The sequence below is a fragment of the Marinobacterium sp. xm-d-530 genome, from assembly GCF_013283365.1.
In the GTDB taxonomy this organism is placed as follows: Bacteria; Pseudomonadota; Gammaproteobacteria; order Pseudomonadales; family Balneatricaceae; genus Marinobacterium_E.
Genome location: NZ_WBYM01000005.1, coordinates 1 through 57,671 on the forward strand (window position 1 = coordinate 1; position 57,671 = coordinate 57,671).

Sequence of the window (57,671 nt, forward strand, 5' to 3'; positions counted from 1 at the left end):
GGCGAGATCATTACAATAAAGTAAGACCACATAGTGCACTTGGCTATGTGCCACCAGAGGAATTCGCTAAGCGTGCTGCTTAGCAAAATCTCATCGAAGAAGTGGTACTAACTAAGGGGAAAGGTCAGTGCCGTTAAGAGACAAAAAAGAGAGCCGTAGCTCTCTTTTTTAAAATCACAGCATTCTGCTATGCAAAGTGCAGTGATGTTTAGTTGCTCATTATGCTTTAGCAGACATGAACTTTTTTAGTTCTTCGAACATTGGAGCTGAAGCGTAATCTTCTACACTCTGTTCCATCAGTTCAGTCAATTCAGCTTTAGCGGCTGCAAGTGCTGCGATCTCTTTCTCAGCAACTTCAGTCATTTTAGCTTCAGCTTCTTTCAAGTATTTAACTTGAAGTTCTAGAGCTGCTTTTGGATCTTTAACTTCAGTTAGAGATTTCATCTGTGAAAGAGATGCGTTAACAACCTCTGTTACATAAGATGATTGAAGACCAATTAGGGCTTCAGCAGTCTTCTTGTTGATCTCAGCCATCGCCATCATTGGCTTCATGCTATCTTTTAGTTCGTTCATCATGAGTCATACTCCTAATTTAATTTATTGTGCACTGCACCATAGGGTCAATATATTGAGGTTTTTGCTAACTGTCAAACCTTTTTGTGCACCGCAACAAAAATATATTTAGAAACTCCCACTGTGGTTTTTTTCACGAATAGGTATCATGGCGGCAACACAAGGAAACCGACATGCAACTCTCTATACTCTTCGAAGATGACTATCTTATAGCAGTAGATAAACCCTCGGGTTTATTGGTTCATCCGAGTTGGATTACAAAGCCTGATGAACCCACCTTAATGGGCCTGCTGAAAGAGCACTTTAATGCTGAAAAGCTGCATACTATCCACCGACTTGATAGGGCAACGAGCGGCGTGATCCTGGTGGGTAAAGAGATTGAATCGTCAAAACGGATGCAAGAGCAGTTTCAGTCAAGAGGCGTTAAGAAAGAGTATGAGTGTTTGGTTAGAGGTTGGCTAAGCGAACAGCAGGGCAGTTTAGATTATCCGTTGGTGCCTAAATACGATAAGTTTGCCGACCCCTTGGCGAGGCAGGATAAAGAGGCCAAAGAGGCGGTGACCGATTTTAAAGTGATCGGGCAGACCGAGTTAGATATTCCTGTTGGACGTTATTCCACTTCACGCTACAGCCGCGTGGCCTGCTTTCCACATACCGGCCGTAAGCACCAAATACGTCGTCATATGAAGCACCTTCTTCATCCAATCATTGGTGACACCAAGTATGGTGAAGGGCGTCATAATAGAATGTTTCGTGAACATTTTGATCTGCATCGATTGGTGCTGTTGGCTAGAACCATTCATTTTAACCACCCAATAACGGGTGAAGCACTATCTATACACTCAAAACTACCTGCTGATATAGAACAACTTTACCGGCAATTAGGGCTGAATAAGTCTTAATAAATCGTGTTAGAATTCAATCAAATTTACTCCTACCTTAAAAGAGTTCCTGATGAGCCGTCCTGACGATATCAATGCCAAGATCCAAACTGACAATGCCACTTCATCCAGTTTAGAGAGCGCACTTAAAAATAGCCCCGTCATCGCACTGATTGGTGCCATGGATCAGGAGATTGAACGCCTAAAAAACAGTATTCAATCTTTACAAGTAAGTGAAATCGCAGGCTTTACTTTTTTTTCAGGGCAGATCGACGGTGTCGACGTGGTGCTGCTTAAATCGGGCATCGGTAAGGTCAATGCTGCAGTGGGTACCACCTTGCTGTTAGATCACTTTAAACCAAGCTGTGTGATTAACACAGGTTCTGCTGGTGGCTTTGATCCAACGTTGAAAGTAGGGGATGTGGTGATCTCTGATGAGGTTCGTCACCACGATGTTGACCTAACCGTATTTGGCTACGAGATCGGTCAAATGGCTAGAATGCCAGCCGCTTACTTAGCGGATGAACTGCTACTTAAGGTGGCTGAAGAGTCTATAGCTCAGTTTGAAAACACCGCATGTCAGCGTGGTTTAATCGCGACCGGTGATGCCTTTATGAGCGATCCAGAGCATGTTGAGAAGGTTAGAGCCAACTTTCCTACGATGAAAGCTGCAGAGATGGAAGCGGCTGCCATTGCACAGACCTGTTACCGCTTTGAGGTTCCGTTTCTAGTTATTCGGGCGTTGTCGGATATCGCAGGCCAAGAATCTAATGTCAGCTTTGATCAGTTCATCGAAACGGCATCAGAAAATTCGGCTCAGATGGTTTTAGCAATTGTTGCCAGACTTGCAAAACTAAGCTGATCCGAAGAGTCGCTGGTTGCTATTCAGCAGCCAGCTCTTTCAGATAGTTGACGACCGATTCACTGTCCCATTCGCGCTCACCGATCACCTTATCAATCACTTCGCCCTCTTTATCGAGCACCAATGTCATGGGTAATCCCTCAAGACGCAGAGTCATAAAGGCCGCTCCCGGCTCATCCAGCCAGATTTCGGGTTCTGCGCCATCAAAGTTCTCCAATACGAAGGCCTCCACCTGATCACTCATATCACCTACATTGATAGCTACCACTCGCGCGTGACCTTCAACAGCCTCCTCTAAACGCCCTAATGCAGGCATCTCACGAATGCAGGGCGGGCACCAGGTTGCCCAGAAGTTAATCAAGCGTACTTCACCTTGGTACGCATCAAGCGTGATAGGGTCACCCTCTAGGGTTTTGAAATCCAGCGGTGGAAGTTGCGCGGCCTGTGAAGTGACCGAACCAATCGATAAAAACAATCCTAGCGTATAGGACTTAATACTGTGTAAGCTCATAGTCATTATTACGAATCATATAGAGAATAAGGATCATATCATGGCAAACGTTGCTTTTATTGGCTTAGGTACAATGGGTTACCCAATGGCAGGGCATCTAACTAAGGCGGGACATGAAGTCACTGTCTACAACCGAACCTTTGCTAAAGCAGAAGCCTGGGTCAGTGAATACGCGGGTAAAGCAGCTAAAACCCCACAAGCAGCCGCTGTAGGCTGTGACATTGTATTTGTGTGTGTCGGTAATGATGATGACCTGTATCAGGTTACTACGGGCGAAGAGGGTGCGATTAAAGGCATGAAGCCTGGTGCAATACTCGTTGATCACACAACAGCATCTGCTGAAGCGGCGAGAACACTCAATGCGGTCTGTGGTGAACAGGGATTGGGATTCATTGATGCCCCTGTGTCTGGCGGACAGGCGGGCGCTGAAAATGGCCTTCTTAGTGTGATGTGTGGTGGTGATTCAGACGTCTACAAACAGGTTGAGCCTGTTATTGATGCTTATGCAAAATCACAAAGCTTGTTGGGTGATGCTGGAGCAGGGCAGCTGGCTAAGATGATGAACCAGATCTGTATTGCTGGTTTGGTGCAGGGGTTGGCTGAAGCGATCCACTTCGGCCAGAAGAGCGGGCTTGATGTTGCCGCCGTTATTGATGTTATACAGCACGGGGCAGCCGGTTCTTGGCAGATGGTTAATCGTCACCAAACAATGATCGACGAAAAGTATGACTACGGTTTCGCTGTAGATTGGATGCGCAAAGACTTAGGTATTGTCCTTAATGAAGCGCGCAGTAATGGCGCACGCCTTCCTGTGACAGCGATTGTGGACCAATTCTATTCGGAAGTTCAGGCGCTGGGAGGCAATCGCTGGGATACTAGCAGTCTGCTGAAGCGACTTCAGTCGATGGATAAATAGTTGTATATATCTTGCAGGAATTGATTTAGATCAATAAAATGGATCCTGTCTTAAACAAACAAATTAATGAGGTTTAGTCAGATGGGCTCAATCGATAAATACAACATGATTTCTCTAGCTCCAAGTCTAGTGATCATCGGTGCAATGCTTGTTATGACAGTAGTCGGCATTAAGCTTCTAAAGGGTGCAATTGCTAAAGATGCGGCGAAAGCTGGCGAATAAGCGACCTTGTTAAAAAAACCGCCTTCATTGGCGGTTTTTTTATGTCTGATTGTTCATCGATTCTGCTTTATCTACCCAGGCCTCTGGCACTATAAACAGCCTTTCCACTAACTGTCTTGAACGGCCTTCACCCAACAACACGAACAGTTGTTGTGGTCGGTCGATCACAGTCTCTGCTCTCTTTAACAGTTGGTTTTTACTCACTGCAATGTCATAAATGTGCGAAGGGGAGATTAACCACTCAGATCTCGAGGGTATTAAAAATCGAACGGTGTCTGGGTATTCATCTAAAAAGGCTACCAATTCGTTGACGCAAAGCCAGCGGCCACGAGGATGCTGCGGGTGAATGTTATCCGGTATCTTCGATTGGTTATCGCTGACATGGTAGAAAAGCCAGCCAAATATTTGTGCATAGCTCTTAACCGCAGAATCGACCCCTACCGATTGCAGAGTGCGTTTTGCTGGCTCAGACTCAAGAAGCTTTAACTGCTTGTTTTCTATATGTGTGATTTTTCTATCCAGGGAGTCCGTCAGACTAGGACCTAAATAGTCACTCATCTGACCGCTACTCCCAACACGAAGATAAAATTTTATGGCGACCTCTATATGCTGCCAATCGCCATCTTTGCAGACTAGAAAATCCGCTTCGCCTAAGGTTTTCTTATTATCAATTATTTGAATATGACTATTTAAATCAGTTATTTGAGGAAATGTTTTAAGATGAAGCTCGAATAGATCCTCAAAGTGAACACCCAACCTGTGATGATGTTTAAGCTTCGGAATCAAGGAAGGGTTAATAGCGAGAGAGTCACGTCTAAACTTGTTTTCACCCACCAGTGTTTGGGCTTGGCTTAACCAGGCAAGTTCACTCGCTATCTGCTCTGTTGTGTAGACGATCTTTTTCATAAATCACGCTGGCTGAATTTTAAATTCAAATTAACATTCTAGCGGCCAATACGGTACCCTATAGTCTCAATTTTAGTGAGCGAGTTAAGGAGCAGGGAATGGCTTTAATGACTAAACGTCAAGCTCAAGAGGCTGAAGCGGAAGCACGAATGGAGAAAACCAGTCGTAGTCCACGTCTCTCCCATACGGATATTAATTATATACTCATCAACGGTGCACAAATTGCATTGAGCAAAATGAAACGTGCCGATGCCTATGATGATCGTCTCTACTATCATGCGCAAATCAGCGCTTACCTTGAGGTGTCACTATCACGCGGCGCTGGGATCACAGATGACACACGTGATGATCTAAACAACCTCTATAAAGAGGCTACTTACATCTACATGGAATCTAAGCGACACAACACCAAGGATTAATTGATTGACGCCCTTTGATTCTAAAGCCTTCTTAGCAACACTCCCAAACAAACCTGGCTGTTATCAGATGTACGACTGTTCTGGTGAATTGTTGTATGTCGGTAAAGCAAAGAACTTAAAGAACCGGGTCTCAAGCTATTTCAGAGAGACCGGTCTTTCTATTAAGACTCAAGCATTAGTCAGCAAAATTCAATCCATTGAGATCACGTCAACGGGCTCTGAGACAGAAGCACTGCTGCTAGAGCAGAATTTAATTAAGCAGTATCGACCGCCTTACAACATATTGTTGCGTGATGATAAGTCTTACCCCTACATATTGATCACCGATAAAGACGAATTCCCAGCCGTTAGGTATCAACGCGGGAAACGTTCTCCCAACGGTTCACTATTTGGCCCTTTTCCTAGCGGCGGGGCGGTAAAAGAGAGTCTGAATCTTCTACAGAAACTGTTTAAAGTACGTCAGTGTGACGACAGTTTTTTCCGTAACCGTTCTAGACCCTGCCTGCAGTACCAAATAGAGCGCTGCAGCGCTCCCTGTGTGGGTTTGGTTGACGATGCGGATTACCAGCGTGACGTGCGTCATACCAAGCTTTTTTTACAGGGTAAAAACCCAAAAGTGATGAGTGAGCTCGCATCCGAAATGGAGGCTGCTTCTCGTCAATTAGAGTTCGAAAAAGCCGCTCAGCTTCGGGATCAATTGGCTCGCTTGCAGCATGTGCAAGAGCAACAGACCGTTATCGGCCAAAAAGGTGAGGCGGATGTCTTTGGCGTTGCCGTTCAACCGGGCGGCGTTTGTGTACACGCTCTGTTTGTCCGTCAGGGACGAGTTATCGGATCCAAAGTGTTTTATCCTAGAGTCGCTATCGAAGACAGTGCAGAGGATCTCTTAAGCGCTTTTATTGCTCAGTTTTACTTGGCCGGTGGTCGCGAAATACCAGAGTCCATTATTACGGCGGTTGAACTGCCTGAGTCTAATCTTCTCGGTAAAGCTCTTAGTCAAATGCGCGAACGTAAAGTCTCTATTAGCAGTAAAGTGCGTTCTGATCGCAACAGTTGGCTTAAGTTAGCTCAGCAAAATGCCGAACAGAATTTACAGTCACAGCTGGCCAATAAACAGAATATCTATAACCGGTTCCTAGATCTTCAGTCAGCGCTGGGCATGGAGGAGATCCCCTCAAGACTTGAGTGTTTCGACATCAGCCACTCCAGTGGAGAGGCTACTGTGGCCTCTTGTGTGGTTTTTGATCGCAATGGCCCGCTGAAACGTGACTATCGGAAATATAATATCGAAGGTATTACTGGGGGTGATGACTACGCCGCCATGAACCAAGCCTTGCACCGTCGTTTTGAAAAGGCGACCAGTGCGGATGCAATACTACCTGATATCTTGGTGATTGACGGGGGTAAAGGGCAGGTAGCCCAGGCTGTTGAGGTGCTTAATGAGCTCAATATTCAAGGGATCAAGGTAATTGGTATCGCGAAAGGCCCAACACGTAAAGCGGGCTTTGAAATTCTGATTGATGCTGAAACAGGCAACGAGAATATATTGCAGTCTGACTCTCTGGCGCTTCATCTATTGCAACACATCCGCGACGAATCCCACCGATTTGCCATCACGGGTCACCGTGCGCGTCGTGCTAAAGCGAGAAAGCAGTCACTACTCGAAGGCATTGAGGGCGTTGGCCCTAAACGTCGTAGAGAGCTACTGAAACATTTCGGAAGTGCGAAAGCAGTTGAGTCGGCAAGTGTTGAAGAAATCGCAAAAGTCTCTAGTATTAGTAATAGTCTTGCAGAGACGATCTATCTCGCTCTGCACCCCGATAGCTAAAGGTGCTTCTCTGCATGAATCTACCCAACGTATTAACTCTGTTACGTATTGTTTTAATTCCATTTTTCATCATTGCATACTACTGGCCGATACCTTTTGCAGGTTGGATATCAGCCGGAATCTTTGCCTTAGCGGCCGTTACAGATTGGTTGGATGGTTATCTCGCTCGTAAATGGCAACAAGAGAGCAGCTTTGGGGCATTCCTTGACCCTGTGGCCGATAAATTAATGGTCGCTGCGGCTTTGATTTTACTGGTCGATACCTATGGACGTCTCTTTTCTGATTGGCCTGCCATTCTCTCGATTCCAGCCATCATCATAGTCGGTCGTGAAATCGTGATCTCTGCGTTGCGTGAATGGATGGCTGAAATAGGGGAGCGCGCTCAAGTTGCCGTCTCTATGATTGGTAAAGCCAAAACTGCCCTTCAAATGCTAGCCATCTTTATCATGATTGGTGCAGCGCCTGGAACGACTCTGGCCTGGATCGGTGTCGGTATTCTGTATGCTGCAGCACTGCTGACGCTATGGTCTATGTTTGTCTACCTGCGTGCTGCTTGGCCACACCTTAAGCCTAATCAGTGATAGGCCTTAAAGTCGAGTAAGTGGTTATTTTTTAAGCAGATCTAATTTCAATCTAGCGATTGACAGGGTGGGTGAAGCGTCTATAATACGCGCCACTTGTTCAGCAAGTGCGGGAATAGCTCAGTTGGTAGAGCGCAACCTTGCCAAGGTTGAGGTCGCGAGTTCGAGCCTCGTTTCCCGCTCCAATATGGCGAGTTGGCAGAGCGGTGATGCAAATGATTGCAAATCATTACTAGGCCGGTTCGACTCCGGTGCTCGCCTCCATATTCTCTTCCTAAAGATCTCTCTTTAGGGATGTATCAAACGATACACATCATCAATGCCCTGGTGGTGGAATTGGTAGACACAGCAGACTTAAAATCTGCCGGCCGTTAGGCTGTACCGGTTCAAGTCCGGTCCGGGGCACCATTTTTATCTACTTTTTCTTGTCTACTTTCAACTTCTTGCTAAACTGAATTTACTTTTAACATTCTTATTAAGCAGTTGAGATATGTCCAAAAAAACCATCCTTTGCATTGACGATGACTCGTTTACCCTTGCTCAGATCCGTGATGCTTTGGAGTCTGATTATAAATTGGTCTGTGCAGTTGATCCTGAAGTGGGACTTTCGTTAGCGGTCAAACGCCAACCCGATCTGATTCTGCTTGATGTCAATATGCCGGGAATGAATGGATTAGAGTTGGCTGATCTGCTCGACAAAATCACTATGACCAGCAATATACCCGTGATTTTCCTGAGTGCATTTGCTAGCCCTGAGATACAGGAGCGTGCAGAGCAGTTAGATGCGAAGGCGTTTTTAACTAAGCCATGTAACGGTCGTTACATTAAAGAGATGGTCGCTAAGTTTTTAGAGACTGAGTAGACATCTTGTTAGATCGCACTCTCTAAGCTGAGTAGCGATCTAACATCTCCTGCGAGCTTAACGGTTTGCTGAAAAAGTAGCCTTGAATGTAATCGCAACCCAGCTCTTTGAGAGCAAGCAGTTGCTCCTCTTGTTCCACACCCTCAGCGATCACTTTGATACCCAATGATTTGGACATTTGAATAATGGCCTTACAGACGGAGAGGTTTCGTCTGTTTTCGGGTAGCCCGTCGATGAAAATTTTATCAATTTTCAGGTAATCAATTTTAAAGTCCAGAAGATATGATAACGCAGAGTAACCGGTACCGAAGTCATCCAACGCCAGCTCAATCTGATTTTGTGAACAGTACCCCATTAAATCATTGAGCTTTTCAGACGGAAGAAAGAGCGAGCCTTCCGTCAATTCAAGCCGTAACTTGAGTAGTTTTCCTTGGTTTAAGTTAGAGAGGAGATTGATGATATCTGAACTACTATCTTCACCTGTATTAAGGCTTCGTGCAGAGACGTTCACAGAGAAAACAGGCAAAGGGTCGATAACGGTTTGCCACTGCTGAGCGGCCTCAATCATCTTATGAAAAACTCGCTCATCCAACTGCGCAATAATACCTATCTCTTCTGCAATTTGAATAAACTCATCTGGTGAAATCTGGCCATAGTAGGGGTGATGCCACCGCGCTAAGGCTTCAACACTGTATAGCTGCTCTGTATCACAACTAATAATTGGCTGATACATCACCTCAATTTGTTCGTCTGCAACCGCCTGTTTTAGATCTGCGATCAGTGTTTGACGCCTAATCGAAGCGGTCGTCATTTCAGGTGAATAGAAAACAAATTGATTGTCTCCGAGCTGTTTTGCTCGATAGAGCGCCTGCTCAGTAAACTTCAGCAGGTCGGTTGTATCAAGCGCATCTGATGGAAATTCAGCCGCACCAATACAGCAGGAGATATCGTATTGCTGATTTTGATAGAAAAATGGTGCTTGAATGTTGGATCGAATTTTAATCGCTAAATCGACTATGTTGGTTTTATTCTTTTGATTATCGATGAGCAACAGGAACTCATCACTACCGACTCGCGCCACTATGTCATGGTCAGACACATTATTATGAATGCATTCAGCAACATGAATCAGTATCGCATCGCCGCAACCATGACCGTAACTGTCATTAAACGATTTAAACCGATCTATATCCAGTGCAAGTAGTGTGTAGCGGTGCCCAGTATTAGCCTCGTGAATAGATGAATTCAAACAACCCACAAAGTAATTACGATTAGGTAGTCCAGTCAGGGCATCATAGTTTGTGTGTTGCCAGATGAGCTTTTCACGACGCTTATCTTTGGTGATGTCTCGACCAAAACCAATCAACCCGACAATTTTTCCATCACTGTTCCTAAGGGGTAACTTTGAACAAAGATTAAATGTCTCACCGCCCTTAGGCCAGGTTTCAGTATAGAGTTTGGCAAGCAGTGGCTCACCAGTCTGCATAAGGTCCAACTCTTCCTGTCTCATCGCTTCTGCATGTTCAGCAGTGTAAAAGTCAAAATCACTCTTGCCCAGTATTTGGTCAACCTCTTTTAGCCCATAATGTAGGGCTAGGTTCCTATTTGCGTAAATCAAGGTTGACGAGAGATCTTTAATAAATACCTGATCGAAACAGTTTTCTAGTATCACGTTCAACAGTGGCTGATCCCTGAACCACTCAGTCGTTAGGGAATCCACAATTTGTGTTGTGTAGCGCGACATATAATCAGCCTTGATGGTTAACTACCTTAAGCATAGTCGATTATTAGAAAGTTGCTTACCTCTTTGCTAAGAGAAAGAGTATTGTCTATTCGCGCTGGTCACTAATGGCTGCGGTGGGAACTCATTTGGTAGTAGGGGTGCATCAAATAGATAACCTTGCCCCTCGTCACACCCCATATTTACGAGCATTCTGTACTGCTCTTTAGTCTCTATACCCTCAGCGACTACCACCAGATCAAAGGTATGCGCTAAAGCAATGATTGCTTGAACTAAGCGTCGCGATTTTTCAGAAAAAGTCATCTGATCGATAAAGCATCGATCAATTTTTAACGTATCCAAAGGTAAATTTTGAAGATAAGAGAGAGAAGAGAAACCTGTCCCAAAATCATCCATCGCAATGGATATGCCTAATTGACGAATCTCATTAAGAACTGAGATTGCATAGTCGAAATTAGAGATGAACATAGACTCTGTAATCTCAATTTGAATTTGAGAGGGTGAGACGCCATGTTTGACCAATGTTGATTGCACAAATGATATAAAGTTTGGGTTGAATAGCTGAATAGGCGATGCGTTTATCGCCAATGTAAAGTCCATGCCGACTCGTCCCGATTTAAGCCAGCTGTTAAGTTGTTTGACTGACTCATCAAACGCCCATTCACCAATTTCATTGATCATGCCAATTCGCTCCGCAATGGGAATGAACAGCTCTGGTGAAATTTTGCCAAGGTTGCTATTTTCCCATCTTAATAACGCCTCAGCGCCGATGACAGATCCTTTGCTGATCGAAACCTTAGGTTGGTAAGTTAGATAGAGCTCTTTATTGATGATGGCACGTCTCAATTCAGATTCAATCTTTGCTTCGTGATTGTTCGAGTCATCCATCTGTTGGTCGTAGGCATCATAATCTAGGCCGCTATTAAGACAGGGAACAGCCAGTACCGCTCTCCGGATTAATTCACCGGGTTGTTTAATCAGTCCTTTAGATACAGCGAATCCAATTCGGACAGAAAGTTTATAGTGCAGTGTGCCGATTTCATGAATACCGGTTAACAATCGATGCATGCGTCTTGCGAATTGCTCTTCGAAAGCAGGGTCAATTTCAGTCTCTTTAATCGCGATAAATTGATTGGCATTCCAAGCACCGATCATTGCGACCTGATTAGCAGCTGACTCCGATATAAGCTTGGCGAGCGTTTGCATGGCTCGATCGTATATCTCATAGCCGTACGTTTTTGCTAAAGCATCCGCTCCATCTATTTCAATAAAGTAGGCCGTTAAGTCCTTCTCTAGCGCAAACTCTTCAAAGATATGTTTCTGAATTGCTCTTCGGTTAGGCAATCCAGTGGTTTCATCGGTGTAACCCAGGGCTTTCAGAGAGGCAATATCATCATCCGCTATGTAAGCATTGATATAAGTTGAGTCAGAGGCTGTTCTAACCGAACCCAATGTCGTTTTTAGAATATTGCTGATGCGTTCAATAATCAGCTGATGATCAAAGGGTTTATTTAAAAACTCGACCGCCCCTAATGCCAGCGCTTTTGTGCGGGTCTCCATATCAGTTTGCGCGGTTAGCACTATGATGGGAGGCCGTTTGTTGGGCATTGCTTCGTCCAATTGTTGCATGACTTCAAAGCCATTCATGCCAGGCATTCGAATATCTAGAAGTATCAGGTCTGGCAGGCTCTGTTTTGTCTCTTGAAGAACCTGTAAGGGGTCTGTTAAAGACCTTAGGTGGGTAAAACCCTGATCCTCTAATAGATCTTCTAAAAGAAGTACGTTCGCTTCGTTGTCATCAACTATGAGGATATTGGCGTCAAGAATGTTTTCGCGGCTCATTTAATTTACCTCCTCAAAGTAGTCATCAATTAGGTCGTAAAATTTAGATATATCGATCGGCTTGGTTAGGTAGTGATCAAATCCCTCGTTTAACATCGTTTGGCATAGCATTGGCCGATAGCGCGATGCAGGGAGTGCCCTCCAAACTTGGCTCCTGTTTGAGGCGTTTTAATAACTGAAATCCATCCATTCCCGGCATATTGATATCAAGAATAATAAGATCAGGCCGATGGGTTTTAGCCATCTCTAAACCCAGGAAGGGCTCATGAGCAACGACAAGATTTATGCTTTCAAAATCTTCAAAAATATCCTGCATGAGTCGCTGATTGGCTGGATTATCTTCAACGTAAAGAACAACCTTTTCTGATTGGCTCGCTAGATCAGTATTGAGTTGATCATTTTGTACCTTGCCGGATGTGAATGAGTCACTCTTAACCTGGCAGTTAGCCAGTGGTAGCGTTACAGTGAAGGTACTTCCGGTGTGATCGCTTTTCACATCGATCGTACCATTCATATATTCGACAACCTTTCTTGTTAGCGCTAGCCCGACACCGGTTCCCTCTATGCCAGAGTTTTCTGCATTGCTTCGATTGAATGGCTCAAATATATGATCAATCTGATCATCGCTGATACCGATCCCGGTATCCTGAACATGCACGAGTACTGATTGGTCAACCACCTCCCAAGACAACTCAACTGAACCTTGTTGGCGGTTGTATTTAATGGCGTTGGAGAGCAGGTTGATCAGTACCTGTTTGAGTCTGGTGTAGTCTGCCATCGCCTCAATATGCTGTGCGTTAGCTTTAACCAGAATAGAGATACCACTCTTGTCCGCTAGTGGCTGCAGCACCTCTAGGGTTTCATTGGCAACGCTATCGACCAGCGTAGGTTCTAGTGAAATTGAGAGCTTACCCGCTTCAATTTTGGCAAGATCTAAAATGTCATTGATCAGTGTCAGAAGATGCTTACCACTCGAGTTGATTTGGTGCACCTGTTTTGACTGCTTCTCATTGAGAGGGGTCTTTCTATTAGCTTGGAGCAGTTCTGAGAAGCCAATGATTGAGTTCAGTGGTGTTCTTAACTCATGGCTCATAGAGCTTAAGAATTCACTCTTAGCACGGCTTGCATCTTCGATTAGATCCTTCGCTGCTTCAAGCTCCGCTGTGAAACGTTCCCGCTCATTCATCTGACGGTAGAGCTGAATCAGTAAAGAGCAGGTGGCAACAAAGGGTTCTAACCAATTGACCAGCTCATCATTCAGCTCTGATTCTGAGTTGGCAATGGCGATCATGCCTAGCGTTTTATCACCTTGTTTAATAGGCATTCCTAGCAAATTATGCAGAGGAGGGTGTCCATCAGGAAGACCGCGTCGACCCGGTGCTGTGGCGGGTGATTCTGTTAAGACCACCTCGCCTTGAGCAAACACACGACCTAACAGGGATTTCGTGTTGGTTACCCGACTCGAACCTGCCAAGAATTTTTGCATCAAACTTTTCGAATCTTTATCCCAAGAGAGATCAGTTAAAGAGTGAACGATCAGTTCAGGTTCTGACTTGCTTGGATCCACCTCACCAATCAGCGCATATTCGCTATTGGTTAACTCGCGTAATGACTCCTGCAGAAAAGACCATATAGAGTTGCCACTGATCAGCGCTTCATAATCAGTTAGACCTTTGTGAAGTTTATCCAGCAGCATACTTTGTCGCTCTAACTCACGCTCTTTGCGCTTGGTTTCACGAAGATCCGTCACTATCCCAATGAACTCATTTTGAGATTGGTCATCAATAACCACTTCACTGACGGCCAAATGTATGGGTATCAGCTCGCCACTTTTACTGATGGCTGATACTTCACGACCTTCACCGATCACCGAACTGTTGTGAGTGGCATTTTGGCGCTTATCACGGTCGTAATGTTTTAGGTATCCATCATGGTGTTTAGCAATATCCTTAGGCATCAACATTGATATGTTTTGACCTACAAGCTCGTCGATAGAGTAGCCAAATAGAGATTCAGCTTTTTTGTTAGCATCCTCGATAATGCCGCGGTGACTGATCCGAATAACGGCAGCGGCTGCATTCGATACAAGGCTTGATTGCCTAGCCAATTCACGGCGAAGAAGATCACGTGAACTAATAATCTCTCTGTTTTTCTCTTCGTTATCTTTTTGTCGCACATGTAAGGCGATGAGAGCCTCAGCCTGCAGGGCAAAAGAGTTTAGAAGCTCCTTCTGCTCCTCAGTAAACTGGCGTGGCTTTGTATCAATGACACAGAACGAACCTAGACAGAAACCATTAGTGTCGTGTATTGGGGTGCCGCAATAGAAGCGTATGTTTGGCGCTCCGATCACCAGTGGATTATCATGAAAGTCAGGATGTTCAAGGGCATTACGCACCTCGAGTAGTTTGTGATCGTGAACCACATGGGAACAAAAAGCTTCATCACGACCGGTTTCACAAACATCTAATCCGTAAATGGATTTAAACCACTGTCGCTTACTATCTATTATTGAGACAGCGCAGATAGGGGTGTTAAAAATATGGGCCGCCTGAGCTGTAAGCTGATCGAAATAGAGGTCACTGGGCGTATCGAGTAGACCAATGGATTTTAAGCTAGCAATGCGTTGAGTTTCATCTTCAGGGTGAGCGGCGATTCTCATAAAACACCTTTTATCAATCGGTTTAAAGTTCACCCAAACTGCATGTGTCATAAATTCACATATAAGGTGTTTATTAACAAATTAGTACAAAAATAAAAAAGTGCTAAAAAATTTTTGAGGTAATTATGTCTAAGATCTCTCTTCTTGGGGTTGGCCTAATGGGCTTGCCTATGGCAAGGCGCTTGTTGAGTGATGGTGTAGAGTTAACCGTCTGGAACAGAACGCAAGAGAAATGCTTGCCCTTAAAAGGGGATGGCGCCGCTGTTGCCGAAGACCTTAGCGAAGTCGCACAGAGCGATATCATTATTACCATGCTAGCGGATGGCCAGGTCGTCGAAGAGGTTATCTCTATGCTACTGCCTCAACTCACGAAACAGCATCTGGTGATCGATATGAGCTCAACATCGCAAAAAGAGGTCATCAGCATCGCTGAAAAAGTTGAATCAACCGGTGCACGTTTCATAGACGCACCTGTGTCAGGAGGAGTGAAAGGCGCCGAAGAGGGTACACTGGCCATTATGGCAGGAAGTCGTGATGAGCGAACATTCGAAGAGGCCAATGTCGTTTTTTCATCAATGGGGCGAGCCACAAGAGTAGGGGATGTAGGATCTGGTCAGCTATCTAAACTGGCCAATCAGGCTATAGTGGGCGGTACCATCGCTATTGTATCCGAGGCTGTATTGCTGCTGGAACGAGCAGGCGTTGATTCTGAAGCCTTTAGACGCGCACTGTCAGGCGGGTTTGCTGATAGCACCATCCTTCAGTTACACGGTAAGCGCATGAGCGAACGAACATTTGAACCGGGCGGCAAAGTCACAACTCAACTCAAAGATGAGAAAAATGTTCTCGAAGCTGCGCAATCATTGAACTTAGAGCTGCCTGTTACAAAAGCCATTTATGAGCGGTATCAAGATCTTTCTGAGAATATGGGTAAAGGTGACTTAGATCACTCTGCGCTTTTCCTACAGTTACTCAAAATTAATAATTTAGGCTAGAATGCAATAAAACACTCTAGGGGAAATAGCATGCAGGGCAGTAAAGTCGTAAGTAAAAGCGCTTTGAAAGTGTATGTCCGTATGCATGATGGGGCCCGTCTAGTCGGAGCATTCTATCTAGCCCCAGGGGAGCGACTTCAAGATATTATGAATGATGACCGCTCCTTCATCCCACTCTACCTAGACGACACCAAAGAGAACAACCCGGTTGTGATGATATCTAAACGTTATGTCTCTCAAGTTGAAGAGATAAAGGACAGTAGAGACAATTCATCAACAACCACGAACACCAATCGTCCGATGAACTTTACCCTAGCGGATGAGCAAAACTCGCCTGACTCATTAAAAAAATTAGAGCTCGAGTAGCGATTGACATAATTCCTGCTATGTTTTAACTAAAGTTATTAGTTAAAGCAGTGACCATTGAAGCAGAATCGATCAAACAATCATCAAATCGAGTCAGACACGCAATATACAAAGTTGTGTAAAGCCTTTGATTCACTAGATGAATCTCAATTTGATATTGTCATAGACTCTAGTACTGAGAAGGTTCATTTAGATGCCAGGGCTCAGCAGTTTTTTGTCTTATCAACACCTCTACCTCTGAATCAGTTCGACGCTTATTTCACCCCAGCTAATAAACTCATTGAAACGGCACCAATACGGTCTGGCACCAACTTTCGATACAGAGGAATTGATAAAGAGGTGCATCATCTGTCAGCCTATGAAACGAGAACAGAAACTGCGCCTCATTTAAAACATATTCGCTTTAAGCGTATCGATCTCTTTGATCCATCAAAACTGACCGAAATCGAAGAGAAATTGATCAATCAGAGACAATTGTTCGCCATCATCTCTCACGAGATGAGAACGCCTGTCGCTACCCTGCAAATGCTTATTGAAGATCTAGAGCAGGGTGCTCCTAGTCCAAAACATACAGAACAGATGAAAAATACCGTTGATCATCTGATGTCTGTACTGCAGGACATGACGCAAGCCGTTAATCCTGAAAGGGCGCTGCCAATAAGCAAGACAGCATTCCATCCTAATCAGCTATTAATCGATGCTCACTCACAGTTGACAAGGTTAGCTGAGCTCAACGGCATGGTTGTGAAATTAGAGCTCATAGATAACGAAAATATAAGGCTTGAGTCAGATAAACAACGCATAAAAATCATAGCGTTAAATCTGATAAAGAATGCAATACATCACTCTAAAGGCAGCACAATTAATGTGAAGGTTGAGTGGATACAAAGAGTAGATAAGGGTTACTTGGTGCTCACTGTATCTGACGATGGCCAAGGAATACCGAAAGAGGCAACCAATAAGATATTTGAGCCGTTTGAAAGGCTGGGCACAAAGGTTGATGGCAGTGGCCTTGGTTTGTTTATTGTAAGGCAATCACTCAACGAGCTGCATGGCGACGTTGATGTCGATCGAAATGAGCAGGGTGGCGCTCGTTTTGTTGTCAAGATACCTATGGTTGATCTTAATGCAAAGCAGTCTGAGCCAGTGTTTAGACAAGAATCTAAAGATACTGGAGATCTGCTTAAGCGCCTTAACCTACTGGTCGTTGAGGACGACCCCATCATAAGAATGGTCTCTAAAAACCTACTGGGTAAATTAGTAAACCAGGTGGATGTCGCGGAAAATGGCCATCTAGGATACGAAATGGCGACTCGCAAAGAGTATGACCTCATTCTAAGTGATTTCTTTATGCCGGTACTGGATGGCCGGCAAATGATCCAAAAGCTAAGAAAAGAGGGTGTGTCTGTACCCATAGTGGCAGTGACTGCCGCCGTCATGGGGCAGGAGTCTGAGGCACTACTCGATGCCGGTGCGAATAAAGTCATCGCAAAACCCATATCAATGAATACTTTTCTGGAAGTTGTTGAGCAGTGTGTTGCTAGATAACAGCTCGTCTTATCTATATAGTACGTATTTTAAATATGTATTATGTATCAAATGACCAGTATAAAACGCGAACAAGTCTACGAAATTGCCGACGAACTGCTAAGGCAGGGCATCAAACCCACCCAACAAAATGTCAGAGACAGACTCGGGTCTGGCTCATTAACCACAATTAACAAAGCACTCAATGAGTGGTGGAGCGGGTTAGGGCAGAGATTAGACGCGCAAGCCAGTGGCTACGATCTTCCAGAGCCTGTTATTAAGCTCGCCAGCAAGATCTGGACGGATGCGATTGCCTACGCAAACCGAGCCAGTGAAAGCAAGCACAAAGAGGCTGACGAAGAGCGCAAGAAACTCACAGAAGAGCTGTCAACAATTGACAGTAAATATACCCAACAAATAGTTGATTTAAATACTATTATTAGCGAAAGAAATAACGAGATCAGCAAGCTTAAAATGGAATTGAACCAGGCTGTAACCAATCTTGGTAATGAGCGAGATCAGTCATACAGGGCAGCCAAAGCCTTAATGGATGCTGAGACCAAGCTAAAGCAATCCGAAGCGGGCGTACACAACAATGAGGGCTTGCTTGAAGCACAAGTACGGTTGAAAATACAGGCCGAAGAGATTGCGCGCCTTAATGCTGAAGTGTTGAGATTATCGACAGAAAACGCGCAGCTGAAGCTTAAATAGAGACCGGAAATAGCATGCTCATTCACGTTAAACCCTGTGCGGACACCGATAAGCTCAAGAAAATTGTTACCAACAGCAATCCTGGAGACAATATCAATGTCTCTAGCTTGCAGCAATTTGAGCAGCTCAAAGGGCTAATCATTGATGCAAGGGCGATAGATCTTAAGCTATCACTGATTGATGATGATGGTTATGTGCTAAAACAGATCTCCACTAAGCGTCGAGATATCCAGAGTAGCGCCGCAAAGAGCCCAGGCTTCACAGCACGCCAAATGTCCGTTATCTCTGCGCTAGAGCGCGTCATGACGCTTCTCGACAAGGAGGGGATCAACCTAATCGGCTACAGTGACGAGCTGGTCGCAACCATTGCAGATGACTCATCATTGCAAACTGGTGAGCTTGCTATCGACATAGACACCAAGGGCATCTACAAAGGCGCTTTGTAAGGTTCTTATTCGCTTTGTGGCAAAAGATAGAGGTAGGGATCTCCTGCCTTTTATTTATAATACTATATTTAACATAATATATATTATACGTATCTTTATATATCGTTATTGCGGTAGCTATGTTTAGGTAATTATTCGCTAACCTATTACTGAAAGACCGATAAAAACCATCAGATCAACACATCTAATAGCGCCTAAAAAGAATCAATCACCACCCTTAAGGCTTAATAAGCACTGAAAACCGATTGACCCCAACCAAACCATTGGCTGTTGATAGTTGTGTTAATCAATCTGAGGATCACTTGTGTGCAAACAATCACATTCAGAGCTTGTAGCGCCTTCCGTCATATATTTGCGTAAGGGTTAAAAACAGTTGAGCTTATCTAACCTTTAACGAAAATTGCCTTATCTCCTTTATTTAAATATTTAAAAACAGCTGTTTACCGAACAAAACAATAATCAACCTTATTTTTATACCCCTTTATCTTCGCGCGTATCTAAGCCTGCTAACCGCCGTTATTTGGCTCTATTAAAATGATTCATGATGCTTTTAGGTGAGGATTGATGCGGTTTTTCAGTGTGGATAACTTTTATGAACTGCTTTAAATCAGGTATGATTAATCCCTTATTTTTATTAAGGAATTTCCGATGTCAGACTCATACCCAGCTTGCCCTGAATGCTCCTCTCCATATGCCTATGAAGATCAAGGACAACTTGTCTGCCCTGAATGCGGACATGAGTGGGATCCCAATGCAGCGGCTGAGTCTGAAGACCTGCTGATTGTTAAAGATGCAAACGGTAATCAGCTGCAAGAAGGTGATTCTGTAACCTTGATTAAAGATCTTAAAGTCAAAGGTGGTGGTACAGAGAAAGTTGGCACTAAATTCCAAGTGCGACGTTTAGTAGACGGGGATCACAATATCGATTGTGGCAAATTGATGCTGAAATCAGAGTTCGTTAAAAAGGCCTAAAGTATTAAGGTGTAAGGCTTTTGGCCTGACACCCTGCCCTGACTGTTTAGTTCCCAGTTTCAACACCCCTATTGGGATCTCTAATCCACTCAGACCAGGATCCTGGGTAGACACTGACTGGTGGCAATCCCGCCAACTCAATGCAGAAACGACTTAAACAAGCGGTTACACCAGAACCACACATCAGGATTGGGTCCTGCGCTTTATAGTCACCCAGCTTGTGGCGATAGATCTGTTGTAGTTGGTCTGCAGATAGAAATTGTCCTTCAGCGTCGTAGTTATCAGACAGTGGAATGTTCTTTGCGTTTGGAACATGCCCTGCGACCGGATCAATGGGTTCTACCTCACCTCTGAAGCGCTCGGCTGCACGTACATCCGCAATAATACGATCCTTCAGTTTAGAAGCCTTAATAACATCATCAACATCAACAACGGATTCCAAACTCTCCTTAACCGTCAAATCACCCTTTTGATTTATATTAGGCGCTTCTGTTGTGACCTTTCCGCCCTGCTGTTTCCAAGCGTTAATGCCACCCTCAAGAATAGCCACTGATTCATGGCCTATCCATCGACACATCCACCAGAAACGAGCCGCAAACAGACCAGCCGAATTATCATAGGCAACCAGCTGTGTATTCTCAGAAACACCGCAGGACCTTAGAAACTGTGCGAACGACTCCTTTGATGGCAATGGGTGTCTTCCGCTTGTGGATGTGATTGGAGAGGACATAACCTCATCTAAGTTAACGTAAATAGCATCTTCAATATGCCCTTCATCGTACTCTTGCTGCCCTGTTTCTGGAGTCATCAGATCAAAACGGCAATCAAAAATAACCGTTTCACAATCCAATGAAATCAACTCTCTCGTACTCATTAACGTCGTCAAAGGGTTAGTCACTTTCTGTTCCCTGCTCTATGATAAATGGATAAGAAATTTAACATTTGATTAATCTCTTCGTGTTAAGTTAAAGCAAATAGATTGAGGTGTATATGGGTATTATAACTGGTTTTTTTGATTTCATTCTGAGCTATCTACCGGGCGTTATCCTTCTGATTTTTGTCTCTGGCCTTATCTTGCTTTATGTCAGTGATCGTCATCAGGTTGACCACACCATTCGTCGTAACTACCCCGTTGTTGGGCGACTACGTTACATGTTTGAGGAGATGGGCGTCTTTTTCAGGCAGTATTTCTTTGCTCAAGATCGTGAGGAGATGCCCTTTAACCGTGCCGATAGAACTTGGGTTTATCAGGCGGCTAAGCAGGAATCTACTCTTCAAGCCTTTGGTTCTACGCGCCTTCAACATGAAGGGGATGTTCTCTTTGCGAACTCGGTCTTTCCCTACACGGGCAATGAAGAGCCTCAACAACAGGTATTTGGCCCCTACTGTCCCAACCCCTACGCCACAGACAAGGTGTTTCATATTTCAGGTATGAGCTTTGGTGCTATTTCAAAACCCGCTGTCAAAGCGCTCGTTGCAGGCGCACGTGAAGCCGGTATCTGGATTAACACGGGTGAAGGAGGAGCTTCCACAGAGCATCTTCAAGGTGGAGCGGATGTGGTCTACCAAATTGGTACCGCAAAGTATGGCGTACGTAACTCAGATGGCTCATTAAGTGAAGAGAAGCTGAAGGTGGTTGCAGAAAACTCAAATGTGAAAATGTTTGAGATTAAGCTCTCTCAGGGCGCCAAGCCCGGCAAAGGCGGCATACTGCCGGCTGACAAAGTGACTGCAGAGATTGCTGCACAGCGAGGCATTCCTGAGGGTAAAGCCAGCATTTCGCCTCCTACCCATCAAGAAATTCAGAGTTATGACGACCTTTACAATTTCATAAGGCACGTCAGATTAGTGACCGAAAAACCTGTAGGTATCAAACTCTGTGTGGGTAATATTTCAGAGTTCAGGGAGATGCTTACCGCCTTAACGAGTAGAGCTTCGGCGGCTGCCGCAGATATAGCTGATAGCCAATCAAAGCAAAGCGCGTTTGATGATGTGATTAACGCCTATGCCCCTGATTTTATCACTCTAGATGGGGGTAACGGCGGTACAGGGGCAGCGCCCATGTCTCTTATCGATGCCGCGGGTATGAACTTGCAAGAATCACTCCCCTTAGTCTCTAACATTCTGACTGAGTTAAACCTAAAAGAACGGATAAAATTGGTCGCCTCAGGCAAGTTGATTACTCCTGTTGATGTAGCTTGGGCCCTTTGTGCCGGTGCAGATGCTGTCACAACAGCCCGAGGCTTCATGTTCTCGTTGGGATGTATACAAGCTTTGCAGTGTCATAAAAACTCCTGTCCAACCGGAATCACGACGCATGATAAGCGACTTCAAGCGGGTCTAGATCCCGTCAACAAATCAGTTCGTGTTGCTGCTTATGCTAAAGAGATGCACAAAGAGCTTGAGACCATCGCTAAGAGCTGTGGGGTCTCTTCCCCCTCTAAACTGAGCCGAAAAAATGCTCTGATCTACACCTCTAATCAACACGCTAAGCCAATGGATGAAGTGTATCGATAGTTTTTGACCTGATATTGATTTTGATCATACATCTAATCCTTGATACACATTAGAATTATCTAATATTAATCAATTAAAGGGATTTTTATGTCGAATCGCAAAGTCGATACCGTCATCATTGGTGCTGGAACGGCTGGTTTATACGCTCTTTCAGAAGTCAAAAAGAGCGGTCGTTCCTGGCTGTTGATTCAGGGTGGTGAAGATGGAACCACTTGCGCTCGCGTTGGCTGCATGCCTTCGAAAGTACTGTTAAAAACCGCTGAGTTATTCAGTAGTAGAGATCAGTTTGAAAGCCAAGGTATTTTAGGCAGCTCGCATCTTGAGTTGGATCCTGTCGCTGTAATGACGCACCTTAGGAAGATGCGCGACATGTTCACAAATGGTGTACGCGGACGCACCACTGAGAGAATGGATGATAACCATTTAATCCGTGGTTATGCTGAATTCACAGGTAAAAATAGCCTTAGGGCTAACGGCCAAGATATCACGTTTAATAATGCTATCGTCGCTACTGGGTCATCCCCTGTTATACCTAAACCTTGGCAGGACTTTGCTAACCTATACACGACAGACACTTTTTTTGAGATCGAGAAACTCCCCTCATCAATTGCCATCATAGGGATGGGTGCTATAGGCCTAGAAATGGGTCAAGCTTTAAGTCAATTGGGTGTTCGTGTTGCAGGTTTTGATCAAGCTCAAACGGTTGCCGGAATTCAAGATAATGAACTACTCGAGGATGCACTAGAATCACTATCCACGTATTTCCCAATCCACCTTGGGGAGCCCGTGACCCTTAATCAAAATGATTCTGGCGGTGTCAATGTTATATGCAACGGCATTGAAGAGTCGTTTGATGCGGTCTTGCTCGCACTGGGTCGACGCTCAAACAGTTTGAAAATGAACCTTGAAGCAGCGGGAGCAGCTATCTTAGATGGACAGGTGAGCTTTAATGAGCAGACAATGGGCGTCGAGGGTACATCACTTTATATTGCAGGTGATGCAACCTCAGAACGCGCGGTTATGCATGAAGCTGCTGATGAAGGTCTGATTGCAGGCTATAACGCTAATCAAACAACCGCTAAAAGGTTTAAACGCAAAACAGCGCTTGGCATTGTCTTTACACAGCCAAACATTGCACGTGTCGGCAATTTAGTCGAGGATGAAACGACTCTCTCTTCTCTCGTTAAACTGACAGCTAACGGGCGAGCAAAGGTTAAACACGCCACTGTTGGCGGTATAAAGATAATCGCAGATAGAGAGACAGGGACTATTAGAGGGGCCGAGATTGTCTCGGTTGATGGTGAGCATCTGGCCCATTTAATGGCCTGGGCGATTGAGCAAAAACAGACAGCAATGCAGCTATCCAAAATGCCGACATACCATCCTGTGGTCGAAGAGGCTCTATCAGCCTGTATCGACTCACTCACTCATCAATTAAATCCTAACAAGAGCATAGCCGAGCAAAAATTAAGCATTTTGGATTAATGGGTTGTTCTATGCAGTTCAGATACCCTCTCCTCTAAGGTTTGGGTATCTATCTGCATCAACAGATCCCAGCTTAAGCGGCGGTACTTGTAAGTCGGTAGTTTAAAGCCATATTCATCAAGAATGTGCCCATTCATAATCGATGGCTGTGAGCGGTAGTCGGCCCATATTTTACCGGGGCAGTTTGGATCAAAACGAAAATTGATCTGAAGTGCGAATTTCGCTCCCTCGCCATTCACCCATGAAGATATAGTCGTCAGGATATCTTTACCATCTTCATCGATCTGCTCCGTGATCCATACATCGTTCAGGTTACATTGGCTGTTAGTTAAGCTATCAACATTAAAAACCGCTTGATCCGTTAGCGACTCACAGATTTGTCTATTCATAATGCACCCTTAAATTCGTCCAATATCTCTGTTGATCTATACAACCCATCAACTAGCAATCAGCGTGCCAACTTTAATTATTTAAAGAGGACTAGAACTGATTGACGCTCTAGACCGTTCGGTCTAGTATGGCTAAAAATTGGCTATACACTTTGCTATGAATGACTTAAGCGCTAAAGAGAAGCTGTTACGAATAGGCACCGAGTTAATGACCTCACAGGGTTTTGCCTCAACGCCGCTCGACAAGTTACTTAAACAGTCCGGGGTACCAAAGGGCTCTTTCTATCACCACTTTGGTTCTAAAACTGGCTTTGGGTTAGCGGTAATCAAAAGTTACAACGAATTCTTTAAGCATCAACTGAATAAGCAGTTTCTAAATGCCGATCTATCCCCTATTGAGCGATTAAAAGCCTTTGTTACCTCCGCCGCTAATGGAATGCAGAAGTACAACTTTCAACGCGGCTGTTTGATTGGCAATTTAGGGCAAGAGATTAGCGCGTTGGATAATGATTTTCGTAATGCGATTGAATCGATTTTTAATCAATGGGCTGATTTAACAAGTGATCTATTTGAGCTAGGTAAACAAGCGGGACAAGTTGTTCGAAGTGCCGATTCTTCTCAACTCGCTCAAGCGTTTTGGATCGGTTGGGAAGGTGCTGTGTTGCGAGCAAAACTTCAGCAGTCAGCCACCCCGCTCTACCTGTTTTTTAATCAATTTATATCCAGTCGAACCTTTCTAGAGGAGTATCCATTCGATGAAAGCCATTCTCATTAACAAAGACGAAACAGCTGGTTACACCTGCAAACTCTCTGAGGTAGATGAAGCGCAGCTTCCAGAGGGTGATGTTCTGGTGCAAGTTGAGTACTCAACCCTTAACTATAAAGATGGTTTAGCCATTACGGGTAAAGCGCCTGTAGTCCGCCGCTTTCCAATGGTTGCCGGAATTGATTTTGCAGGCACCGTTATCGAAAGCACAAACAGTCGTTTCCAAGCCGGCGATCAAGTCATTTTGAATGGCTGGGGTGTTGGCGAAACCCACTGGGGTGGTCTAGCAGAGAAAGCGCGAGTGAAAGCCGATTGGCTAATCAAGAAACCTGAAGCACTCAGCGCAGCCCAAACAATGGCCATTGGCACGGCAGGTTACACTGCAATGCTCTGTGTACAAGCGATTCAATCAGCAGGTATTACACCCGAGTCGGGTACGGTGCTGGTGACGGGTGCCAATGGCGGTGTCGGTAGCTTTGCGCTTCGCATTTTGAAACAACTTGGGTACACCACCTGTGCATCAACAGGACGCCCTGAAGAGGCTGAGTATCTTAAATCATTGGGCGCATCTGAAATTATTGATCGTGCCGAGCTCTCTGAGCCGGGCAAACCTCTGCAAGCTGAACGCTGGGCAGCGGTTATCGATAGCGTGGGTAGTCATACTTTGGCGAATGCCTGTGCTCAAACCCAGTGGGGTGGCGCTGTGGCTGCCTGTGGCCTGGCACAGGGCATGGATCTGAAAATGACCGTTGCTCCGTTCATCTTGCGCGGGGTATCGCTTTTGGGTGTCGACAGTGTGATGCAACCTATCGCTCAACGTGAATTCGCTTGGGCGGCTCTTGCAGAGATTATCAATCAAGATGATCTTAACACCATGACCAACGAGATCACTCTAGATCAGGTCATCGAAACAGGGGCTGCTCTACTGGAAGGTAAAGTGCGTGGCCGCGTTGCAGTGAAGATTTAAAACATGGAAAACAGATCACTCATCTATGTTATGGACCCGATGTGCTCCTGGTGCTGGGCCTTTTCAAAGACGTTAGATAACTGGCTGCAACAGCATCCCGATCTCGACGTACTTTGGGTGATGGGTGGTCTGGCACCAGACTCTGATGAGCCTATGCCGCAATCGATGCGTGAGGCGATCGCATCGACCTGGCAACGGATTGAGTCTCAAACAGGTACTCGCTTCAACTACGATTTTTGGACTCGCAATACACCAAGACGATCAACCTACCCTAGTTGTCGAGCCGTCATAGCAGCCGGTGAACTTCATCCACAGGGTCGACAACTAATGAGCAAAGCCATTCAGCAGGCTTACTACCTAGAGGCTAAAAATCCATCTGATACAAACATCCTGATTGAGTGCGCCGCGTCGATTGGGCTTGATGAAATTCAGTTTGCTGAACTGCTAAGCAGTGAACTGATAGACTCAAAATTGAACAGTGAACTAGAGTTTTGCAAATCCCTAGGCGTTCAAGGTTTTCCTGCCCTACTTTTGGTCAACAATGAATCGATAACACCCCTAGCCTTAGGTTATTCAACCCTCGATAAAATCGAGAAGCGTTTCCGAGAGACGCACTAAGCGTTCAATATCATCTAAGACTCTAACCCTTTAATCTACCAAACTTCTAGCTAAAACGACTCATCTCCATTAGCATTATCGATCGCGAAATTTCAGACTCTTTTATTACCCATGGAAATTATTAATTTCACACCTTACAGTGCACTCCTTGGTGGTGCCTTAATTGGCCTGTCGGCTGCCGTTCTTCTGCTTTTTAAAGGGAGGATAGCGGGTATTTCAGGGATAGCCGGTGGTGTTATTCTTCCCGAAAAAGGTGATATCCCATGGCGTATTCTATTTTTAGTCGGCTTAGTTGTAGGCGGTGTGCTTTACCAATTATTTGGCATCTCACCTGGTGTAGAGAGCATTCAGCCCGTTACTGGAAAAGTGGGTTTGATCCTTGCCGGTCTTTTGGTCGGCATCGGCTCAGCACTTGGCACTGGCTGTACCAGCGGCCATGGCATATGTGGTTTGGCTCGTAGAAGCTTTAGATCTCTTGTAGCAACGCTGATCTTTATGCTGACAGCGATGATAACAGTGTTCATTGTTCGCCATCTTGTAGGGGGCGCTTAATGAACATTAAATCCTTACTAGTCGCTTTGATATCAGGCACCCTATTTGGTCTTGGTCTCTCTGTAGCCCAGATGATCGATCCCGCCAAGGTGGTCAACTTTCTTGACGTTACAGGGCAATGGGACCCCTCATTAGCCTTTGTCATGGCAGGAGCCTTAGCTGTAAACATAGTGGCTACACCCTTGATTCTAAAGCGAAATAAACCGGTCTGCGACACACTATTCAGAACACCACTTAAGGAACAGATTGATCGCCGCCTGATACTTGGCGCGGCTCTGTTTGGCGTGGGTTGGGGAATCGCTGGCTACTGCCCAGGCCCAATGATCACCGCGGTCAGCTTTGTTAACAGTGATATTTTGATCGTGTTAACAGCTTACGTTATCGGCACACTGTTAACACGCCTGTGGATGCGCAAACGAGAATCACACCTGTCTGAGCAAGAGCGACAAGCTCAATCCTGTATTGAGTAGTAGATATTTACTCTAAACCCAGGAAACCGCCGGTTTGATGGGCCCAGAGTTGCGCATAGATCCCACCGGAATTGAGTAGCTCTTGGTGTGTCCCCTGCTCCACAATTTGCCCTTCATCGATCACAATCAGTCGATCCATTGCTGCAATGGTTGATAGACGGTGCGCAATGGCGATGACGGTCTTACCTTGCATCAATTGGTAAAGACTCTCTTGAATAGCGGCCTCCACTTCAGAGTCCAAGGCGGACGTTGCTTCGTCTAGGACCAAAATAGGCGCATCTTTAAGCAGCACACGCGCGATGGCGATGCGCTGACGCTGCCCGCCGGACAGTTTGACGCCACGTTCACCCACTTGCGCATCCAAACCACGATTACCCTCAGGGTCTGTTAGGTCATTAATGAACAGATCCGCTTGAGCCTGCTTTAAGGCTTTCAACAGCTCCTCCTCACTGGCATCAGGGCGTCCATAGAGAATGTTCTCGCGAATCGTTCGGTGCAGTAGAGATGTATCTTGAGTGACCATGCCAATCTGCGCTCGAAGCGAGTCTTGCGTCACATCGGTAATGTCGACACCGTCAATTTTAATCTGACCAGAATGCAGGTCGTAAAACCTCAACAGGAGATTAACCAGCGTTGATTTACCGACACCTGAGCGCCCCACAATACCGACTTTCTCTCCCGGATTGATGTGTAAGCTCAATTTATTCAGCACAGGCTTTTCGACATCATAGTTGAACTGAATCGCATCAAACTCAATCTCGCCATTCACGAGCGCCAATTCAGACGCGTCAGGCTTGTCAATGATATCGATCGGTTTAGAGAGCGTTCTCATGCCGTCAACTGAGCTTCCGATATTCTCAAACAGCATGCTGATCTCCCACATAATCCAGTGAGAGATGCCACTTAATCGCAGAGAGAGACTCACCGCGATCGCTATCGCACCCACTGTAACAATTGAGTCTGACCAGAGATAAATGGAAACGCCGGCAACACTAAAGGTCAGAAGGTAATTGATGAGGTTAACCAGCACGTTAAACCCGGTCCCTAAGCGCATTTGGCTGTAGACCGTTTTTAGGAAGCCATCCATGCTCTCTTTGGCATAATCTGACTCACGCTGAGTGTGGGCAAACAGCTTTACCGTGCTTATGTTGGTGTAGCTGTCGACAATACGGCCTGTCATCACTGAACGAGCATCGGCCTGCTCAGTCGCAACCCGCTTTAACTTAGGAATAAAAAAGAGTTGAATGCCGATGTAGCAGATCAACCAAACCAGCATGGGAATCATTAGGCGCCAGTCTGATTGAGCCACCAGCACCAACATACTGATAAAGTAGACCAGCACATAGACCATCACATCCAAGAGTTTCATCACTGCTTCCCTAACGGAGAGCGCTGTCTGCATCACTTTGGTCGCTATACGACCCGCAAAGTCATTCTGATAGAAGCTGACACTCTGTTTAAGCAGGTATCGGTGAGACAGCCAGCGAATCGCCATTGGATAATTACCCAACAGGGATTGGTGCATCACCAAAGAGTGGATTAGCGTTAGCAACGGGAACAGGATCAATAGCACAGCTGCCATCATCCAGAGTTCTGAGCTCTTTTCAGAGAGCAACTCAGCTGGTGTCATGGTCGAAATCCAGTCAACCAAATCACCCATAAAACTGAATAGAACCGCCTCTAGAATCGCAATGGAAGCGGTACTTAACGACAGGATTAACAGCGGAATCTCAAACCCTTTGGTATAAAAACGCATGAACGCAAACAGCGTTGAAGGGGGCTGTAATTCACCCTGTTCTGGGTAGGGCTGAGTAAAACGCTCAAAGAGTCGAAACACAGTAAAAACCTTAAGCTAACAGATTGAGATCGGTAAAAACTTGACCCACAAGATCAAGTCGTTAGAGTAACAGAACAGCCCATCAAACGGGTGGTATTTATACCCTTCAGTAGAGATCTACTATGAACCAAGATTCAAACACCGGCGCCATTCGTCAACGTAACCGCCAACTCATTATTAACGCTGCGGTACGTGAATTTGCCCAAAAAGGATTTTCAGGCACCACCGTTCAATCCATAGCGGATAGAGCCGAGCTTCCAAAGCCCAATGTACACTACTACTTTGGCTCTAAAGAGGCTCTCTACCAAGAGGTGTTAACACACATTCTTTCACTTTGGGATGGATCCCTCGATCTACTGGTCGCCGAAGATGATCCTAAAGCCTTCATCACGGAATATATCTCTAAAAAGATCACCTTTTCACGCGAAAACCCAGAAGCTTCGCGTATCTTTGCAGCGGAAGTGATCAACGGCGCACCGCATATGAAAAAACGCTTCGGTAAGCAGTACCATGAGTGGTTTACCGGCCGTTGTGACATCATCAAACAGTGGCAATCAACAGGCAAGGTTAATCCTGACCTCTCTGCAGAGCATCTACTCTTTATCATCTGGGCATCTACCCAACACTACGCCGATTACGAACTTCAAGTGAAGGCCGCTCTGGGGCAAAGACGACTCAATTTAGAGGTCTATGATCAGGCTGAGAAAACGCTAACGGCATTGGTTCTTGCAGGTATGCAGATCAGCTAAACGCCTTAGTTAAGGTTGTTTTCATTCTCTTTTGGCCCAATAACCAAATTGAGCATTCACTACCAGGGAGCTGGCCATGCGCGTACTACTCGTCGAAGATGAATTGGCATTAGCTAACGCTTTAACAGAGCATCTGGAGCTTTCAGGCATGGCAGTTGATGGTTTCGATCATTTGCGCCAAGCCGAAACCGCTCTACTAACAACAGAGTACGATATTGTTCTTCTCGATCTACAGCTGGTAGACGGCGATGCCATCCCATGGCTTAAAAAGCGTCGCCAAGCAGGCCTTACAACCCCTGTCATCATCCTGACAGCGCGTGATCAAATCAGCGATCGAATTGCCGGTCTTGATGCCGGTGCCGATGACTATGTGATCAAGCCTTACGATTTGGATGAGGTCAATGCCAGAATTCAGGCGGTAACACGCCGAGGAGCCGGATTAGCGACCAATGCGGTCACCTTTGGTCGAATCACAGCCGACCTTCAAAAACACTCACTGCAGGTCGACGAGCAAGATGTAGAGCTGACGGCTCGTGAGTGGAGTATCTTAGAAACACTGATTAAACGACCCGGACACATTGTCAGCAAAGAGCAGATCGAAGATCGTCTCTACGCCTTTGGACATGAGGTAGAGAGTAATACCGTCGAGGTCTACATCAGTCGTTTACGCAAGAAACTGGGTAAAGAGCTGATTAAAACTGCACGTGGCCTTGGCTACCGTTTAGAGGCCTAGCGTGTTTCTAAAACCCAAAACCTTAGCCGCTCAGCTCGGCGTACAAATTGCACTGAGCTTGGTGCTGGTTTGGTTATTGGCAACGGTGGTCGCGCTATGGGTACTCGTTAAGGAGCTCAATTCAACCTACGATCAAAGCCTAAAAGAGACCGCACAACGTGTTTTGCCTCTCGCTATATCCGACTACCGACTTAACCAATTCGGCCTGCTTGATCTAAGACCTGAGCTAAGCTTACTGGGCACGCTCAATCTAAGCGTTGGTCCAAGAATTTTGGGCGATCAACCCGAATACCTGATGTATCAACTGCGTGACTTTAAGGGGCGAATACTGGTGCGTTCGAATAATGCGCCCATGACGCCAATGCTTGATAGTTTGCAGACAGGCTTTACCCATGGCAAAAATTTCAGCATTTATACAGCTTCATCGCTAGATGGTCGCTACCATCTTCAGGTCGCGGAGACCGTCGATCACCGCTACGGCGTCCTATTTGATACCGCCCTGCTCTTTTTACTGGTCTTTACCATTGCGCTACCATTGAGCGTTTTGCTGGTCTACATCGCAGTGAGACGACGTTTAGTGCCCGTTCAACAGTTTGCTGAGAATATGGCGACACGTAGCGGCAGTAATTTAGAGCCAATCGCACAAGCTGAGCTACCACAGGACTTTTTAGAGGTTCAAAGGGCCACTAATGCCCTACTTGATCGACTTAGAACCGCTCTGGTAGCGGAGCGTGAGTTTGCGGCCAACAGTGCACATGAGTTAAGAACCCCACTGGCTGTAGCGTCCGTTCAACTGCAGAGACTCTCTGATGAGCTTGGTTCGACGGATCAAGTTGAGCGACTCAAGATTGTTCAATCCAGCTTAGCACGCCTAACTCGTCTGATTGATAAGCTGCTTCAACTCGCACGTGCCGAATCGGTAACCCTATACAAGGGTGAGCCAACCAATCTTGAGCTCATCGTTAAGATGATTGCTCGCGAGCTAGACCCTCGTAATGATCGAGTCGAAATCATCAGCGAATCACCGCCCCTGTTAGATATCGATCCTGACGCCTTAGCCGTCATACTCAGTAACCTAGTCGAAAACGGCTTGAAGTATGCGCCTAATGAGAGCCCCGTCATTATTCGATTAGAGTCGAACGGTGCCTTTAGTGTTGAGAATTTGGCACCCGATTTAGCGCCAGAAGATCTAAACGGATTGAAGCAGAGATTTGTTCGCGGTAATCAGCGATCGCAACCAGGCAGTGGTTTAGGCTTGGCCATAGTCGGTGCTATGGTTGATCAGTTAAATGGCGATCTGGATTTAAAAATCGCTGGAGAAGGTCGCGGCAAGCGGTTGATAGTAAAAGTAAAGATATAACCTAAAGGGCAGGCTCGCCCATCACATAGGTCTGTGCGATTGATCGATCATCCCCCAGAATAGAGAGTGCAAATAAGACATCTTCAATCTGATCAGCCCGTTTCATCCGCTCTTCGATCACCGGTGTAGAGGCCAAGTCGAGCAACACCATATCGGCCTCAAACCCTTCTGCTAAAGCGCCAATTCGATCATCCAGCCCCAATGCCTTAGCACCGGCCAGAGTGGCCATATAGAAGGCTTCTAAAGGTTTAAGAAGATGTCCCGCCATCTGCTGAATTTTATAGGCGTCACCTTGGGTGCTCAGCATAGAGAGCGACGTACCACCCCCAACATCAGTACCCATAGTCACATTAACGCCAGCCTGTTGCAGACGCTTCAAAGGAAATAACCCCGATCCTAAGAAAAGATTGGAGGATGGGCAGTGACAAATAGCGGAGCCACAGTCATGAAGACGTTGCATCTCAGCGTCATTGAGGTGAATGCCGTGAGCAAACACCGAACGATCGGTCACGAGTCCAAAGTGATCATAGGTATCTAAATAGCCCTGGCGATCAGGAAATAACTCCCCTACCCATGCGATCTCATCGACATTCTCAGAGAGATGGGTGTGTAGGTAGACATCACTATTCTCTTTCATTAGAGCACCAGCGACCTCTAATTGCGCGTCGGTCGATGTGGGTGCAAAGCGAGGTGTTACCGCGTAACCCAACCGTCCACTACCACGCCATTTGTCAATTAACGAACAGGAGTCGTCATAGGCCGATTGAGGGGTATCACACAGATCATCTGGTGCATGCCGATCCATTAAAACCTTGCCGCTGACCATACGTAGATTACGACGTAGGGATTCTGCAAAAAAGGCATCCACTGAGTTAACCGAAGAGGTCGCAAACACCAGGGCGGTTGTCGTTCCGTTCGCCAATAACTGGTCGAGAAACCGTCCAGCCTGCTCTGTCGCGTAATCAATATCGCGATACTTTAATTCCACAGGGAAGGTGTATCGATTCAACCAATCCAACAGTTGAGTCCCGTAGGCACCGATCATTTCAAGTTGTGGGTAGTGAACATGGGTATCGATAAATCCAGGAATCAGTAGATGCCCAGGACGATGCTCGATTTGAAGATCAGAGGGGATATGCTCTCTTAAATCAGTGTAACTGCCTACCCGTTTAATCAATCCATCGACTATCCAGATAAGCCCATCTGAGTGATAGAACCACCCTTCATCATCTTTAGGTTGAGAAGTACAACTCAGGATCTGACAACGTAACGCCCAGGATTGACTCATAATTCACCCCGCTGTTGCTGCAGCCGAGTCATGACATCAGCCGCAACCGAAATCGCAATCTCTACCGGCAATTTAGTATGCAAATTCTGCAAGCCTATAGGCGAGTGAATGGAGTCAATGATTTCCTGAGAGATACCCCGCTGAGCAAGACGCTGTCTGAATTTCAATGCCTTAGTTTCTGAGCCTATCATGCCAGTATAGGTCGGCAGACCTCCATCGATAGCTGCCAGTAGAAGATCCAGATCCAGTTGATGATCATGGGTCATAATCAACATCCATGCATCATTCGGAATATCTCGCGCCACATCAATGGGATCACGTTCAATGCGGGTCACACCATCTGGAATAGGCTGAACAAAGAGCTCATCTCGGTCATCCACCCAGTTAACGGCAAAATGCAGTTGCGCGAGCAGAGGCACTAACGCTTGAGCTATGTGGCCGGCACCAAATAGGTAAAGAGGCTGTAGAGAGGTATTAAAAACCTCAAACAGTACCCTAACCTCTCCACCGCAGCACTGCCCAAGATTACCGGCCAGAGTGTACTCAAGTTCGTGCAGACCATCTTTCTGCTCTGTCAGTAGCTGTCGTGCGAATTCAATCGCCTGATGCTCAAGATTACCCCCACCGAGTGAATCCACCGTGGCGTTACTGGTGACCAACATCTTGGCACCTGACGAACGTGGACTGGAGCCTCTCTCACCGACCTGTGTGATTAAAACAACCGGTTGCCCCCGCTTTAACAGCTCAGCAAGTTTGTAGCTCCAACGTTGAATCACAGAGAGTCCTCAAGGTTAGTAATGGCGTTTAAAATGGCCTCAGGGGTTGCCGGTGCATCTAAGGTAGGCGATATACCATAGCCGGAAACACTCGAAATTGCATCGCGAATTGCACACCAGACAGAGATGCCAAGCATAAAGGGTGGCTCACCGACTGCTTTAGATCTTGCTATGGTTGCCGCACTGTTCGGTTTATCCAGCAGTTCGATACTTAGCTTAGTGGGTCGATCACTAATCGCTGGGATCTTATAAGTTGCTGGGGAGTTTGTCAGTAGACGCCCTTTGTCATCCCACTTAAGCTCCTCACTGGTTAACCACCCCACTCCCTGAATAAACCCACCCTCTATCTGTCCCTTGTCCAAGGCTGGATTCAATGAGCTACCCGTATCGTGCAAGATATCGACTCGTTCGATATGAGTGGCGCCCGTTAGTCGATCGATAATGACCTCCGAGCAGGCGGCACCGTTAGCGTAGTAAAGAAATGGGTTGCCTTGTGCAGAAGCTCTGTCATACCAGATATTTGGCGTTTTGTAGAAGCCTGTGGCAGAGAGCTGAACACGATCCATATAGGCTGCTTTTACAGCCTCGGCAAACGTGATTGAACTGGCACCCCAGCTCAACAGCCCCTGTTTGAATTCAATCTCTTCGGCACTAATCGATTCGCGATTGGCAATGAAATCTGCAATTCGACTCTTCAGGGTGGTCGCTGCGTCATGGGCTGCCATACCATTCATGTCGCTGCCGCTTGAAGCTGCTGTCGGTGACGTGTTGGGAACCTTGTCAGTTCGAGTGCTGCTCATCTTCACTCGATCGATCTCAATGCCCAATACTGAGGCAACCACTTGAGCCACTTTAGTGTAAAGTCCCTGCCCCATCTCAGTACCCGCCTGACTGACCAGAACGGAACCGTCTGTGTAGATGTGAACAAGCACGCCCGCTTGATTGAGATGCTTAACAGTAAAGGAGATACCAAACTTCACCGGGGTTAACGCCAGCCCTTTAAGATAACGAGATGAAGCTAAGTTATGTTTAGCTATTTTCTGACGACGACGGTCATAGTCAGCACTCTCTCTAAGGCGGGTCATGATCTCCCGCAGCGTTGTTCCGTCGACGGTTTGACCATAGTGTGTCTGCTGACCTGAATAGAGGTTCTTAAGCCGTGTATCTAAAGGATCCTGTTTACAGTTGCGTGCAATATCATCCAACATCGCTTCAGCCGTGATGACCCCCTGAGGCCCGCCAAAGCCACGAAACGCCGTGTTAGAAACCTTATCGGTTCGCCAACGCTCACCAGTGATTTTTGCAGCCGGGTAATAGTAGGCGTTGTCACTGTGGAACATCGCACGATCCACAATGGCATCACTCAAATCTGGAGAGCAGCCACAGTCGCCATTAATGTCAATCTGTACCGCTTCGATTTGACCATCACTACGGAATCCCACTTGATATTGGTTAATAAAGGGGTGTCGTTTCCCCGTTACCGTCATATCAGTTGATCTAGGTAGACGAAGTTTTACCGGTTTACCTAGCTTGTGCGCCGCCAGTGAGGCTAAACAAGCCCAAGGCGCTGCCTGTGTCTCTTTACCGCCAAAAGCGCCTCCCATGCGTCGTACTTCAACAACCACCTCATGAAATGGAAGGCCCAACACTTCAGAGACTAGGGTTTGCACCTCAGTTGGGTGCTGAGTAGAGCAGAGAAGATGAATACCTCCCTCCTCTGTTGGCACTGCCAAAGAGGCCTGCCCTTCAAGATAGAGATGTTCTTGACCGCCAATTCGCAATTCACCAGAGAACTGATGTTCAGATCTGTCCATTGTGGACAGATCGCCTCTCTGCATCACATGAGGAGGACGTACTCGATACGCCTGGGACTTGGCCTCTTCAATAGAGAGGATTGGCTTAGACTCTTCGTATTGAACCTCAGCCAATAATGCCGCAGAGCGAGCTTGCTTCTCATCCGTAGCCACCACAAGAAAGATCGGTTGACCGTGAAAAAGCACGTCGCCATCCACTAAAAGTGGGTCACCCGGAAAGACAGGACCGATATCTTTGATTCCAGGAATATCACTGGACGTCAGCACGGCAATAACACCTGGAGCCTCTTGCACTGCACTCAGATCCAAAGATAACAGACGGCCTCGGGAGATGGATGCTTGCCCGATGGCAGCAAACAGGGTGCCTTCAGGTAAGGGAGTATCATCCACATATCGTGCTCTACCCGTCACATGCAACAACGCACTGTCGTGAGTGACTGAAACGCCTACAGGTTTCATACAGACTCCTTCGCACTGATTAGATGGAAGTGAATGACACGGGCACAGGCTTTGAGGCGATAATCAGCGCTGGCCCTGAGGTCTGATAGAGGTGTTAACTCGCCTAACGCATCAGTGACCTGATCCAGGGTAATGGATGAGGGTTCTTTACCTTCAAAAGCAGCCATCACACCCAGTGCCAAAACCGGAGTGGCCGCCATACCTCCTAACCCTATTCGCAAAGAGGTTAACTGTCCCTCATGCATGGTGTAATGAGTCGCTACAGCAACGGCAGAGATATCATCATCCAGACGTTTGGATACCTTCTCAAAATGAACCTGGGCCTGATCACCAAGGTTGAAGTTAATCTGACTGATCACCTCATCCGGACTCAACGCTGTCTGTTTATAGCCTAAGAAGAAATGTTTTAGTGCAACCCTGCGCTCTTGGTGAACAGAGTTCAAAACCAACTCTGTATCTAAGGCGAGCATCAACGGCGCCAAATCACCAATTGGAGAGGCATTTCCGATAGAACCCCCCAAGGTCGCGCAATTACGGATCTGTTGTGACGCAAATCGACTGAGCAACTGATCAAGAGCATGAAAACCAGACGCTTTTGCCTGATTTTTAATTCGACTCAAAGAGACCGCTGCACCGACTGACCAGTGCCCAGCCACAAGGGTTAACTGATTTAAGCCGGCAACCCTATCAGTACTGATAAGCGTCTCGACCTGTTCAAGCCCCTGAGTCGCCCGCAGCATCCAATCAGTACCACCGGATAACAAAATGGCCTCTGGATGCTCCGATTTCAATTCACAAAGGGCTTCTAATGTTCGAGGTTGATGGAAACCGACAACGGATGCCGTTGAGTTTTGTAGCTGCTTCAGGGAGTTGATTAACTCAACTTCACACTGAGCAAATCGATCTTGGCTGCAATCGGCCAATTGAACCGCTTTAACAATGGGTGAATAGCCGGTGCATCGACAAAGATTGCCGCCTAGGGCTTCATCGATCGCCTCCACATCAGGATTGGATTCGTGCTTTTTCAATGCAAGTGCAGAAAGAATGAACCCTGGGGTGCAAAATCCACACTGCGATGCGTGCTGCTCTATAAATGCCTGTTGCAGTGGGTGTAGATCATCGCCTTGCGCTAGATCTTCAATCGTAATCAGCGCTTTACCAGCCAACTCAGCAGCCGGCATCAAACAGCTATTGACCGCCTCATACTTAAGCCTTTTATTATCATCTAAAGAGACAAGCACAACCGTACAGGCACCGCAGTCACCAGAGGCACACCCCTCTTTGGTCCCTGTGAGACGTTTAGATTCACGCAGGAATTCCAATAGAGTCTCGGTATTGGAAAGCGGACTATCCTGCTCAATGGAACCATTTTTCCAGTAACTGATCATATGAATGCTGCCTGAAGGGTCATATATAATAGACTTATTGTGCTAAAACCTAACCAAGTGGTCAAATAAATAAACTGACCTTGAAGTTAATTTTTATTTGATTTTTGAGTCAAATATTGGGTTCAATAGACGACTATTTTTCAATTATTAACAAGCTTTGAGATCCGCCAAAGTATGACAGACAATCTTCGCATCTGGTTATCCAATCCATTAGCCATCTACACGGGAAACGATGAGGATGCTTCTGGCGGTATTGTTGTCAGTGGCAAGACGATCGTAGAGCTGGTTGCCAAGGGTGAAACACCCGTTAATATTGATCAAACGATTGATGTCAGTGATCAGGTTCTGATTCCCGGTCTGATTAACACCCACCACCATTTCTATCAGACACTGACTCGCGCACTGCCCGCAGCGCTCAATAAAGAGCTTTTTCCTTGGCTTCAGACGCTCTACCCTGTCTGGGCCAATTTAGATCCTGAGGTTCATCGTGCCGCCACAAAACTGGCACTGGCCGAGTTACTGTTGTCCGGCTGCACAACCGCTTCTGATCACCACTATCTGTTCCCAGCCAATCTTACTGATGCCATTGATCATCAAGTTGAAATCGGCCGTGAGATGGGTGTGCGTATGGCGATGACCCGAGGCTCTATGAGTTTGGGCCAAGATCAAGGTGGATTACCGCCTAATACCGTGGTTCAAACAGAAGATGAGATCTTGCAGGATTCTGAACGCCTAGTCTCTCGCTATCACGACAGCGAACCCTATTCGATGTCACAAATCGCCTTAGCACCCTGTTCTCCCTTCTCTGTGACGACCGAGTTGATGCGTGACACGGCCAGTCTGGCCAAACAACTCAATGTACGACTCCATACGCACCTAGCAGAGACCATCGACGAGGAGAACTTCTGTGAACGCTCTTTAGGAATGCGAACGGTAGATTACCTAGAGTCTGTTGGTTGGCTATCCAGTAACACTTGGTTGGCGCACGGCATACATTTTAATGACGAAGAGATTGCCCGATTGGGTAAAGCTGGCGTCGGAGTCTGTCACTGCCCAAGCTCGAATATGATGCTGGCATCGGGCATTGCTAAAGTGAAGGAGCTTGAAGCGGCCGGTTCACCGGTAGGTTTGGGCGTCGATGGTTCTGCGTCGAACGATTGCTCGAATATGATTCAAGAAGTTCGCCAAGCCATGTACATCCAGCGCCTGCGTTACGGATCCTCTGCGGTCACCCATTTTGACGCCTATCATTGGGGTACCAAAGGCTCAGCGCAGGTATTAGGCCGTAACGATATAGGTGAGCTCGCGGTGGGCAAAGCAGCCGACCTAGCTCTATTTAAGCTTGATGAGCCGCGCTTTAGCGGTGCTCACGATCCATTAGCCGCCCTGCTGTTGTGTGGGGCACATCGCGCAGAAGCCGTAATGGTGAATGGCGAGTGGCGCGTTAAGGCCGGTGAGTTAGTCGGTCAAGATATTGAACAGATCATGCATGAACATAAAGAGGCTGCTAATACGCTTGCGGCTCGTGCGATTTCTTAGGAGAAGATAATGACACCCTACAGCAAAGACTTTCCCGTAAGCTGGGATGAACTGCACCGAAATGCACGTGCACTGAGCTGGCGCCTTCTAGAACAAGGGCCTTGGAATGGCATTATTGCCATCACTCGCGGCGGCTTAGTACCAGCAGCCATCCTAGCTCGAGAGATGGATATTCGCATGATCGATACGATCTGTGTCCTTAGCTACTCAAACTCAGACAGTGGTGAAGCTTCTGTTCAGGGGCAGATAGAAGTACTTAAAGGCATTGAAGGTGATGGCGAGGGGATGATTTTGGTCGATGACCTGGTTGATACCGGCCGCACCGCAAAATACGTTCGCGAAATGCTTCCTAAAGCGCACTTTGCAACTCTCTATGCAAAACCGGCAGGCAAACCACTGGTTGATACCTTTATTACTGAGGTCAGCCAAGATACTTGGATTCGTTTCCCTTGGGATATGGTGCAAACCTTTGCACAACCACTATCAGAAGTTATCGATAAGTAACTGATTTCAAAATAACTATTATTTTTATTGGGCGTTCTTTTTTACTTAAATAAAACGTCTAAAAATAAACCTGCAAAAACAAAATCCTCTGCTAGGCTTAAGCTTTCATATGTTTGGAAGGATTTTGTATGGGTTTTAGTTACCTAGTTTCCTGCCTATCTTTGTTACTCATTAGCCAACCTCTTTGGGCTAATGAGAGCTCTCTAATGGCTGAGATAAGACTCCACCCCGTCATCTTTTTAGTCTCTGTTACCCTTATCATCATTGTGCTGGCCACAATGACTCGAACCCTGCAGCTACTTCGTTCACGTGGACATAAGCAGTTTAGACAGCTTAAGCGTGAGCGTCACAAGACACAGCGACATCTTGCTATCATCGACAAACATATCTTAATGGTGAATACCGATCCAAACGGCAAGGTGACTAAGGCATCTAGCGCCTTTTGCGATCACACGGGATATACAAAAGAGCAACTTAAATCAGGCACATTAGCTCGTTTAATTCCAGACGAAAACAGCGCAAGTCTGTTGCAACAACGATATCAAGAGGCAAGTCAGAAAGGGGGCGTGAGTGTTGAGACCCAAGAGAAAAATGCCTACGGTGGACTCTATTGGGTCAAGCTTCAGATCGAGCCTCAATACGACCGAAACGCTAATCTGATTGGATTCACCGAGATTCGCGAAGACATTTCGACTCAGAAAAAACTGGAAGAGCTATGGATGACGGACCAGTTAACCGGTCTCTACAATCGTTCGAGGCTAGATGAGCTATTTGAAGCAGAGCTGCGACGTGCAAACCGATACGGCACTCAATTTTCGTTGTTGCTGTTAGATATTGATCACTTCAAACAGATCAATGATACCCACGGGCATCTTGTAGGCGATGACGTTCTCTATGCTGTCGCCAAACTACTTCAGAATAATATTCGTGATGTGGATATATTGGGTCGCTGGGGCGGTGAAGAGTTTATGCTGATACTTCCCAACACCAACCAATCTGAAGCGTTGATTCTTGCAGAAAAACTTAGAAACACACTAAGAGATCACCCATTCACACCCGTGAGTAAGGTAACGGCTAGTATCGGTATCAGTAGTTTTATTGCCGGTGTTGATGCAGATGAGCTATTTAAACGGGCGGATGATGCGCTCTATCGAGCCAAAGCAAAAGGAAGGGATCGGGTAGAGTTAGGCATGGTCAGCATACCTAACCCTAATGAACAGAGTCGCGATCGCAGTGCTTAACTCCAACCCTTTATTTTGCGGTAGAGTGTAGAGGGGCTAACCTCAAGTAACGCGGCCGCTTGAGGGACATTGCCTTTACAGAGTTTGACGGCATTTTCGATGATTTTTCGCTCTAATACATCCAGAGGTTCAATCTCGTCTAAACTCTGAGCCATCACTTTCGAATAGGGTTTAGACTTCTTAGCGGATTTACTCGTTTGAACCTCTTCTGGCTGTTCTGTTTTGACGGGTTGGGGTGCCACAATCTCCTGCAGCGAATTTAACGGGGCCGGGAAATCGGCTACACCGACCATACCCCCCTCGTTTAATACAACGACATTACGAATCACATTCTGAAGTTCGCGGACATTGCCCGGCCAGTGGTACTCCAGTAGTCTACGCTTAGCTTCATCTTCAAAGCCCTCGAAATACTTGGTCTCTTCACGCGCGTAACGGTTTAGGAAGAATTCGGCAATCATTAAAATATCATCACCTCGATCCCGTAACGGCGGCAGGTGAACAGGAATCACATGCAGGCGATAGTAGAGATCCTCTCTAAAACGACCCGCTTGCACCTCAACCAGAGGGTCTCGGTTCGTTGCGCAGATGAATCGGACATCAACCACCTCATCTGAATTACTGCCCACTTTCTGGATAATGCCGGTCTGAATGAATCATAGCAATTTGGTTTGCAAATCAAGACTCATTTCACCAATTTCATCTAGAAAAAGTGTACCGCCATTGGCTTTGCTGGCTGCGCCCTCACGATTGGCACTGGCCCCAGTAAACGCACCCTTCACATGGCCAAAGATCTCACTCTCCATAAGATCTTTAGGGATAGCGGCACAGTTAATAGCAACGAAAGGGCCTTCAGAACGCGCGCTCTGCTTATGCAGGGCTTCTGCAGTGAGCTCTTTACCTGAGCCACTCTCCCCTGTCACAAAAACAGATGCCTTACTGGGGCCCGCACGCTCGATAAGATGATACATATCTTGCATCGCAGGACTGGCACCGATAAAGCTATGAAAGGTCTCACGCTCCCTCTTCTCTGCCAAATCGACAGGGGCAAAATTGAGCTTTGCCACCTGTGCAAATGCTGAGCTGATCGCTACCTTTAGTCGACGCGCATCAAAAGGTTTTTCTAGAAAATCATAAGCACCTAAACGAATGGCATCGACAGCAACATCGATCGACCCATGCGCAGTCATAATAATCACCAACGACTTAATCTGATGCTCAATTATTCGTTTAAGAAGCTCAAAGCCATCACCATCAGGCAGGCGCAGATCCAGAAGAACGACCTGATAGACCTTGGAATCAAGTGCGGTGTGAGCTTCAGCCAGTGTGGCGGCGGCATCAACTAGTACCCCCTCCTTCTCAACGTACTGTGCATAGATACGTCGCAGACTGGCACTGTCTTCAACAATTAATACTTGATTCTGAGACATCAGAAATTTCCTCAATTAACTTTATTATGCCGATAGCGCTGATGAAAAACGGTTCAACTCTGCAAGGACAGATTCCAGCTGCGAGGGTACAGAAGGCACAAACTGATCAACCGTAGCTTGATCGCCAGATTTGGCTGCTTTTTCTATGCGTTCAGCGGTAGAACGAAGCGTTTCGGCACCAAAGGTTGCTGAGGTACCTTTCAGTGAATGTGCTTCGATACCTAAAGTCGCTAAATCATTTTCAGACATCGCTTTACTGATTTTTTCTAAACGCTGTGAAGATTCTGATTCAAACACTTCAATAAGGCTTGGCAAAAAATCGATCGACGTGTCCTCTAAAAGACGCTCCAGTACTGCAAGATCCAGTACTTCAGAAACCTTTGAAGCAACCGCCTGATCCATTGAATCGATGATTTGTCCCATTTAACTATCTCCTTAATTAACCCTTCTAAACAGTGAAGGCATAACAGGTGAAAGCAAGGTCCATGCCAACTCTTCTTACTGCTTATAAAAAGATCTATTCATAGTGATTCGCAAAATGCAAAAAGTCTAGATATTTGATTCAGAGCTGTTGGCACGGTTTGTGCTTACCCTCTTGCAATACGAACTAAACAGACCGAGTTTTAAGATGAATATTGCAGTATCAGCGAAGATTAGCGAACAAGACCATTTTGATATCAATAGAATCCTAATGGTTGATGACAGCCCTACCGAACGAGCTCGCCTTGGCGCGATGTTAAAAGACCTAGGCTATGAAGTCGTTGAGGCCTGTGATGGTAAAGAGGCACTCGCACTGCTGGAGAGAGACCAATTTCAATTGATCCTCTCAGATCAAGTGATGCCAGAGATGGATGGCAAAACACTCTGTCGCACTCTGAGAAGTAACGAGCGTTACGGATCACCCTACGTCGTTATGCTGACCGCAGAGAATGATCAAAATGAGCTGGTCACCTGTATGGATGCAGGCGCGGATGATTTTTTGCGTAAACCCGCTGTTAAAGAGGAACTTCGTGTACGGCTGGCTGCAGGAGCTCGCTTGGTAAGCATGCGTAAAAGTGTCACCGACCAGAACGAGCAACTCAACGAAACCGTGACTGCACTGGAAGCTGCGCAGAAGCAAAACGAGGAAGAGTTGCAATTTGCGACGCATCTTCAAGAGGAGTATGTACCAAAGAATCAGTGGTTATCACCCACCCTAGAACTCGCTACACACTTTAAAACAGCACGTGGCATTGGTGGTGATTCAATGGGATATGTCACAACCAATAACAATCAAGTACTGATCTATCAGATCGACGTAATGGGACACGGGGTCGCATCGGCTATGCTCTCCTTTACCTTACAAAATGCCATTCAACAGATGCTGGGTTACTACATCAATCAAAGTGTCTTGCCACCGCTTCACCAAATCGTACGCAGACTGAATGAGCGCTTTCCGAGTGAGCGTTTTTCAGGCCTCTACTTCACTATGTTCCTTGGCATGATAGATGAACAAGCCAATACCCTAAGGTACTGCCAAGCAGGGCACCCTCACCCCTGCGTATTAAGCGAACAGGGTGATATGATGCAGATAACCCGCGGCAGCTTTCCGGTTGGAATGTTTGAGTTTGCCGACTTTGAAACACGATCCCTTCCCTTTTTACCAGGCTCTTCATTACTGTTAAGTAGTGATGGACTGTTTGATATTGTTGATGAAACAAACTCAGCCCTAGGCCGCAATGCGATCGAAAACATACTGAAACGTGAACGCAGTAAAGATGCCGAAACTCAGTTAGATATCATTAAGCAATTTGCCTATGATTGGGGTAACCAAGAGACCCCAGAAGATGATGTATCGGTCATGTTGATTAAACGCTCCTCGGAAAACAACCAAGAGACAGAGTTGAACGTCCAGCCATTTCTGATCAGTTTACGCCCTACAGAGAGCGACGTAGAAAAGACACTGGATCGTATCTATCTTCACTTAAAACTGCTTAATACCGATGATCTAATCCTCTCTAAGATCAGAACCGCGCTAGCTGAACTACTGAACAATTTTGTTGAACATACTGTTTGGCCAGAAGATTACGCGGAGCTTCCTATAGAGATCATCACAACGACCTCTAAAAGCTGGATTGAGTTCAATATTCAAGAGTATTCCGTAGAGCTTCCTCATCTATGCCCACCTAAGCCCTATTCAGGTGAATCAGAGTCAGGGCGTGGCCAACACATCATGATGAGTTGGATCGATCAAATCAGCTGTATGCGTGACAATGATGCAAACCTATGGCGACTGCGTTTTAAAAACAGCTAATAAAGTCACTCAAAATAAGCCGCATCTATTGCAGCTTATTCATTTCCAGAACTGATCTCTCTATAATCTGAGCACATTTTGAACCGATGGAATTGACGTGAAACCTCTTTTGATTGCCGTTGCCGGTGCGTCTGGATCTGGGAAAACCACCGTAGCTAACGCCCTCTTGCAGGGCATTCAATCACAGGGATTAACGGCCACGCTGTTTAGCCAGGACAATTTTTACAACCCTATTGGCCACCCGCTAAGTAATTACGATGAGCCTCAAGCGCTAGAACTTGATCTACTGGCCGAGAAATTAAATGAACTTAAACAGGGATTGGCAACAGAAATTCCAACCTATGACTTTGTTGTTCACAGACGCCAGCAAGAGACTTTGATCATCGAACCCCTGGATGTAATTATTGTGGAGGGGCTTTTTCTACTGTCACAACCGAATTTAGTCTCAGCCTTTGATGTCAAAATCTACTTAGATGTTCCTCAAGAGGTCTGTTTCCAACGCCGTTTTGAACGAGACCAAATTGAACGAGGTCGCGAACCAGACGATATTCGTCGTCAATATAACGATCAAGTGCGACCTGGTTTCGATAGTCACATTGCCCCATACCGTGATCAAGCCGATATTAGGATTGATGCTCTCCCCTCAGATGTAAAAAGTTTTATTAAAAATAGACTAAAACTGCCTCGATAATCGGAACAACCCCTTAAGTTGGCACACCTATTGCTAAGGATATATAGGTACATAATTAACTTAGGAGTTACCGATGAGTTTTACAGTCAGTTCTTACGATTCAGCTAACGTCGTTCACATGCCAGAGAAACTTACTATGGCCAATGCGAACAGCGTGAAACAGCAACTTACAGAGATGATCGATGAAGGAAAAACCAACCTAGTCATCGATTTAGCCGGCATGAGCTTTACCGATTCGAGTGGATTAGCCGTGCTTGTTGCTGTCTACAAAAACATTCAAAAGCTGGGTGGTTCAGCGGTGATCTTGTCACCTCAACCAGCGGTGCAATCTCTGCTGGAACTGACACGCCTGCAAGAGCTATTCGAGATCTATCAAGATCCAAACGCTGCCATCGAGCGAGTTAGCAAAGCGGCTTAACTGATGTACGAAGCCCTTCGTGAACACCTAGACTCCGCCGTGCTTACACTGGCGGAGTCAAAGGGATCAAAGCTACCCAATGCACTTATTGAGTCGCGCATCACCTCAATTATCTTCTATAAGGCGGCCATTGAGTTGATTGAACGGTTCAATAACGGACAGATGAACATCCTGGACAAACTTCCAGAAGATGTCCGTCGTTCGCTCCTTACGCCCAACTGCATGATGAGTTATGAGCACTGGTTAGATGCCATTTCTAATCTGCATCTTGAGCTAGAGAAGGTCTACTACAGTGATACCCATTTAACGCACGAATCTTTGGCTAACATTCACCGCAATGCGATCGATATTGAGCAGTTTGTACTCAGTGCGCCTTTTAGCGGCAGAGCCAACCTGTTAATGCCGGGTTTAATAAAACGGGACCAGAAACTTAAGTGTTTAGCGGCACCCTTTTTAGTCTTTAAGAGACTAGGTTTACTGACCCCGTTGAAATCGGTTGTGAACGGATAGGAGTGATCATGAAAAAATATGACGGCCTCATGCTAGGGTCATTGGTCAGTTTACTCCTGTCTGGTTGCAGCCAACAACCGATACAAAACGAAAACGAGACAATCTATTTTTCGCACTCGTTGCCGAATATCGCCACGCCTTTACAGCCTCAAGCAGTAGTCAACATTGTGCTACCGATCATCTACTTCGCCAACGACAGTCATGAAGTGACGCCAACCGAAAGGGTCAAACTCAAAGAGTTTGTTAAGACACTGGGTGAGCAGCGTCCGTCAATCATTTTGAATGGGCATACCGATTGGAATCGAAGTGAACAATACAATGATCAACTGGGGTTAAATCGATCCGAGTCCGTCCTACTAACACTGGTTGATATTGGCTATCCAGCTGAAAAACTGGCCACAGCCTCCATGGGCGAATCCCAACCCGTTGCAAATAACCGAACCGAACAGGGCCGTCAACTGAATCGACGAGTCACTCTATCACTATTCTAATAGAGCCAAATCATGACACGAGAAGAAGCGATTGCACGTGATCTAACGCGAAATGTATGGACCGTTATGGGCCTGCCGTTTGACTGCACAACAGAGCAAGAGACGACAGATCATCTGATTGATGCGATGCTAAAAGAGGAGCGCTGCTTCTTCACTACACCGAACCTAAATTTTGCAATCACTGCACAAAATGATTCGCAATTTAGAGATTCAGTCATCAACTCAGATTGGGTGGTCGCAGATGGCATGCCGCTTATCTGGATTGCAAAAACTCTAGGGATTCCTTTGCCAGAACGCGTCGCTGGCTCTTCAGTGTTTGAAAGGGTTAGGCAAGAGTATCGAAACCCAGATCGCCCCATCCGAGTGGTCTTTTTTGGTGGCCCCGATGGTACCGCAGCTGAAGCGTTCAAAAAGATCGCATTAGACAACAGCAGCATGGAAGTCGTTGGTTTTTACAGCCCCGGCTTTGGATCCATGGATGAGATGAGCGACCCCAAGGTCATAAAACAGATCAATCAGTCAGATGCGGATCTATTAATTGTTGCGTTAGGGGCAAAACGAGGCCAGCAATGGATCGAACTAAACCGCCACGATCTTGATGTTCCGGTCATTTCACATCTCGGTGCGGTCATCAATTTTGTTGCAGGAACAGTAAACAGGGCCCCTCTTTGGATTCAACGCAGCGGTTTAGAGTGGTTATGGCGTATATGGGAAGAGACGAGTCTATTTAAGCGGTATTGGCATGATGGTCGTGCATTTATTTGGCAATACCTCACCAAAATACGTCCCTATAAAGATCTAATGCAGAAGCAGTCTCAGCTACCGCAGATACCTTTGGAGTTTAGTTATCTAAACGACTCAAACACCCTACAAATATCGGGTGATGCACTTCACAGAAACTTATCAAATCTTAGAAGTGCATTAATTGAGTTAATTGAAGAGGAGAGAGTTCGGGTAATCGATCTCAAAGGCCTATCTCGGCTGGATGGTTCATTCATCGCCCTGCTACAACTGGTGCAAAAGCAGATCAATATAAGCGGTCACAGCTTGACGCTTAAAAACCTTGATTCAGTTCATCTGCAACAGTTTGAATACGCTTGCGTATCTGATCAATTCACTATTATTCAACATCCAAGCCCAGTGGATGACGTTTCACTAGCGCCCACTCAATCATAGCGATCAATAACACCAGTGCAGTTGAGATAAGATAAACGTTCACCACCATTTCAAAATGGGTAAAAGGGTCTTTCTCCTTTAAAAACTCTACCAATAAGATCACTGCGGCAATCCCAACTCCGGGCAACCAAGAGTAGGCTAGATTTCTTAGCAGTCGATAGAGTCTGAATCGAACTATCTTCTTAGAAGGGTTTATTAGGGCAAAGCAGAGGTAATAACTGAATGTGTGGAACGCGCCAACACTGAGCATCAGTAAGCCAAGGTAATCCAGATAGTAGGTTTCATAAATTGCCTTCCCTACAACGAATTCGATGCCAAAAAAGATAAGCAACAGCATCACCGATCTCATTAAGTATTCAACAATCAGCACAACGACCAATGGCTGATTCTTCAACTCACCAGCCTCCGCTTTTTCCATAGTCTGTAGATTAGACGCTCGAGGTGGTCCGATAACAGATAGATATCCTAAGATGAATAAAATTTTCGACAGAGCTCTCATCTAATTCCTCTCTATGTGGCACACAAATTGCTTTAACTAGCTGGGTGCAAACCCATTACTTGCCAAGTGATAAGCAATTTACAGGCCAACTTGAGAAATATTATGAGTAAACAGACACTGTTAATGATCAGCATAGAGCTTCCCTACCCCGCTAATAGAGGTGGGCGAGTCAAGAGTTGGAATATGCTGAAGTACCTAACCAACCACTACTCTGTTGCCCTGGCCTGCCCACTTAAATATGGGAGTGAACATGTAACTGAATTTTCGCAGTTGATAGATCTAGAGGAGTTACTCTTTGAAAGGGTTGAAGAACCACGTTCACCTAAAAACTTGGTTAAGAGCTATCTGAAATCGATCCCTCTTAATGTCTTAAGGTCAGGCTCAAAAAAACTGAAAGAGCGTATTGCAGAGATCGCGAACGATTACGAAATCATATTGGTAGATCACTACGAAGCAGCTCAATACATACCCAACCATTTCAGAGGCAAAGTAATATTTCATGCTCATAACGCCACCTACCTAATGTGGGATCGTTATGGCAAAGAGGGTAATAATTGGGTTATGCGTACCATCGCAAATTGCGAAGCCAAACGCGTTGCAAAGTTTGAATCTGATGTCTGTCGTCGCTCTGATCTATTTTTTGCTTCTCCCAACGATATAGACAATCTCTCCAAAATCGGAGCAGACACCTCTCTAGCAAGAGAGACATACCACCTTGGGGATGATACTCAACTTGCTCTCCCTAGCATCAGATTTGAAGAGACAGAGAAGCGACTTCTCTATGTAGGCACACTCAGTTGGGAAGCCAATGTTGATGGCTTACTCTGGTTTATTGAACAAGTGTGGCCGGAGATAAAGGCCAACAATCCTAACCTGATTCTAGACATCGCAGGTGGTAATCCTGCACAACGTCTTGTCGACAGAGTTGCACAGATCCAAGACATTCACTTGCTAGGCTTTGTTGATGACCTAGAGCCACTGTTCAAACGCTCTCGTGTGTTTGTTGCACCACTCACATTTGGTTCAGGCATTAAAGTCAAAGTGCTCAACTCAATGTGCAGAGGACTTCCCATATCAACCACATCGGTGGGTGCCGAAGGCATAGATGCGGACCACTTAACCCACCTATGCATAGACGATACCGCTGCAGATATGGCGAACTCAATTGATCGCTTGCTGCATGATCAAAGGCTATGGGAGACACTGGAACAAAAGAGTCGTGAGCGGGTACGTGAAAAGTACACCTGGGATAGGGTTCTAGGTTTCATGGTCAACGAAATCAATCTGCTATCGGCTTAATCGACCCTGTGTTCATCTCGACTCGAGCCCTTATCACCTTTGCACTGGCTGTCATCTTCTATACAGCGTTTAAGGGTGCCTATTACTTTATGGCCAATAGATTACAGGAGGTCGGTTTTCTCCTAACCTTTATTCTATTTGGCTACTCTGCACTGGTTGCAGCACTGAACGTTAAAGAGCAAAACCTTCGATGGAGTTTTTGGGTGTTCACCACCCTGCTATTTGTGGCTTACACCTTTGTGCTACCGGCCTATCAATTCTCTGTGAATGCTGGTGTGTCAATGCTACCCAGCATGATGGCATCACGTGAATTTCTGATTGTGTTTATTGCCCCTACTCTCTACTTCTTGTACCGAATTGGTTACAAAGTTGAGGACATTAATAGAGTCGTTCTGTTGGTGTTTGCTGCCATTGTTTTTAGTTATGTATTTCACTATTTCCGTATCGATCTTGAAGCTGCCTACAACTCCTCTGACCCAACTATAAAAGGGATGACAACGCATGACGAGCATCGAGGATATCGATTAAAAGCGCCACAGGTAGCTCTATTTCTAACGACCATAATTTCAGCCTATCTAATGGTGACTTCCGAAAGCTTAAGAGCAAAATTGGGTTGGGGCATCACATTTTGTGTTTCCGTTTGGATATGGTCCATTATTCAAGCAAGAGCACCAACGGCAATGATGATTCTGGGTGTTCTTCTCTATCACCTATGGTTTGCAAGAAAGCCACGCATGGGATTGCTTTTCCTGGGTATGGCTCTAATCATTCCGCTTTATACACTGGCCATTCAACAATATTTTGCCGTTATGGAAGGGGCCGATGATGGTGTTCGCTATCGCTCCTACATGATTGCTCTTAACACTGTGATGGACCATCCATTTTTTGGATTTGGTCAACAAAGTGCAGCGACAATCACAGAGCAAGAGATCTTTTGGTATAAGTTCTACAGCTCAGATCTCGGTTTAATAGGTGTGGCATTTAAATTTGGCATAACGGGTGCTTTGCTCTATGTGGCACTGATGATCTATACACTCAAGAAAGCAGTGACTACCAACTGGTTAATTATTCAGCATACGGGGAAAGCTAACATATTTTTTGTTGCATCCATTGCGAAACTAATTACCGATATTTTCAACTCTTTACTGTCCGTGCACTATATTTATATCCATGGTCTAGCCCATGCATCAATAATCATTGCCCTGAGTGTCATCTATAGACTCGAGTATCAGAATCACAGATAGACACTATAGAAACTGGCGAATGCATAGAGAGTCTCTATTTATCAATCCACTCTTCAAAAGTCTGAGATGTAACCTCATCACCAGAAATGGGCTTTGCTTGAACCTTTCCAACTCGGGCTTTGTATTCAGAAAGTGCAGCGTTCATTTTTCTTAGAATGACGAGCCCAATTACAAAGAAGAGGCCTAAAAATAGCACCCCTACAAAAGCTAATACGGTCCACTTTTTTCGGCTCGGGTATGACTTGTAAAGCGGTGGATTAGCAGGCTGTATCATCTCAAAAGGATAATTCTCTCGAGCATGGATCATCGATTCGACACCCAACTGTGCTTCTAATAAACGATAAATAGAACGTTGCACTTCGATATTATTTACCTCACTCAGACGGCGTTCTAAATAGTCACGACGAGAATTCATTGTCTCTACAGAGCGCTGTTTAATAAACGCATTAAAATCAGCAAGGTAGTGATTAACAATCTCTGCAGAATAATCGGATGAGTGAGTGGTCGCATAAACGGTCAAGAGACCACTTTTTTCATCATGAGAGTGGCCAACGTGCTCTTCCCTAAAAATCTTAGTGGCAACTCGATAATCTGGAACAAACCCCTCACGAAATGAGGCAGATTCTGCATTCCATTCGTTGGGAAACAACATCGGCAGCAGTCCGCGCTTATCAATAAAATACTTTGTAAACTCAAAGCTATTTAACTTAGCTAACAAGCGATCAAGTTCATTACTAGGTGCAACATCAATAATGAAGTCGTGCTCTAATAATCCTAAGGCATCGCTACCTCGATAACTTTCTGGGGCTACGCCACCTGGATTTTCATTGATATTCACAGCCGCGATTCCTGATGCGGTAAACTTATCATCCACAAACTTTGATAAACCAAAGACAGCAGCTGCTGAAAAAATGGCCGCGATCAACAGACGATATTTCGAGCGGAGTACAGCGTCTAAATACTCTAAAAGATCCACCTGTTGATCGATATGAATAGGTGGTTCATTTGTGTTCTTCATAATTAATTACCCTTAAAAAGATAACTGACGCTTGAGGCTGATAAGGTCAATTTATAGAACAGATCGACCCAAGATTGTGTGAACTCTCGACCATTGATTCGATCGACACTCAACGGCACATAGATAGTAGACCCTGGAGTCACTTTGACGTTTGAAGCGCTACCTAACCAGCCCCAACTCGATGCTTTAGAACGAACACTCATCACCTCTCCATTAGCTTGTACCACAAAAGCATGCTCATGCTGCGCTAACTCTTTCATACCACCGCTTAGATTGATGTAGTCCAATGAGGCTCTATCTTTTCGATATTTGTGTGACGTTGGAAAATAGACCTGACCGACGACAGAGACCTCATCTTGGTATTTTGGAACCCTAATGCGATCTCCAGACTCTAGAACCACATCAGACAGCTCTGAGCAGTTTTTAACAGCGGCCTCCATATCAACCACCATACGTCCTACTGCACGCTTAGGAGCCAGTTGCTTGATGATTTTCAAAGTTTCCTCTGCGCCGTTGTTTTCGGGCTGTTTATCCTGTTTTTGGTAACCTGGTGAAAGATGTACATCCGCTAACAGATCATCAAGCTCGCCCATCATGCGATCAAGTGCCTGTTGTTCACGAAGACGGACAGATTCACGCGTAAATACCGTACCGAAGAGATAAGCGTCCTCTGTAAAGCCACCGGCTCTCTGCAATAATCCACACAGTGTTTCACGCTTATCAACGGTGTATGTGCCCGGGAATAGAACTTCACCTTCGATGGTCACCTCTTTACGGTTACTGATCCATTCAGGTTTTTGTCTGATGACCAGATGATCCGAGGGTATCAACACAGTGGTTAAATCTTCGCTTATACCTTCTCTTTGAATTAAAGAGACATCGTATTGATCTATGCGCGAATAATCGCCTTTGATAATTGAGCGACGGGCTAGCGTTGCCTCTGAGTTGAATGCTTGCTCTTTTAGGCCACCTGCAGCAACCACAAGATCCTCAATACGCATTCCAGCCACTAGGGGATAGAGGCCAGGAGAACGTACTGATCCGCTCACTTTAACCACTTGTGTAGGAGTATTGATCGAAGCTTGCTGGCGAAGCTTCTCAAGTAGACCTTTTAAAATCTCAGATCGTTTACTGTCTCGGCCAAACAAGAAGAGTTCATCCCCTGCTTTCAATTTAGGGTTATAGCGATTCTCTGTTAAATCCAACGCTGTCACATCCACCTTTAAGCTGTCAGCATCGGTGCGCGACAAAATTACATAGGAGCGATCACTACCTACCTGGAAGCCACCAGCATACTCAATCAAATCGGTTAAGCGCATCTCATTGGCGATTGGATAGGTGCCGCCATGACGAACGAACCCTTTGATCCGAACCAGAGGTGAAAGCTCTGATGCAGACGCCTCGCGCTCCATTCTCTTAACCAGATTATTGAGTTGATCTGCACGCTGATCGTGCGTATTGAAAACGACAATTCGATCTCGCGCCTGCAAAGTCAGATTATCTTCTGAAAATGGGTTAGAGAGTGCATTACCTAAATTAAAATAGAGTACCTCTGTTCTCTTGCTAACAGGATTTTCTCTCTCTACCAGTGCGGTTGATAAGTCAGCGCCCTGTTTAAGAGTGGCAACATCCTTAATCAGATCAGTGACTTTAATACCGCTTCGCCACTGCATTGCACCGGGTTTAAGCAGATGACCATCAAGCAACACAACATTTTCAACACGATCTATCACTGGTAGCACCTTAACCAGATCGCCATTGATCAGACGAATATCCCCACCCTGCTTCGTCATATCGGCAGAGATCAACTCATAGGACTCGCTTGAACCTATACGTTCTATCATAACGGTGCTTTTGGCAGCCGTCGGCAACAGTCCACCAGCCAGTTTGAGCAAGTCAGTAACGCTCTGCTCTTCCTCGATTTCATAGATTGCTGGTCGATGCACTTCTCCCGCAATACCTGCCGTCATTCCGATAGGTTTGATAAAGATGATGTCGCCTTGGCGCAGATACGCATTTCCGCTGTCATCACCCCGTAGAAGCAGATCATAGAGATCAAAATCTGCAACAACCCGGCCCTGACGCTTTACCTGAATGGAGCGTAGTGAACCAGTTCGTTTAATCCCCCCTGCCTGAATCAACGTATTCAGTAGCGAACTCATACCACTCACCGTGTAGGTGCCTGGTTGATTGACTTCACCGACCATTAGAACCTGAATGGAGTGAAGCTCAGCTAGCGTTACGATACTTTTCACACCGACTCGGACGCGATCAATGGACTCTTTGATTAACAGTTTAGCGTCTGAAAAATTGAGACCCGCAACTTGAATGGCGCCAATTTCTGGAACCAGGATTTGACCCTCACGAGTGACGACAAGTCGATACTCCAAATCGGTCACACTGAAAATCTGCAGCACAAAGGTATCACCTGGCCCAATGATGTAATCTTCAGGAACAGGAATACCTGCAACGGGTGCAAAGGTTGTGGCAAGCGTAGTGAACATGTCATAGCCAAATTGCTCAAGCGAAGGCTGAGTTTTCAAATCGCGGCTTTTCTCCGTTAACTCAACCGGCTTCAGCGTCTCTGCAATCTTTTTCTCTATCTCAGAAGGCTCTTGTAACTCATCGATGATTAAGCTTTTCACAACCCCCAAAGGGACCTCCTCTAAGGGTAAGTCCTGACCGGTTGGAGCCGCATTAATCGCTGCTTGACGCTGCTGACGCTCGGGCAGTGAATTGGCCGACGCGTTATTGACCGTGAATGCCATTAACAGACAGAGAGCGCTCAGAACAGAGCTATTCGTGTTAAACATATTCATTACCCTCTTACTCATCAGCAAACTTCTCGCAACCGTTAAAGTTGACCAGCGCATTTAAAGCGGTGCTTGGACACTGATCTTTGTAATCAAAAACACCATCGCCATCACTATCTTTAGGTCCTTTATAAAGTACTCTCTCAACAAAATGCGCCATTTGTTCAGGCGGCATTATTTTGTCTGCAGCACTTGAAAAACCACAGTCTCCGATCTGATCTATAAGCGATCTTGATAAAGAGTTACTGATTCCAATCAAATAGATACAGCTACCTTTTAACTCTTTTGGCGACATCCATTTAGGCGTTTTTGATTGAATAAGGTGGCCTTCTGGGTAGCGATATGCCTGACGCAATCGATTAATGGCATTGACTAAATTTTCATCAACGACACTCCAATCCGTCAGAATCACTAGCGTTTGAAAACCCTTCACCTGTGGAGACTGTTGATGTAAGGCGTTTAGCAGAGAGATCAAATCCTCAGCGACGAACTGAAATTGCTCACTATCTAATTGATAAGGATCGAGCTTAGATAGTGGCTTAAAGCTGAAGTCCGAGGAGAATTGCGCCAGGTCATTGGCAGCTAGCAAACGGCTTTCAAGGTTTGTCTTGGGTGCCGTTACCAGAAAACGACGCACGACCTCTTCGGCATAATCTGTACTGGGCACACCTCGATACTCTTTACCCTTTAGGGTTGTCCAGTCAGCAATCAGGGTAAATTGGTCAGCTCTTCTCTCAAGCTGAAGTTGATTAACCCGCGGCTCAATATTGAGTGGATCAAAAATATGCAGTGAGCGTTTATTCAATGAAGTGTTGTATTCGTCAATCGACGTTAACAGTGTTCTCTCTGGTACATCGATGGTTCGTTCAAAACCAGAACAACCCGCTAAAAACAGCGTTGTTATCGGTAACAAAAGCTTCAGTAGATCACTTTTCATTTGACGTTCCTTTGAGACCTAACAGGTCCTTAGCCTCCTGAAACAGATCAAAAGGCAGATAATCACTAAGATGAGAATTGGGCATCAAATCGATACCAGCAAAGCTTTTGATTAGATAGAGAGCTGCAGCCAATACAATAAGAGCGGTCATCATTAAACTGCCAGACACCAGCAGGTAGACAGTTCGTCGTAAACCAATGGGCAAACGCTCGATCCGGTTCAACTCTAAATTGTGTGTTTTACGTCTTCGATCACGACCTGCAAACAGAACGAGATAGTAGGCTCTAAAAAAAAGCGGGAGTCGAATGCGGATATCTAGACTGTGTCGTGTTTCGGTGGACTGAGCGACCAGTGCCGACCTGACGTCGTTGAGTTGTTCAACACTGAGACTAGAGAGAGTTTTATGAGGAATTCGACTGATCGTAAAATCAGCAAATACTTCACTACTCTCTCGGGTTTTATCCTGCACACTGCTACCTAATCATTAATTCTCAGATAGCAATAAGCAAAAACCTTGCCAGTTTTGCAAAGTGCAAATCAAATAGCCTGATAGAGTTCACTGTATTTAGAGAGCATTTCTCGGTTAGAGTAATTTTTTGCTTGTTCTAAACAGTGCCTAGAGAGTGTTTCGTAATCCAACTGACCAAAGGTTTGCAGTGCTGATTCAAACTCTGATTGGCTGTTAATATCTATGACAAGACCTGTCTCTCCCTGCCTGACGAGCTCGAGCAATCCACCAGCACCATGAACCATTACCGGTATGCCATGGGCATAGGCTTCAATGACAACGCGCCCCATAGGCTCATACCATAAGGAGGGAACAATCAGCACATCGATCTCTGCAAAGAAATCAGCAGGTTTTGTAAATCCTCTATAATCAATGGCTGGATCACTCTCCAGTTGTGACTCAATCCTTTTCTCACCAGTTCCGGCAAAAACGAAGCGGTAATCACTCCCTTCAGGCAGTTGTTTCACGCGATCAACCAACTGCATTACACCCTTGTCGTACTCCAAACGACCAATGTAACCAAAGACTTTCGCCTCACTCGACCGAGGAGTCTGTGACTGTTCTTCAAAATTGTCATTAGGGGAGATGCTGTTATAGATAACTCGCTGATGACTCTTCTTAAAGTAACCGTCTTCGGTGTGGCTATTTAAGATGAAATTGCTAATCCCTACGATGCCATCGACTCGCTCAGAACCCCACCTTTTTGGCGTCGAATAGCATCTACACTCCTTGCAAATTGCTTCGCAATTTATCTCATTTTTTCTTCTCGACTCTCGATGACACTGTATATAGTAATCCCGCAAGGTATGAACGACCTTGCAGCCTCGTTGCTTAGCAATCTTCCAAACCAATACACTGATTCCTTTAAGATTGTTGGTATGCACAATGTCTGGCTGAAACTGATCAATGACGGATAAAATATCTTTTCGATAACGAAAATTACTAAGATCCAGAAGACGTTGTGCAAGCTTCTGAGCAACACGTTTAACTTTGTTGGGTGTTTCTAGCGTTACGAAAGGCCAGTAGATGTTTCTATCTGGGAAGTAGAAGGCTTTTACGCCATTTTCTAAACGCC

General features: G+C 45.8%; 55 protein-coding genes, 3 tRNA genes and 3 pseudogenes (1 of these 61 running past the window's edge). 39 read left to right on the forward strand and 22 right to left on the reverse strand.

Annotated elements, in window-relative coordinates:
* Positions 1-83 (forward strand): integrase core domain-containing protein (locus XMD530_RS11530; protein ID WP_173489325.1); only part of this gene is annotated, 83 nt, incomplete at its 5' end.
* A gap of 136 nt (positions 84-219) precedes the next feature.
* Here the strand turns inward: XMD530_RS11530 and XMD530_RS08955 are convergent.
* The gene (locus XMD530_RS08955; RefSeq protein WP_173482481.1) at positions 220-576 is read right to left on the reverse strand and encodes a phasin family protein; all 357 of its coding nucleotides are present in this window, start codon (positions 574-576) and stop codon (positions 220-222) included.
* Between the two features lie 167 nt (positions 577-743).
* Between XMD530_RS08955 and XMD530_RS08960 the strand changes: the two are divergent.
* A pseudogene (locus tag XMD530_RS08960) lies at positions 744-1,475 on the forward strand (RluA family pseudouridine synthase); the annotation flags it as partial.
* A 52-nt stretch (positions 1,476-1,527) separates the two neighbouring features.
* Positions 1,528-2,316: a 5'-methylthioadenosine/S-adenosylhomocysteine nucleosidase gene (gene mtnN / locus XMD530_RS08965; RefSeq protein WP_173480920.1), complete on the forward strand. Its 789-nt coding sequence runs from the start codon at positions 1,528-1,530 to the stop codon at positions 2,314-2,316.
* 19 nt (positions 2,317-2,335) lie between these two features.
* Here mtnN and XMD530_RS08970 read toward each other — a convergent pair whose 3' ends face one another.
* Positions 2,336-2,833, reverse strand: a complete 498-nt coding sequence (locus XMD530_RS08970) for a TlpA disulfide reductase family protein (protein ID WP_173507062.1) — start codon at positions 2,831-2,833, stop codon at positions 2,336-2,338.
* A gap of 34 nt (positions 2,834-2,867) precedes the next feature.
* On the opposite strand from XMD530_RS08970, the gene XMD530_RS08975 reads away from it, so the two are divergent.
* Positions 2,868-3,743 carry an NAD(P)-dependent oxidoreductase gene (locus XMD530_RS08975; protein ID WP_173507063.1) on the forward strand — a complete coding sequence of 292 codons (876 nt, stop codon included), beginning with the start codon at positions 2,868-2,870 and terminating at the stop codon, positions 3,741-3,743.
* Positions 3,744-4,004: 261 nt separating this feature from the next.
* Here XMD530_RS08975 and XMD530_RS08980 read toward each other — a convergent pair whose 3' ends face one another.
* Positions 4,005-4,871, reverse strand: coding sequence for a DUF1853 family protein (locus tag XMD530_RS08980; RefSeq protein ID WP_173507064.1), 867 nt, complete (start codon positions 4,869-4,871; stop codon positions 4,005-4,007).
* A gap of 98 nt (positions 4,872-4,969) precedes the next feature.
* Here XMD530_RS08980 and XMD530_RS08985 point away from each other — a divergent pair, with 98 nt between their 5' ends.
* From XMD530_RS08985 to XMD530_RS09015, 7 genes are all read left to right on the forward strand, one after another.
* The gene (locus XMD530_RS08985) at positions 4,970-5,290 is read left to right on the forward strand and encodes a high mobility group family protein (protein WP_254446209.1); all 321 of its coding nucleotides are present in this window, start codon (positions 4,970-4,972) and stop codon (positions 5,288-5,290) included.
* A 4-nt stretch (positions 5,291-5,294) separates the two neighbouring features.
* Complete coding sequence (gene uvrC / locus XMD530_RS08990; RefSeq protein WP_173507065.1) at positions 5,295-7,118, forward strand: excinuclease ABC subunit UvrC; 1,824 nt, start codon at positions 5,295-5,297, stop codon at positions 7,116-7,118.
* Positions 7,119-7,132: 14 nt separating this feature from the next.
* Positions 7,133-7,699 carry a CDP-diacylglycerol--glycerol-3-phosphate 3-phosphatidyltransferase gene (gene pgsA, locus XMD530_RS08995; protein ID WP_173507066.1) on the forward strand — a complete coding sequence of 189 codons (567 nt, stop codon included), beginning with the start codon at positions 7,133-7,135 and terminating at the stop codon, positions 7,697-7,699.
* 109 nt (positions 7,700-7,808) lie between these two features.
* Positions 7,809-7,884, forward strand: a tRNA-Gly gene (locus tag XMD530_RS09000).
* A 4-nt stretch (positions 7,885-7,888) separates the two neighbouring features.
* Positions 7,889-7,963 (forward strand) — tRNA-Cys (locus XMD530_RS09005).
* A gap of 57 nt (positions 7,964-8,020) precedes the next feature.
* Positions 8,021-8,107 (forward strand) — tRNA-Leu (locus XMD530_RS09010).
* Between the two features lie 82 nt (positions 8,108-8,189).
* Complete coding sequence (locus tag XMD530_RS09015; protein ID WP_173498043.1) at positions 8,190-8,561, forward strand: response regulator; 372 nt, start codon at positions 8,190-8,192, stop codon at positions 8,559-8,561.
* 22 nt (positions 8,562-8,583) lie between these two features.
* On the opposite strand, the gene XMD530_RS09020 is transcribed toward XMD530_RS09015, so the two are convergent.
* The 3 genes from XMD530_RS09020 to XMD530_RS09030 all read right to left on the reverse strand — a co-directional run bounded on the left by XMD530_RS09020 (position 8,584) and on the right by XMD530_RS09030 (position 14,803).
* On the reverse strand, positions 8,584-10,305 hold the full coding sequence (locus XMD530_RS09020; RefSeq protein ID WP_173507067.1) for a GGDEF domain-containing phosphodiesterase: 1,722 nt from the start codon (positions 10,303-10,305) through the stop codon (positions 8,584-8,586).
* A gap of 66 nt (positions 10,306-10,371) precedes the next feature.
* Entirely contained in the window at positions 10,372-12,144 is a 1,773-nt protein-coding gene (locus XMD530_RS09025) for an EAL domain-containing protein (protein ID WP_173507068.1), read from the reverse strand.
* Between the two features lie 76 nt (positions 12,145-12,220).
* Entirely contained in the window at positions 12,221-14,803 is a 2,583-nt protein-coding gene (locus tag XMD530_RS09030; RefSeq protein WP_173507069.1) for an ATP-binding protein, read from the reverse strand.
* Between the two features lie 125 nt (positions 14,804-14,928).
* On the opposite strand from XMD530_RS09030, the gene XMD530_RS09035 reads away from it, so the two are divergent.
* The 6 genes from XMD530_RS09035 (at position 14,929) to XMD530_RS09060 (ending at position 19,820) form a co-directional block, all read left to right on the forward strand.
* The gene (locus XMD530_RS09035; RefSeq protein WP_173507070.1) at positions 14,929-15,798 is read left to right on the forward strand and encodes an NAD(P)-dependent oxidoreductase; all 870 of its coding nucleotides are present in this window, start codon (positions 14,929-14,931) and stop codon (positions 15,796-15,798) included.
* A 30-nt stretch (positions 15,799-15,828) separates the two neighbouring features.
* The gene (locus XMD530_RS09040; RefSeq protein ID WP_173480932.1) at positions 15,829-16,164 is read left to right on the forward strand and encodes a hypothetical protein; all 336 of its coding nucleotides are present in this window, start codon (positions 15,829-15,831) and stop codon (positions 16,162-16,164) included.
* Positions 16,165-16,221: 57 nt separating this feature from the next.
* Positions 16,222-17,712, forward strand: a complete 1,491-nt coding sequence (locus XMD530_RS09045; RefSeq protein WP_173483953.1) for a hybrid sensor histidine kinase/response regulator — start codon at positions 16,222-16,224, stop codon at positions 17,710-17,712.
* Positions 17,713-17,754: 42 nt separating this feature from the next.
* Complete coding sequence (locus XMD530_RS09050) at positions 17,755-18,402, forward strand: DNA-binding protein (RefSeq protein ID WP_173495570.1); 648 nt, start codon at positions 17,755-17,757, stop codon at positions 18,400-18,402.
* Positions 18,403-18,416: 14 nt separating this feature from the next.
* A complete protein-coding gene (locus tag XMD530_RS09055) occupies positions 18,417-18,848 on the forward strand; it encodes a response regulator (RefSeq protein ID WP_173480935.1) in 432 nt (143 codons plus the stop codon).
* A 648-nt stretch (positions 18,849-19,496) separates the two neighbouring features.
* A complete protein-coding gene (locus XMD530_RS09060) occupies positions 19,497-19,820 on the forward strand; it encodes a zinc ribbon domain-containing protein YjdM (RefSeq protein WP_173488863.1) in 324 nt (107 codons plus the stop codon).
* 46 nt (positions 19,821-19,866) lie between these two features.
* Here XMD530_RS09060 and XMD530_RS09065 read toward each other — a convergent pair whose 3' ends face one another.
* Positions 19,867-20,718, reverse strand: a complete 852-nt coding sequence (locus tag XMD530_RS09065; protein WP_173488862.1) for a sulfurtransferase — start codon at positions 20,716-20,718, stop codon at positions 19,867-19,869.
* 92 nt (positions 20,719-20,810) lie between these two features.
* On the opposite strand from XMD530_RS09065, the gene XMD530_RS09070 reads away from it, so the two are divergent.
* Positions 20,811-22,337: an FMN-binding glutamate synthase family protein gene (locus XMD530_RS09070; RefSeq protein WP_173488861.1), complete on the forward strand. Its 1,527-nt coding sequence runs from the start codon at positions 20,811-20,813 to the stop codon at positions 22,335-22,337.
* Positions 22,338-22,424: 87 nt separating this feature from the next.
* Complete coding sequence (locus XMD530_RS09075) at positions 22,425-23,822, forward strand: dihydrolipoyl dehydrogenase (protein WP_173480939.1); 1,398 nt, start codon at positions 22,425-22,427, stop codon at positions 23,820-23,822.
* Here XMD530_RS09075 and XMD530_RS09080 read toward each other — a convergent pair.
* Positions 23,819-24,211 (reverse strand): hypothetical protein, encoded by a 393-nt coding sequence (locus tag XMD530_RS09080; protein WP_173480940.1) that lies wholly within the window; start codon positions 24,209-24,211, stop codon positions 23,819-23,821. The two genes, XMD530_RS09075 and XMD530_RS09080, sit on opposite strands and share 4 nt — an antisense overlap.
* Positions 24,212-24,368: 157 nt before the next feature.
* On the opposite strand from XMD530_RS09080, the gene XMD530_RS09085 reads away from it, so the two are divergent.
* The 5 genes from XMD530_RS09085 to XMD530_RS09105 all read left to right on the forward strand — a co-directional run bounded on the left by XMD530_RS09085 (position 24,369) and on the right by XMD530_RS09105 (position 27,584).
* Positions 24,369-24,986, forward strand: coding sequence for a TetR/AcrR family transcriptional regulator (locus tag XMD530_RS09085; RefSeq protein WP_173507071.1), 618 nt, complete (start codon positions 24,369-24,371; stop codon positions 24,984-24,986).
* The gene (locus XMD530_RS09090) at positions 24,967-25,944 is read left to right on the forward strand and encodes an MDR family oxidoreductase (protein WP_173480942.1); all 978 of its coding nucleotides are present in this window, start codon (positions 24,967-24,969) and stop codon (positions 25,942-25,944) included. Before XMD530_RS09085 ends, XMD530_RS09090 begins: the two co-directional genes overlap by 20 nt.
* A 3-nt stretch (positions 25,945-25,947) precedes the next feature.
* Complete coding sequence (locus tag XMD530_RS09095; protein WP_173507072.1) at positions 25,948-26,562, forward strand: DsbA family protein; 615 nt, start codon at positions 25,948-25,950, stop codon at positions 26,560-26,562.
* A 111-nt stretch (positions 26,563-26,673) separates the two neighbouring features.
* On the forward strand, positions 26,674-27,114 hold the full coding sequence (locus XMD530_RS09100) for a YeeE/YedE family protein (RefSeq protein ID WP_173480944.1): 441 nt from the start codon (positions 26,674-26,676) through the stop codon (positions 27,112-27,114).
* A complete protein-coding gene (locus XMD530_RS09105; protein WP_173480945.1) occupies positions 27,114-27,584 on the forward strand; it encodes a YeeE/YedE family protein in 471 nt (156 codons plus the stop codon). Before XMD530_RS09100 ends, XMD530_RS09105 begins: the two co-directional genes overlap by 1 nt.
* 7 nt (positions 27,585-27,591) lie before the next feature.
* On the opposite strand, the gene XMD530_RS09110 is transcribed toward XMD530_RS09105, so the two are convergent.
* Entirely contained in the window at positions 27,592-29,421 is a 1,830-nt protein-coding gene (locus tag XMD530_RS09110; protein ID WP_173507073.1) for an ABC transporter ATP-binding protein, read from the reverse strand.
* Between the two features lie 122 nt (positions 29,422-29,543).
* Between XMD530_RS09110 and XMD530_RS09115 the strand changes: the two genes are divergently transcribed.
* From XMD530_RS09115 to XMD530_RS11535, 3 genes are all read left to right on the forward strand, one after another.
* Positions 29,544-30,170: a TetR family transcriptional regulator C-terminal domain-containing protein gene (locus XMD530_RS09115; RefSeq protein ID WP_173482499.1), complete on the forward strand. Its 627-nt coding sequence runs from the start codon at positions 29,544-29,546 to the stop codon at positions 30,168-30,170.
* Positions 30,171-30,246: 76 nt separating this feature from the next.
* The gene (locus XMD530_RS09120) at positions 30,247-30,903 is read left to right on the forward strand and encodes a response regulator transcription factor (protein WP_173480948.1); all 657 of its coding nucleotides are present in this window, start codon (positions 30,247-30,249) and stop codon (positions 30,901-30,903) included.
* Position 30,904: 1 nt separating this feature from the next.
* Positions 30,905-32,263 carry an ATP-binding protein gene (locus XMD530_RS11535; protein ID WP_173507074.1) on the forward strand — a complete coding sequence of 453 codons (1,359 nt, stop codon included), beginning with the start codon at positions 30,905-30,907 and terminating at the stop codon, positions 32,261-32,263.
* A 1-nt stretch (position 32,264) separates the two neighbouring features.
* Here XMD530_RS11535 and guaD read toward each other — a convergent pair whose 3' ends face one another.
* Genes guaD through XMD530_RS09145 form a run of 4 tightly spaced genes read right to left on the reverse strand, consistent with a single transcriptional unit; the run spans position 32,265 to position 37,988 of the window.
* Positions 32,265-33,551 carry a guanine deaminase gene (gene guaD / locus XMD530_RS09130; protein ID WP_173482501.1) on the reverse strand — a complete coding sequence of 429 codons (1,287 nt, stop codon included), beginning with the start codon at positions 33,549-33,551 and terminating at the stop codon, positions 32,265-32,267.
* Positions 33,548-34,327, reverse strand: a complete 780-nt coding sequence (gene xdhC / locus XMD530_RS09135) for a xanthine dehydrogenase accessory protein XdhC (RefSeq protein WP_173480951.1) — start codon at positions 34,325-34,327, stop codon at positions 33,548-33,550. Before xdhC ends, guaD begins: the two co-directional genes overlap by 4 nt.
* On the reverse strand, positions 34,324-36,600 hold the full coding sequence (xdhB, locus tag XMD530_RS09140; RefSeq protein ID WP_173507075.1) for a xanthine dehydrogenase molybdopterin binding subunit: 2,277 nt from the start codon (positions 36,598-36,600) through the stop codon (positions 34,324-34,326). The genes xdhC and xdhB overlap by 4 nt, the downstream gene beginning before the upstream one ends.
* Positions 36,597-37,988 carry a xanthine dehydrogenase small subunit gene (locus XMD530_RS09145; RefSeq protein WP_173494440.1) on the reverse strand — a complete coding sequence of 464 codons (1,392 nt, stop codon included), beginning with the start codon at positions 37,986-37,988 and terminating at the stop codon, positions 36,597-36,599. The genes xdhB and XMD530_RS09145 overlap by 4 nt, the downstream gene beginning before the upstream one ends.
* Positions 37,989-38,162: 174 nt before the next feature.
* On the opposite strand from XMD530_RS09145, the gene XMD530_RS09150 reads away from it, so the two are divergent.
* The 3 genes from XMD530_RS09150 to XMD530_RS09160 all read left to right on the forward strand — a co-directional run bounded on the left by XMD530_RS09150 (position 38,163) and on the right by XMD530_RS09160 (position 41,272).
* Entirely contained in the window at positions 38,163-39,527 is a 1,365-nt protein-coding gene (locus XMD530_RS09150) for an 8-oxoguanine deaminase (RefSeq protein ID WP_173507076.1), read from the forward strand.
* A 9-nt stretch (positions 39,528-39,536) separates the two neighbouring features.
* On the forward strand, positions 39,537-40,031 hold the full coding sequence (gene gpt, locus XMD530_RS09155) for a xanthine phosphoribosyltransferase (RefSeq protein ID WP_173480955.1): 495 nt from the start codon (positions 39,537-39,539) through the stop codon (positions 40,029-40,031).
* Positions 40,032-40,237: 206 nt separating this feature from the next.
* On the forward strand, positions 40,238-41,272 hold the full coding sequence (locus XMD530_RS09160) for a sensor domain-containing diguanylate cyclase (RefSeq protein ID WP_173507077.1): 1,035 nt from the start codon (positions 40,238-40,240) through the stop codon (positions 41,270-41,272).
* Here XMD530_RS09160 and XMD530_RS11540 read toward each other — a convergent pair.
* The 3 genes and pseudogenes from XMD530_RS11540 to XMD530_RS09170 form a co-directional block, all read right to left on the reverse strand.
* Positions 41,269-41,730, reverse strand: coding sequence for a helix-turn-helix domain-containing protein (locus tag XMD530_RS11540; RefSeq protein WP_371731765.1), 462 nt, complete (start codon positions 41,728-41,730; stop codon positions 41,269-41,271). The two genes, XMD530_RS09160 and XMD530_RS11540, sit on opposite strands and share 4 nt — an antisense overlap.
* Before the next feature lie 51 nt (positions 41,731-41,781).
* Positions 41,782-42,699, reverse strand: a pseudogene (locus XMD530_RS11445) (sigma-54-dependent transcriptional regulator); the annotation flags it as partial.
* A gap of 24 nt (positions 42,700-42,723) precedes the next feature.
* Positions 42,724-43,122 (reverse strand): Hpt domain-containing protein, encoded by a 399-nt coding sequence (locus tag XMD530_RS09170; RefSeq protein ID WP_173483968.1) that lies wholly within the window; start codon positions 43,120-43,122, stop codon positions 42,724-42,726.
* A 205-nt stretch (positions 43,123-43,327) separates the two neighbouring features.
* On the opposite strand from XMD530_RS09170, the gene XMD530_RS09175 reads away from it, so the two are divergent.
* From XMD530_RS09175 to XMD530_RS09200, 6 genes are all read left to right on the forward strand, one after another.
* Positions 43,328-44,992 (forward strand): SpoIIE family protein phosphatase, encoded by a 1,665-nt coding sequence (locus XMD530_RS09175; RefSeq protein ID WP_173507078.1) that lies wholly within the window; start codon positions 43,328-43,330, stop codon positions 44,990-44,992.
* 97 nt (positions 44,993-45,089) lie between these two features.
* A complete protein-coding gene (locus XMD530_RS09180) occupies positions 45,090-45,683 on the forward strand; it encodes an AAA family ATPase (protein WP_173507079.1) in 594 nt (197 codons plus the stop codon).
* Positions 45,684-45,756: 73 nt separating this feature from the next.
* Positions 45,757-46,101, forward strand: a complete 345-nt coding sequence (locus XMD530_RS09185; protein ID WP_173480961.1) for an STAS domain-containing protein — start codon at positions 45,757-45,759, stop codon at positions 46,099-46,101.
* Positions 46,102-46,104: 3 nt separating this feature from the next.
* Positions 46,105-46,611 (forward strand): hypothetical protein, encoded by a 507-nt coding sequence (locus tag XMD530_RS09190; RefSeq protein ID WP_173480962.1) that lies wholly within the window; start codon positions 46,105-46,107, stop codon positions 46,609-46,611.
* Positions 46,612-46,619: 8 nt separating this feature from the next.
* Complete coding sequence (locus XMD530_RS09195) at positions 46,620-47,102, forward strand: OmpA family protein (RefSeq protein ID WP_173480963.1); 483 nt, start codon at positions 46,620-46,622, stop codon at positions 47,100-47,102.
* A gap of 12 nt (positions 47,103-47,114) precedes the next feature.
* Complete coding sequence (locus XMD530_RS09200) at positions 47,115-48,278, forward strand: WecB/TagA/CpsF family glycosyltransferase (RefSeq protein WP_173480964.1); 1,164 nt, start codon at positions 47,115-47,117, stop codon at positions 48,276-48,278.
* Here the strand turns inward: XMD530_RS09200 and XMD530_RS09205 are convergent.
* Positions 48,223-48,696: a hypothetical protein gene (locus XMD530_RS09205; protein ID WP_173507080.1), complete on the reverse strand. Its 474-nt coding sequence runs from the start codon at positions 48,694-48,696 to the stop codon at positions 48,223-48,225. The two genes, XMD530_RS09200 and XMD530_RS09205, sit on opposite strands and share 56 nt — an antisense overlap.
* A gap of 183 nt (positions 48,697-48,879) precedes the next feature.
* On the opposite strand from XMD530_RS09205, the gene XMD530_RS09210 reads away from it, so the two are divergent.
* Positions 48,880-50,076 carry a glycosyltransferase gene (locus tag XMD530_RS09210; RefSeq protein WP_173507081.1) on the forward strand — a complete coding sequence of 399 codons (1,197 nt, stop codon included), beginning with the start codon at positions 48,880-48,882 and terminating at the stop codon, positions 50,074-50,076.
* An 8-nt stretch (positions 50,077-50,084) separates the two neighbouring features.
* Entirely contained in the window at positions 50,085-51,320 is a 1,236-nt protein-coding gene (locus tag XMD530_RS09215) for a hypothetical protein (protein WP_173480968.1), read from the forward strand.
* Between the two features lie 34 nt (positions 51,321-51,354).
* Here XMD530_RS09215 and XMD530_RS09220 read toward each other — a convergent pair whose 3' ends face one another.
* Positions 51,355-52,338 carry a hypothetical protein gene (locus tag XMD530_RS09220; protein ID WP_173480969.1) on the reverse strand — a complete coding sequence of 328 codons (984 nt, stop codon included), beginning with the start codon at positions 52,336-52,338 and terminating at the stop codon, positions 51,355-51,357.
* 144 nt (positions 52,339-52,482) lie between these two features.
* On the opposite strand from XMD530_RS09220, the gene XMD530_RS11545 reads away from it, so the two are divergent.
* The gene (locus tag XMD530_RS11545) at positions 52,483-52,620 is read left to right on the forward strand and encodes a hypothetical protein (RefSeq protein ID WP_371731440.1); all 138 of its coding nucleotides are present in this window, start codon (positions 52,483-52,485) and stop codon (positions 52,618-52,620) included.
* A gap of 389 nt (positions 52,621-53,009) precedes the next feature.
* Here XMD530_RS11545 and XMD530_RS09225 read toward each other — a convergent pair.
* The 4 genes and pseudogenes from XMD530_RS09225 to XMD530_RS09240 form a co-directional block, all read right to left on the reverse strand.
* A pseudogene (locus tag XMD530_RS09225) lies at positions 53,010-55,211 on the reverse strand (SLBB domain-containing protein); the annotation flags it as partial.
* Positions 55,165-56,088, reverse strand: coding sequence for a hypothetical protein (locus tag XMD530_RS09230; RefSeq protein WP_173507082.1), 924 nt, complete (start codon positions 56,086-56,088; stop codon positions 55,165-55,167). The pseudogene XMD530_RS09225 and the gene XMD530_RS09230, both read right to left, overlap by 47 nt.
* Positions 56,078-56,557: a hypothetical protein gene (locus XMD530_RS09235; RefSeq protein ID WP_173480972.1), complete on the reverse strand. Its 480-nt coding sequence runs from the start codon at positions 56,555-56,557 to the stop codon at positions 56,078-56,080. The genes XMD530_RS09230 and XMD530_RS09235 overlap by 11 nt, the downstream gene beginning before the upstream one ends.
* Positions 56,558-56,625: 68 nt before the next feature.
* Positions 56,626-57,671: the 3' portion of a glycosyltransferase family 4 protein gene (locus tag XMD530_RS09240; RefSeq protein ID WP_173483977.1), read on the reverse strand. 154 nt of this gene lie beyond the right edge of the window; only the last 1,046 of its 1,200 coding nucleotides appear in the window; its start codon lies beyond the right edge, outside the window; the stop codon is at positions 56,626-56,628.

Coding starts and splice junctions, on each gene's coding strand:
- XMD530_RS09200 (WP_173480964.1), top strand. CDS start 47,115: ATGACACGAGAAGAAGCGATTGCACGTGATCTAACGCGAAATGTATGG.
- XMD530_RS11540 (WP_371731765.1), bottom strand. CDS start 41,730: ATGATTGCCGAATTCTTCCTAAACCGTTACGCGCGTGAAGAGACCAAG.
- XMD530_RS09100 (WP_173480944.1), top strand. CDS start 26,674: ATGGAAATTATTAATTTCACACCTTACAGTGCACTCCTTGGTGGTGCC.
- XMD530_RS09195 (WP_173480963.1), top strand. CDS start 46,620: ATGAAAAAATATGACGGCCTCATGCTAGGGTCATTGGTCAGTTTACTC.
- XMD530_RS09050 (WP_173495570.1), top strand. CDS start 17,755: ATGTATCAAATGACCAGTATAAAACGCGAACAAGTCTACGAAATTGCC.
- XMD530_RS09075 (WP_173480939.1), top strand. CDS start 22,425: ATGTCGAATCGCAAAGTCGATACCGTCATCATTGGTGCTGGAACGGCT.
- XMD530_RS08970 (WP_173507062.1), bottom strand. CDS start 2,833: ATGACTATGAGCTTACACAGTATTAAGTCCTATACGCTAGGATTGTTT.
- XMD530_RS08980 (WP_173507064.1), bottom strand. CDS start 4,871: ATGAAAAAGATCGTCTACACAACAGAGCAGATAGCGAGTGAACTTGCC.
- XMD530_RS09060 (WP_173488863.1), top strand. CDS start 19,497: ATGTCAGACTCATACCCAGCTTGCCCTGAATGCTCCTCTCCATATGCC.
- XMD530_RS09160 (WP_173507077.1), top strand. CDS start 40,238: ATGGCTGAGATAAGACTCCACCCCGTCATCTTTTTAGTCTCTGTTACC.
- XMD530_RS09190 (WP_173480962.1), top strand. CDS start 46,105: ATGTACGAAGCCCTTCGTGAACACCTAGACTCCGCCGTGCTTACACTG.
- XMD530_RS09095 (WP_173507072.1), top strand. CDS start 25,948: ATGGAAAACAGATCACTCATCTATGTTATGGACCCGATGTGCTCCTGG.
- XMD530_RS09170 (WP_173483968.1), bottom strand. CDS start 43,122: ATGGGACAAATCATCGATTCAATGGATCAGGCGGTTGCTTCAAAGGTT.
- pgsA (WP_173507066.1), top strand. CDS start 7,133: ATGAATCTACCCAACGTATTAACTCTGTTACGTATTGTTTTAATTCCA.
- XMD530_RS09055 (WP_173480935.1), top strand. CDS start 18,417: ATGCTCATTCACGTTAAACCCTGTGCGGACACCGATAAGCTCAAGAAA.
- XMD530_RS09150 (WP_173507076.1), top strand. CDS start 38,163: ATGACAGACAATCTTCGCATCTGGTTATCCAATCCATTAGCCATCTAC.
- XMD530_RS09230 (WP_173507082.1), bottom strand. CDS start 56,088: ATGAAAAGTGATCTACTGAAGCTTTTGTTACCGATAACAACGCTGTTT.
- XMD530_RS09020 (WP_173507067.1), bottom strand. CDS start 10,305: ATGTCGCGCTACACAACACAAATTGTGGATTCCCTAACGACTGAGTGG.
- XMD530_RS08955 (WP_173482481.1), bottom strand. CDS start 576: ATGATGAACGAACTAAAAGATAGCATGAAGCCAATGATGGCGATGGCT.
- guaD (WP_173482501.1), bottom strand. CDS start 33,551: ATGAGTCAATCCTGGGCGTTACGTTGTCAGATCCTGAGTTGTACTTCT.
- XMD530_RS09015 (WP_173498043.1), top strand. CDS start 8,190: ATGTCCAAAAAAACCATCCTTTGCATTGACGATGACTCGTTTACCCTT.
- mtnN (WP_173480920.1), top strand. CDS start 1,528: ATGAGCCGTCCTGACGATATCAATGCCAAGATCCAAACTGACAATGCC.
- XMD530_RS09105 (WP_173480945.1), top strand. CDS start 27,114: ATGAACATTAAATCCTTACTAGTCGCTTTGATATCAGGCACCCTATTT.
- XMD530_RS08985 (WP_254446209.1), top strand. CDS start 4,970: ATGGCTTTAATGACTAAACGTCAAGCTCAAGAGGCTGAAGCGGAAGCA.
- XMD530_RS09185 (WP_173480961.1), top strand. CDS start 45,757: ATGAGTTTTACAGTCAGTTCTTACGATTCAGCTAACGTCGTTCACATG.
- XMD530_RS09080 (WP_173480940.1), bottom strand. CDS start 24,211: ATGAATAGACAAATCTGTGAGTCGCTAACGGATCAAGCGGTTTTTAAT.
- XMD530_RS09120 (WP_173480948.1), top strand. CDS start 30,247: ATGCGCGTACTACTCGTCGAAGATGAATTGGCATTAGCTAACGCTTTA.
- XMD530_RS09220 (WP_173480969.1), bottom strand. CDS start 52,338: ATGAAGAACACAAATGAACCACCTATTCATATCGATCAACAGGTGGAT.
- XMD530_RS09070 (WP_173488861.1), top strand. CDS start 20,811: ATGGGTATTATAACTGGTTTTTTTGATTTCATTCTGAGCTATCTACCG.
- XMD530_RS09145 (WP_173494440.1), bottom strand. CDS start 37,988: ATGATCAGTTACTGGAAAAATGGTTCCATTGAGCAGGATAGTCCGCTT.
- XMD530_RS09115 (WP_173482499.1), top strand. CDS start 29,544: ATGAACCAAGATTCAAACACCGGCGCCATTCGTCAACGTAACCGCCAA.
- XMD530_RS09040 (WP_173480932.1), top strand. CDS start 15,829: ATGCAGGGCAGTAAAGTCGTAAGTAAAAGCGCTTTGAAAGTGTATGTC.
- XMD530_RS09030 (WP_173507069.1), bottom strand. CDS start 14,803: ATGAGAATCGCCGCTCACCCTGAAGATGAAACTCAACGCATTGCTAGC.
- gpt (WP_173480955.1), top strand. CDS start 39,537: ATGACACCCTACAGCAAAGACTTTCCCGTAAGCTGGGATGAACTGCAC.
- XMD530_RS09175 (WP_173507078.1), top strand. CDS start 43,328: ATGAATATTGCAGTATCAGCGAAGATTAGCGAACAAGACCATTTTGAT.
- XMD530_RS09025 (WP_173507068.1), bottom strand. CDS start 12,144: ATGAGCCGCGAAAACATTCTTGACGCCAATATCCTCATAGTTGATGAC.
- xdhB (WP_173507075.1), bottom strand. CDS start 36,600: ATGAAACCTGTAGGCGTTTCAGTCACTCACGACAGTGCGTTGTTGCAT.
- XMD530_RS09085 (WP_173507071.1), top strand. CDS start 24,369: ATGAATGACTTAAGCGCTAAAGAGAAGCTGTTACGAATAGGCACCGAG.
- XMD530_RS09090 (WP_173480942.1), top strand. CDS start 24,967: ATGAAAGCCATTCTCATTAACAAAGACGAAACAGCTGGTTACACCTGC.
- XMD530_RS08975 (WP_173507063.1), top strand. CDS start 2,868: ATGGCAAACGTTGCTTTTATTGGCTTAGGTACAATGGGTTACCCAATG.
- XMD530_RS09035 (WP_173507070.1), top strand. CDS start 14,929: ATGTCTAAGATCTCTCTTCTTGGGGTTGGCCTAATGGGCTTGCCTATG.
- XMD530_RS09210 (WP_173507081.1), top strand. CDS start 48,880: ATGAGTAAACAGACACTGTTAATGATCAGCATAGAGCTTCCCTACCCC.
- XMD530_RS09205 (WP_173507080.1), bottom strand. CDS start 48,696: ATGGAAAAAGCGGAGGCTGGTGAGTTGAAGAATCAGCCATTGGTCGTT.